Origin of the sequence: Exiguobacterium sp. SH0S7, from assembly GCF_004337195.1 — a bacterium.
Classification (GTDB): Bacteria; Bacillota; Bacilli; order Exiguobacteriales; family Exiguobacteriaceae; genus Exiguobacterium; species Exiguobacterium aurantiacum_A.
Window position 1 is genome coordinate 396,362 of the sequence record NZ_SJVA01000001.1, and the last position, 57,671, is coordinate 454,032.

Consider the following 57,671-nt stretch of genomic DNA (forward strand, 5'->3'; position numbering starts at 1 on the left):
CGGTTCAACTGCTCACCGTCAAAACAGCGCGGAAACGCTTCTCGGACAGCAGAATAAGCTTTACCTCCAGGGTCGACGACGGTACGGGCAATCTTGTCGGCATCGATAATCGGGATCCCGTGTTGTCGGAATAGGCGGGACACCGTCGACTTCCCTGTCGCGATGCCGCCTGTCAAACCAATTTTCAACATTGTGTCCACCTCTTACTGTTGGCAGTGCGGACAGTAATGCGTCCCCCGTCCGCCTAGTTTCATCTTTTCAATCGGCCGACCGCAATTGTGACACGGTTCACCCGTCTGTCCGTAGACGTAGAGCGTCTCTTGAAACGTTCCAGCCGCCCCGTCCGGATTCGTATAGCTGCGGATCGTACTTCCGCCCCGCTCGATCGCTTCTAATAACACGGCGACCGCTTCTTGACGGACGGTCTCAACTTCAGTGAGTGAAAGCGAGGCTGCTGGCCTGGTCGGATGAATCCGTGCCCGGAACAACGTCTCGTCGACATAAATATTGCCGAGACCGACAAAAATCGATTGATCGAGCAACGCCGTCTTGATCGCTCTCACGTTCATCCGTTTCAGACGGGCGTGCAACGTTTCGGCCGTCACTTCAGGGTCGAACGGCTCGAGCGCGAGCAGCGACAACGGCGGCGTCACGAACAACTCGTCGTTCGTCCGAAGTTCCATCGTGCCGAACTTCCTGACGTCGTTATAGTGCAGGCTCGTACCGTCGGTGAACGTGAAGACGACGTGCGTATGCTTGACCGGATCGACGGCTTCGCTGTGCGGAAAAAATTTCCCTTCCATCCGTAAATGAGAGACGAGGTAACCGTTCGTCAATTTAAATAAAATGAACTTGCCGCGCCGCTCGACGTCGACCATCGTCTCGCCGATCAACTGTTGGATCCATACATCGGCCTCATGTCCGCGAATGATTTTCGCGTCGCGTACATCGACGTCTTGAATCGTTTTTCCGGAGACGAACGGTCGCAGTCGGCGACAGACCGTCTCTACTTCTGGTAATTCTGGCATATCGATTTCCTTCCTTTACTTTATTTCGTGTCGAACCACGTCTCACCGAACGAGCCGTCCGCCCGAAGCGGGACATCGAGTGTGATCGTATGTTCCATCGCTTGTTTCACAAGTTTTTCAAGCGCGGACGTCTCAGCAAGCGGTCCTTCAAAGATGAGTTCATCGTGAACTTGAAGCAATAGTTTTGATTGCAGACCCGATGCCTGAAGCGCCGTATCGACGTCGATCATCGCTTTTTTAATAATATCCGCCGCTGTCCCTTGAATCGGCGTATTAATAGCCGTCCGCTCGGCAAAGCCGCGCAAGTTGAAGTTGCGTGAATGGATGTCCGGGATGTTACGACGTCGTTTGAGCATCGTCTCGACATATCCGTGTTCCCGCGCCCGCTCGATGGCGGCATCCATGAAGCGCTTCACACCAGGGAACTGCTCAAAGTACGTGTCGATGAACGTCTGCGCTTCTTTCCGGCTGATGCCGAGGTTTTGCGACAATCCATAATCACTGATGCCATAGATGATCCCGAAGTTGACCGCCTTCGCTTGACGCCGCATGAGCGACGTCACTTCTTCTTTGGCGACGCGGAACACGTTCGCCGCCGTCGACGTATGAATATCTTCGTCATTTAAAAACGCCTCGAGCATCTTCGCGTCTTGCGACATATGCGCCATGATCCGGAGCTCGATCTGCGAGTAGTCGACCGCATACAGCACCCAGCCCGGCTCACTTGCCGTAAACGCCTTACGGATCCGGCGTCCTTCCTCGAGCCGAATCGGGATGTTTTGCAAGTTCGGATTGACCGATGACAGTCGCCCTGTCTGTGTGAGCGTCTGCGTGTAGCGTGTATGAATCTTACCGTCCGCTTTGATGACTTTTTGCAACCCTTCGACGTACGTCGACTGCAGTTTTCCGAGCTCACGGTAATGCATGATATGTTCGACGATCGGATGGAGCGGCGCTAGCTTCTCTAACACGTCGGCCGCCGTCGAGTATCCAGTTTTCGTCTTCTTCACGGGTGGGAGTGCCAACTTCTCAAACAAGATGACGCCAAGCTGTTTCGGCGAATTGATATTGAACGACTCGCCGGCCAACGCGTGAATTTCTGTCTCGAGCTGATTGAGGCGGTCCCTGAGATCGGTTTCCATCGCTTGAAGCGTCGCCACGTCGACGTGAATCCCGGCCCATTCCATTTCCGCGAGCACCGAGGCGAGCGGACGTTCTAAATCTTGATAAAGTGACGTCTGCTCGTTTTCGTCGATTTCCGGAATGACTTTCGCGAACAACGTGAAGATAGCCATCGCCTTCTCGCCGAGATGTTGGTCGAGCACCGCTTGTTCCGGCACGTGGAGTTTCGCTCCTTTCCCGTAGACGGCCTCGTCTTCAGGCAACGCGTAATCGAAGTGCGCGGCGATTGAATCGAGCGTCGTTCCTCCAGACAAGTTGAGCAAATAACCGGCGACGAGCAAGTCTTCGTAGCCGCGAAGTATCAATTCGTTCCGTTTCAATTGAATGATCGTCTGTTTGGCGTCCAAACAGATCGTTTTCCGGGTCTCGTCCGCTAGCCAAGCCTTCACGTCCGGTACGTCTAACAACGACATATCACCGACGGTCACACCGACTTTCGATGCGATCGCCACACCGATGATGTCGTCTTCGAAATAGTCGTCCCGCAACTGTTCGATAAACAGGGAGGCTTCCGTCAAATCTTGCTGTTCGATGCCGACGTGCGTCACGTCTCGCGCTTCTGCCGCCTCTTCCGTCGTCGCATCAGTGTTCAGCTTACTGACCAGTGATTTGAACTGAAGGCTCATGAACAACGGTTTGACTTTCGCCGCGTCATACGGATGGAACTGTAAGTCATCCACACTGACGTCAATCGGGACGTCCATATGGATCGTCGCGAGTTGTTTTGACATTCGAGCTTCTTGCTCGTTCGCCTCGACTTTTTCTTTTTGCTTCCCTTTTAATTCATGTGTATGTTCATACAGCCCTTCGACCGATCCATAATTTGACAGCAACTTGAGTGCCGTCTTCTCGCCGACACCCGGAATTCCCGGGATGTTATCGGATTTATCGCCCATCAGCCCTTTGAGATCGATCATTTGGCGAGGTGCCAAGCCCTCGTAACGTTCGTGGAACGCCGCCTCGTCCATCGTCTCGACGTCAGTGATGCCACGTTTCGTTAAGTAGACGGTGACTCGCTGATCGATCAGTTGAAGTAAATCTTTATCACCCGTGACGACCGTGACTTGTTCGAACGCCTCGTTTTTCGAAAGTGTCCCGATTATGTCATCAGCCTCATATTGATCGAGCTCGAGCACTTTGATCCCGAACGCCTCACACAGTTCACGAACGATTGGGAACTGTTCGCGGAGCTCACCTGGTGTTTTCTGTCGCCCACCTTTATAGTCCGCATATGTATCGTGGCGGAACGTCTTCTTCGACGCATCGAATGCGACCGCGAAATGCGTCGGTTGCTCGTCTTCCATCAATTTTAAAAGCATCATCGTGAACCCATATACCGCGTTCGTGTTTCGTCCCGATGCATCCGTCATCGGAGGCAACGCGAAAAACGCACGATACGTCAGTGAGTTTCCATCGAGAAGCAGTAATTTATTCATCGTCCAACCTCCATTCTCTTCTGTATCCATCATATCATACGGGCACATGCGTTCGAAAAAAAAGACCCTTTTCTAAGTACTAGAAAAGGGTCAATCTTCTCGACCGAGTGGAGATGAGCACCGGCCGGGATACGAGATGATGAAGAGGTCTCATCAATAGAGTAGCATCTGTTTGTAAAGGTCGTGTGAACTCGACATAAATTCCTTGTTAATTGAGCGGGAATTCGATTGTGAACGTCGTCCCAACGCCTTCGTCGCTGTCGACATGGATCGTCGCATGATGAAGATCGACGATGTGCTTGACGATGGCGAGGCCAAGGCCGGTCCCTCCAGAATTCCGGCTCCGGGCCTTGTCGACCCGGTAAAACCGTTCGAATATACGGCTCACTTCTTTTGGAGCGATGCCGATCCCGTCGTCTTTGACGATCAAGCGTGCCGTCGTCTCCCGCTTCTCGACCGTAATCTCGACCTGGCTGCCTTCTGGCGAATAGTTGATCGCGTTCGCGACGAGGTTCAAGATGACTTGCTTGATCCGATTCAAGTCCGCTTGCAAGACGACGTCGCCTTCGTGATGTGCTTCAAGATGGATTGATTTTTGCTCCGCCTTCTGGCTTAAGACGAGACACACCTCTTCGACGAGCTGATTGAGTTGGACAGGCGTGAACTCCAAGTGGAAATTTTCCTGCTCGAGCCGCGACAGTTCGAGCAAGTCCTCGACGAGCATTTGCATGCGTGTCGCTTCTTTTTGGATGATATCCAAAAATTGATCGCGCAACTCGGGCACTTCTTTCGCCCCGTCGAGTAACGTCTCACTGAAGCCTCTGATCGAAGTGAGCGGCGTCTTCAATTCATGGCTCACGTTCGCAACGAAATCTTTCCGCATTTTCTCAAGCCGTTTCAGTTCGGAGATGTCGTTAAACAATAGAGTCGTCCCGCGCAGCATGCCGGTATCGCTAAAGATCGGGGCAGCTGACACCATATACGTTCTCTGATTGAACCCGATTCGAATCGATAGCTGGCGACGGTGCGGCTCTTCTGTCAAATAGACGTCCTCGATCAACGTCTCGACGTCCGGACTCGGTAAAATGCCATGGTAAAACTGGCCGATCATTAAATCGTCGTATTGGAACATATCCCGGTACGACCGGTTGACGAGCGTGACGATCCCGCGTTCATCGACGAGCAACAGACCGGCTCCCATATACTCGATCAGTGACTCGAGCCTTGCCCGCTGCACCGACTCCCCGAGCGAGATCGTCTCTAAGTTACGGGCGAGGACGTTGATCGACCCGGCCAGGCTTCCCGTCTCTTCATCGTTGCGCAGTTCATACACACGGGCCCGGTAATTCCCGTCTGCGAGTTCGCGTAACACGATCGTCGCCTCATCGATTGGCCGGATGAACTGGTTCGTCAGATTGTGGAGGACGAATAGAATGAGGAAGAATGAGAAGAACAATGCGAGCGCGACCGTCAGCCAAATCCGGTTGTAGACACCCTCTAAGTCAGAAATATAGCGGATGAAGCTAAGGTAGACCGTTTCACCGGTCGACAGTTCAATCGGTTTCGTGAACTGGATCAAATCGTCGCGTGTCGCGTTGCCGAACGCACCGTTAGCCGGAATCGTGTCAGCGTCAATCCGGTATTCGAACGCTCCGACGCGGAACGGTGTGCCCGCAATCACTTCCATCCGGCGGTTCAACAGCAAGATGTCGAAACTGCTCTCATCATCGATTTGTCGAACGTAGTCACGAATCTCCTCAAGCTCACCCCCGTCCAAATACAAGGCGGCGAGTTGGGCATCTTCTTTCAACCGGTCGCGCTCCGAGTCCAAATAGAAATCTTTGAACAGTTGACCGAGCACGATCCCGAGTGTCAGCAGCACGCCCGTCACGAGCAGGATGAGTGTCGTCAAAAAACGCGAGCGATACGTCTTCATTCGGGCATCGGTTCTTCCATCTTATAGCCGAGGCCTCGGATCGTCTTGATGTACGTCGGCTTCTTCGTCACCGGCTCAATTTTTTCACGCAAATGACTAATATGGACGTCGACGATGCGCGTATCACCGACAAAATCATAGTTCCAAATGGCTGACAGCAGTTGATCACGCGTCAACACACGGCCTTTGTTTTTGGCTAGATAAGCCAGCAGCTCAAACTCTTTCGGCGTCAATTCGAGACGTTCGTCTTTTTTGAAGACCTCATAGTTCGAAGCGATGATTTTGACGTCCCCGATTTCGATGACATCGGCGTCGACTGTCGGCGTTTCCTGTGGGCCTGACCGGCGCAAAATTGCTTTGACCCGGGCCACTACTTCGCGCGGGCTGAACGGTTTCGTCAAATAGTCGTCAGCACCAAGTTCGAGACCGAGCACTTTATCGAACTCGTCGTCTTTCGCCGTCAACATTAAAATCGGCGTATTCACTTTTTGTTGGCGTAGCCGTTTACATACTTCAAGCCCGTCCATCTCCGGCAACATCAAGTCGAGGATGATCAACACCGCGTCTTGTTTCTCCGCTAATTCAAGCCCCGCTTTTCCATCATGGGCCGTCTCGACCTCAAATCCGGCTTGTTCTAAATTAAATTTTAATAACGTCGCAATCGATACTTCGTCATCAACAACAATTACTTTATCGGCCACACTAGTTCCTCCTCGAATCTATCTGTTCAGTCGTTTACACTACCTATTTTACAAATCAATCCCACTCGCGACCAACTTCAAAGCAATTCTTTACAAAAACAAAACAAATCCACTGTCTATCTCCAGTTTAGCACGCTTGAAAGAAAAACGAATCCAACAAAAAAAGTCTAGCCTGCGACGCAGACTAGACTTTCTTTCAAGTTAGGACGTTCAAGACGGAACGGACCGAGTCAGCCGAGCGCTTGAGCGCGGCTTTTTCTTCGTCCGTCAGGTCAAGTTCGAGCACACGCTCGATCCCGTTCGCACCGAGAACCGTCGGCACACCAAGATAGAGATCACGGAAGCCATACTCTCCATCAAGATACGTGATGGCCGGTAAAATGCGGCGTTGATCTTTTAAAATCGCTTCCACCATCTCGACGATGGCCGCGGCCGGCGCGTAGTATGCCGAACCGTTGCCAAGGAGTTGGACGATCTCACCGCCGCCTTTACGCGTTCTCGCGACGATCGCGTCGATGCGTTCACTCGGCAACAACTTCTCGAGCGGGATGCCTCCTGCGTACGAATAGCGGATGAGCGGCACCATGTCGTCGCCGTGACCGCCGAGGACGAACCCGGACACGTCTTTCACAGAGACGTTCAACTCCGATGCGACGAACGTCCGGAACCGAGCCGTGTCGAGCACACCGGACTGGCCGATGACGCGCTCTTTCGGGAAGCCCGACTCTTTGAACACCGTATACGTCATCGCATCGACCGGGTTCGTCAAGACGATCAAGATCGCATCAGGCGAATACTTGACAATCTCTTTCGTGACCGACCGCATGACGCTAGCGTTCGTCGTGACGAGGTCGTCCCGACTCATGCCCGGCTTGCGGGCGATACCAGCCGTGATGACGACGATGTCCGAATTAGCCGTGTCGGCGTAATCCGCCGTCCCGGTGATCAACGAATCAAATCCTTGAATCGGCGCCGTTTCTTGCATATCGAGCGCTTTTCCTTTCGTCGGGTTCTCAGACTCTGGCATGTCGAGAAGGACGACGTCTCCTAACTCTTTTTGAGCCAAGTATAGTGCCGTCGTGGCCCCCGTGAATCCGCTACCGATAACAGAAATCTTGTTGCGACGAATCATTGTGCTCTCCCCCTTGGTTTAGTCCAAACTTGAGTGCTACTTACATGTTTTTGATCAGTTCATCCGCAAACTCTGAACATTTCACTTCTGTCGCGCCGTCCATGAGACGGGCAAAGTCGTATGTGACGACTTTCGATGCGATTGTATTCTCCATCGAACGAACGATGAGGTCAGCCGCTTCGTTCCAGTTCATGTGACGGAGCATCATCTCACCTGACAAGATGACAGATGACGGGTTGACTTTGTCAAGACCGGCATACTTCGGTGCCGTACCGTGTGTCGCTTCGAAGATGGCATGTCCTGTCACGTAGTTGATGTTCGCACCTGGTGCGATCCCGATTCCACCGACTTGAGCAGCGAGAGCGTCCGAGATGTAGTCACCGTTCAAGTTCATCGTCGCGACGACGTCGAACTCACGCGGACGAGTCAAGATTTGTTGGAGGAAGATATCAGCGATTGAATCTTTCACGATGATCTTGCCTTCCGCTTCCGCTTTCGATTGCGCTTCGTTCGCAGCAGCTTCGCCTGACTCTTCTTTGATGCGGTCGTACTGGGCCCATGTGAACACTTTGTCGCCGTACTCTTCTTCTGCGAGTTCATATCCCCAGTTTTTGAAGGCGCCTTCTGTGAACTTCATGATGTTTCCTTTATGGACGAGCGTGAGCGATTTACGGTTGTTCGCGATCGCATATTCGAGCGATGCCCGAACGAGACGTTTCGTTCCTTCTGACGAGATCGGCTTGATGCCGATGCCCGATGTTTCTGGGAAACGGATCTTGTTGACGTTCATCTCTTCTTTCAAGAACGTGATCAACTTCTTCACTTCGTCGCTGCCTGAAGCGTATTCGATCCCTGCATAAATATCTTCTGTGTTCTCACGGAAGATGACCATGTCTGTGTCTTCAGGACGCTTGACCGGTGACGGGACGCCAGTGAAGTAACGGACAGGACGCAAGCACGTGTACAAGTCGAGTTCTTGACGGAGCGCAACGTTGAGTGAACGGATTCCGCCGCCGACCGGTGTCGTGAGCGGTCCTTTGATGGCAATCAAATATTCACGGATCTCGTCGAGCGTCTCGTTAGGGAGCCACTCACCCGTTTTGTTGAACGCCTTCTCGCCAGCGAACACTTCTTTCCATTCGATCTTCTTCTCGCCGCCGTATGCTTTCTCGACAGCTGCATCAAAGACGCGGACTGCAGCGTTCCAGATGTCTGGGCCTGTTCCATCTCCGATGATGAATGGAATCGTTGGTACGTTTGGTACGTTGAGTGCACCGTTTTCTACTGTAATCTTTTGACCTTGTGTTGACATATGAATCCCCCTAAGTACATTTATGTAGGCCGACGCGAGCGCCGACCTACGTCATCTGTTAGTTTACCAAAGTTTATGTCTAAATTGTGACGCAATCTTCGAATGATGCGTCAATTAACGCTCGTTTACCGGTACGTATGAACGATTCGTTTCGCCTACGTACTCGGCACGCGGACGAATGAGACGGTTGTCGGCGTATTGCTCGAGGATGTGTGCGATCCAGCCTGACATCCGCGAGACCGCGAAGATCGGCGTGAACAGCTCTTCGTCAAGACCGAGCGCATAGTACGTCGAAGCCGAGTAGAAGTCGACGTTCGGTTTTAGCCCTTTTTCAGTCTCGACGAGGTGGTCGATCTTCTCAGACATCTCGTACCAGTGTGGCTCATTGATTTGAGCCGTCAGTTGGCGACTCATCTCTTTCAAGTGTTTCGCACGCGGATCACCGTCCTTATAAACACGGTGACCGAAGCCCATGATCTTCTCACGGCGTTCGAACTTGCCGCGTACGTAGTCTTCGACTTTGTCGACCGAACCGATTTCGTGAAGCATCTTCATGACCGCCTCGTTGGCGCCACCGTGAAGTGGACCTTTGAGTGCGCCCATCGCTGCTGTCACACCAGAATACATATCTGAGAGAGTCGCTACGCAGACACGGGCTGTGAACGTCGAAGCGTTCAGCTCATGGTCGGCGTGAAGAATGAGCGCCTTGTCGATCGTCGTCTCGGCGACTTCATTCGGCTCTTCCCCGTTCAACATATATAAGAAATTGGCTGCATACGACAAGCCTTGCTTCGGCGCAATCGGTTGCTTACCTTTTCGTAACCGCGCGAAAGCAGTCACGATCGTCGCGATTTGTGCTTGAAGACGAATCGCTTTACGCATGTTTGCCTCTTCGCTCATGTCTTCAGCCTCTTCATCGTACAACGCGAGTTGAGAAAGTGCCGTGCGAATCGTGGCCATCGCGTTCGCAGACTTTGGTGCCCGCTCGAGTGTCGCGATGACGTCTTCTGGCAACTTCGCTTCTTGAACGAGCGCTGCTGAGAGTTTCGTTAATTCATCTGCCTTCGGAAGGCGGTCGTTCCATAATAGAAAGACGACTTCTTCAAACGTGGCATGGTCTGCCAAATCATCGATTGTGTATCCTCCATAAGTCAATTGTCCGTCAATGATCGAACTGACTTTTGAGGCCGCTGCCACAATTCCTTCTAACCCTTTAGTTGTTGACATTAATAACTCCCCCTCAGTCTTTAAAAGTAGTCGACCGCATCATACAGTCTGTTTGTAGGGAATAAGGGTGGGGGTTCGATAAATCTCCCCAGCACGTATCGAGTTCGCGCCACCCTGTCCTTCGTCTAGTATAAACAATTTACTGAAAAAAAGAAATGTAAGCGTATCCAGGCGTAAAAAAATGTCAAACCCACTTCTCGATAAGGTTATATCCCCCTAAAATGAGTGCGGCAATCCCGGCACCAACGAGTGGACCGACCGGAACGCCTTTCATGAATCCGACCGCGAGAATGGTGCCTGCGAGCAATGCCGTCGTCACGACCGGATCGACACGCATCAGTTGCACGCCCTGGGCGGCGGCGAGGGCGACGAAGATACCGGACGAAAAGGCAACGATGCCGACCGGTCCTTTAATACTATTCCACAATTCTCTAAAACCTATGTCTCCGGTCGCGATCGGGACGAGGACGGCGATCGTGATGATCGTCACACCCCAATGGATCCCTTTTGCGGCGAGCGTCGGGAACAGCTGGTCACCGAAGCCGATTGCTTTAATGATTAAGAGTACACTGCTCGCGATTATGACCGATTGATTATGGGAAATCACGCCGATCAAGACGAGTAATAGCAGAAATAAATAAGCACCCATGATTCATCCCTCTTTCTGAATGGAAAAAGAACCGACCTCATGAGAAGGTCGGTTCGATTGTATTCGATTACGCGTTATAAATTTTTCCAGTAAGCGGGTCGATCGAGATCATCTGTCCGTCACGGAACGTAGACGTTGCAGACTCAACACCGACGATGACCGGTTTACGGAGCGATGGTCCAACGATGCCGGCATGGCTCGTCAATCCACCGTCTTCTGTGATGATGCCGGCTGCTTTTTCGATCGCTGGCATCATTTCTTTATCAGTGAACGGTGCCACGAGGATCATGCCGTCTTTTGCTTTAGCGTTCGCTTCGTCCGCGTTGTTCGCAACGACGACTTCTCCGACGAGGCCGCGCTCACCGATGCCGCGTCCGTTTGCAAGAGCGTGTCCGACGATGTGAATTTTCATCATGTTCGTCGTACCAGAAGTCGCTGCCGGAATACCTGCTGAGATGACGACGAGGTCGCCGTCTGTGACGAGTCCAGCGTGACGAGCTGCTTCAGATGCTTGAACCAACATCTCATCCGTGTTGTTCGGCATCGTGTCAGCAACGATCGGGTATACGCCCCAAACGAGGTTCAACTGACGAGCGACGCGCTCTGATTCAGTCACCGCGATAATGTTTGCTTCCGGACGATATTTCGCTGTACGGGCAGCCGTGTAACCTGATTGTGTTGGTGTCAAGATCGCTTTCGCGTTCAAGTTGATTGCCGTATGGGCAACCGCTTGTGAGATCGCATCCGTTACCGTATGCTCACTGCGTTTTTGACGATCTTTGAGCAAGTTTTTGTAGTCAAGCATACGCTCTGTACGAACAGCGATCGCTGCTTGCATTTGAACTGACTCGATTGGGTAGTCCCCTGCAGCCGTCTCACCTGAGAGCATGACCGCATCCGTACCATCGAGGATGGCGTTGGCAACGTCAGACGCTTCCGCACGTGTCGGGCGCGGGTTGCGTTGCATCGAGTCAAGCATTTGTGTCGCTGTGATGACCGGCTTACCGAGGTCGTTACACTTCTTGATCAATTCTTTTTGTACTGGTGTGACTTCTTCAGTCGGGATCTCGATACCGAGGTCACCACGCGCAACCATCAAACCGTCAGAGATAGACAAGATTTCGTCGATGTTATCGACACCTTCTTGGTTTTCAATTTTCGGGTAAATCTTGATGTGCGACGCATCGTGCTTCTCGAGAAGTTGACGAATGGCGACGACGTCAGACGCACGACGTACGAATGAAGCCGCGATCACGTCGATATCTTGCGAGATACCGAACTCGATGTCCGCGATATCTTTGTCTGTTAAGGCAGGAAGGTTAACCTTGACGTTCGGCAAGTTTACACCTTTCTTCGTCTTGATGACGCCTTCGTTTTCGATGATGCAACGAAGATCGCGGTTCGGAAGTTTTTCGACGACACGGAGACCGATGAGTCCGTCATCGAGCATGATGCTAGAACCGACTTCGACGTCATCGAACAATCCTTCGTACGTGACCGAGAAACGGTCTTTCGTTCCGACGATTTCTTCTGTTGAGACGATTGTCACTTCTTTCCCTTTTTCAAGGAGTGCCTTTCCGTCTGCGAACGTATGCGTCCGAATTTCAGGACCTTTCGTATCGAGAAGGACAGTCACGATTTTGCCTGCGACGCGTGATGCTTCACGGATGTCGCGGATACGTGCTCCGTGCTCTTCGTAGTCACCGTGTGAGAAGTTAAGACGAGCCACGTTCATTCCAGCTTCAATCATTTCTGGGAGAAGCTTCTCTGAAGCTGGTCCGATCGTACATACAATTTTCGTTCTACGCATAAATAAAAACCTCCTAGGGGATGTATTACATTTACACACAGAAAACGGGGGGTCGATTGACCTGATCCCGTCTCTGTGGAGTTCACTGTCACTCGTTAAATCGAAAGTTGGTTCGACAGGTCGATCAACTTCATGTCAAGCGTATGCTTGTTATGGTCGAGCGCCTCGTCGATATCGAGGTCCATCATTTTACCGCCACGGATTCCAACGACCCGTCCAGCTTTGCCTTCTAACAGGATTTCAACGGCGTAAGCGCCCATCCGGCTAGCAAGCACGCGGTCGGCGGCAGTTGGTGAACCACCACGTTGGATATGTCCAAGGATCGTGACACGTGTTTCCGAGTTTGTCTGCTCAGCAATGAGTTTACCAATCTCTTCGGCACTGCCAGCTCCTTCAGCAACGACGACAATCGAATGTTTCTTGCCGCGGGCAACACCATGGTTGATCCGCTCCACAATCGCACTCAAGTCTTCAGGACGTTCTGGGACGAGGATCGACTCCGCTCCACCGGCAAGACCGGCGTAAAGAGCGATGTCACCCGCGTCGCGACCCATCACTTCAATGACATACGTACGTTCATGTGAAGAAGCCGTGTCACGAATCTTGTCGATCGCATCGAGCGCTGTGTTGAGCGCTGTGTCAAATCCGATCGTCGCGTCCGTTCCCGGAATATCATTGTCGATCGTGCCAGGCAGCCCGATTGTCGGGAAACCTAGCTCCGTCAACTTCTGAGCTCCACGGTAAGAACCGTCTCCGCCTACGACGACGAGCGCATCGATGTTGAATTTCTTCAACTGTTTGACCGCTTTCGCCCGGCCTTCTTCAGTTCTAAACTCTGGGCAACGGGCAGAACGTAAGAACGTTCCTCCGCGTTGAATGATATCGCCGACTGAACCTAGGTTCAATTCAACGAGATCGCCTTCAATCAAACCTTGATAGCCGTTATACACACCGTACACTTCTAGACCTTCAAAAATTGCTTTTCGGGTCACTGCACGGACTGCAGCGTTCATTCCAGGGGCGTCTCCCCCACTTGTCAATACCGCAATTCGTCTTAAATTCACGTCACTCACCTCTTATGTGTTTTAACGAAATCTGAAATAAAAATACCATGTCTGACCTTTGTTTTACAACACAAGTATGTGAAAAAAATGCATGGGGTACCGTCGGAAGCAGTCATTTCGTGAGTGGTTTAACGTGAACCTCAAGCGGTTGTTACCGTTTTCACGAGCCAAATGTGCCAATTTGATGATATTTGGCAGCGCGCCCTTGCAGCAACTCATCGCGCGAGCGTTTCACCAACTCACTGACATGCTGTGTTAATACAGGCTTCAAGAGCGAAGACTGTAGTGACACATCGATGTGGGCTCCGCCAAACACTTCCGTCACAATCTCATCGACAATCCCTAAATCGAGCAAATCTTGTGCTGTAATCTTCATCGTTTCAGCGGCCCGTTCCGCCAGCTTAGCGTCTTTCCAAAGCAGTGCCGCAGCACCTTCTGGCGAGATGACCGAGTACGTGCTGTTCTCGAGCATGAGCAGCCGGTCGCAGACACCGATGCCGAGCGCTCCTCCAGAACCGCCCTCGCCGATGACGACAGAAACGATCGGGACTTTCAACGTCGCCATCTCAAACAAGTTGCGTGCGATTGCCTCGCTTTGTCCGCGTTCTTCGGCCGCCTTACCCGGGTAAGCACCTTTCGTGTCAATGAACGTGATGACCGGCCGGTTGAACTTCTCGGCCTGCTTCATGAACCGTAACGCTTTGCGATACCCTTCCGGATGAGGCATGCCAAAGTTTCGCAACATGTTCTCTTTCGTATTGCGGCCGCGTTGATGGCCGATGATTGTCACCGGGACACCGTCGAGCGTGGCAATCCCCGCGACGATCGCCGCATCATCATATCCATGTCGGTCGCCATGCAGTTCAATAAAATCTGGGAACAGCTGATCGATATAGTCGAGCGTCGTCGGCCGTTTCGGGTTCCGTGCCAATTGCACGCGATCCCACGGTTTCATATTCCCATAATTGTCTTTTTCTAATCGGTGGAGCTTCGTCTCGAGATGGCGGATCTCCCGGGATAGGTCGATCCCTTTCGTTTCCGCCATCTCGCGCAACTTCACGAGTTGTTCGTTCAATTCTTTCGTTGAGTCAAACATGATGTGCCCCCCCGTCATGTAAATCGATGATGTTCTTTAAGAACGAACGCATCTGTTCACGATGAACGACGGCATCGAGTTGACCAGCCTCTAGCAAGAACTCAGCAGTTTGGAAGTTGTCTGGTAATTTTTCACGAATCGTCTGTTCGATGATCCGCCGTCCGGCGAAGCCGATCAACGCACCCGGTTCGGCGACGTTCAAGTCACCGAGCATGGCAAAACTAGCCGAGACGCCACCTGTCGTCGGATGGGTCAAGTAGGCGATATACAGCAATCCGGCCTCGTCATGTTGCTTGAGCGCGATGGACGTATTCGCCATCTGCATGAGGCTGACCATCCCTTCTTGCATGCGCGCACCGCCTGAAGCGGTGAACAACACGACAGGTAATCGTTCCGCAGTCGCGGTCCGAACGGCTGAAGCGATCGCTTCCCCAACGTAAGCTCCCATTGATCCCATCCGGAAGCGCGCGTCCATGACACAGATGACGGCGTGACGGCCAGAGATCATTCCGTGGCCGCAGACAATCGCCTCTTCAATCCCAGTTCTTTCCCTGTCTTTTTTTAATTTTTCTTCATAATCTGGAAAACCGAGCGGGTTTTCTTTCACGCGCGGTCCAGCAAATTTCACGAATGAGTTCTCATCAGTGAGCAATCGAATCCGCTCATCTGCACTGAGCGGGAAATGGTAGCCACAATCGCACACTTTATGGTGTTCGTTCAATTGTTTCGTGTAATGCATATATTTACAGGATGGACATTTCGTCATCAATCCTTGGGGTGCGTCAATTTTCGGTTCTCGTTGACGCAACGGCATGTATCGTTTTGGTTTCTTGAAAAAAGCAGTCATCGCTTCCCCCTCGTTCATTCCGGCATCCTCACCTTGCGCCACATCTCCAATAATTGTGTTCGTTCCTCGATCGTATACAGTTCACCTGCGTCCGTCCCGTCATAAAATCGGTTCACTTCACTCCAAATTCGAATGAAGAGCTCGTTGTCTAGGCCTAGAATCAGCTGTTGACGGAACTCGCGATCATTCGCTAAGTTCGCTTCGAGCAGCTTGACCCGCTCCGGTGTCGGCTCGACTTCAGAGAACGCAAGGCGCTCAAGCAACCGCAACATGTCGACGATGTCGGACGCTTTCGTCTGTTTCGTGACGATAAACTCAGACAAGATCTCGATGTAGCGGTGCCGATCTTGCTCGCACAAAAACGTCCCGCCCCCGTGACGCGTCTCCACGATCCCAAGAAAGCTGAGGGCCCGAAGCGCCTCTCGGACCGAAGCGCGGCTGATTGAAAGCGTCTCGGCCAGTTCACGTTCGGATGGAAGACGGTCGCCCGGCGCGAGCGATGCCTGAACGATCAACGATCTAATTTTAGAAATGTTTTCGTGAAATGAGGATGCGTATTTTCCATGCATCTGACCGTTCAACTCCTTTTCGGATGGCATTCTCTTTAAAGTGGTCAGACCAATCAAACAGATTATACCACTTTTTATGACTTGGTACTAGTTCCCGCTCCGGACGTTTTTGAATCGACCCGCTTCAAGACGACGTCCGCTTCCCCGAACCGGCTCTTCAAAGCGGTCATGAAGGATTCCGTTGGATTGACCGAGTAAGCAGACGCCAATTGCTTCACCTCTTTTGAGTCGGAGAAGCGACAAATTACCGGGACGTCCCCACTTGCTGTATGAAGGAGTTCTTCGAGCTCGGCGAACGATTCACGGCGAAGCCGGACGAACAACGCTTGACCATTTAACGGCCGCACCCGCTCCACGACGAGTTGAATCCGCCCGTCCCGCTCGTTTGGATGAACCTCGAGCAACAGGACGTTCCCGACATAGAGCGAGCGTGCGTAGTTTGCGAACACGCGCGGGAAGATGACGACCTCATCTTGCGAGACCCCGTCATCGACCATGGCGACACCCATCTCCTCGTTTTTCTTCGTCTTGAACGTCCGGATCGCATCGACGTAGACGACGATGAACCCTCTGTCGCCGCGCAACACTTCCTCGATTGTGGACGTGTCCACTTGAAGGGGTGCCACCGTCGTCAAAGGTGAGTGGACAATCCATGTCCCGAGCGCCTCGCGTTCTTCTTCCGACCAATTCGGTTCCGGCGCCTCGGTCCGTTTCAAGCCGAGGGCCGACAGTTCATCCGGGAGCAGATGTGTCCCCGCCTCTTCCCGCAAGCGTTCCACAGCCCGGAAAGCCCTGCTCCGCTCTCCGTGGTACATGCGGTCTAACGCCCCTGAACCGAGCAGACGGCGCAATTTCAACTGATCTTTCGTTCCCCAGTCCATCAGTTTCACGAGTTGTTTCACATCGGTGAACTGATCGTGATGCTCAATCAATCGTTCCACGTCCCGCTTCGTCAATCCTTGAATCGCCTTGAGGCCGAGACGGACTCCCGGACCTTCTAGAAACGCTCCCGCTTTCCCGTGCAAGACGTCAGGAGGATAGACGGCGATTTTCCCTTTCCTTAGCATACGCACGAGTTGATTCGTCTTATCGTACGTCACGAGATAAAAAATGCGTTCAAAGTGTGCTTTCACATACGCCAATCGATAACTGATCAAACTATAGGCGACGGCGTGCGACCGGTTGAACCCGTAGCCCGCGAATTTTTCAATCCATGAGAACACTTGTCGCATCGAATCCATGTCGTACTCCGCCGTCTTCTCCAAAAAGCGAGTTTTCTCGACCTCGATGGCGGCCATATCCTTTTTAGCGATGGCTCGACGAATCAAATCGGCCTCGGCGTATGAATATCCGGCGAGTTCGCGCAATAACTTCATGACTTGTTCTTGGTAGACGAGCACGCCTTTAGTCGTCTCTATCACTTCGCCAACAATCGGATGGACCGGTTTGTAAGGCATCCCGTGCTTGCGTTTGGCATACGTCTCGATGAACTGCATCGGTCCAGGGCGATAAAGCGACATCGTGACGACGATATCTTCAAACTCGGTCGGCTTCACTTGCCGCAACGCTTGCTTCATCCCGTCCGACTCAAACTGAAAGACGCCATCTGTATCGCCTCGCGCGAGAACACGTAACGTCCGATTGTCATCGAGCGGGATCGATTTCAGCGAGAAAAGTGAATCGATGTCACGAATCAACATCTCCATCTCACGCAATCGTGTCAAGTTCCGGAGACCGAGCAAATCGATTTTCAGAAGTCCGAGCGCCTCGAGATCCTTCATATTATATTGCGTCACTCGGCCCCCGTCTGTCGGTTGTAGCGGCGTTACCGTGTCAAGCGGATCTCGGCTCAAGACGATCCCAGCCGCATGGATCGATGCTTGTCTCGGCAACCCTTCCAATTGAGACGCGATCGTCAACAGGTGCGACCGTTTTTGACTTCCGGCAAACCACTTCATTTTAGTCGGATTGTTCGTAATGCCCGCAATCCCGTCGTCCTTGACTTGTTTACTGGCAGCCTGGCCTTCTTCAAGCGTCATCCCGAGAGCGCGTGCCACATCACGTAGCGCCGCCTTCGCTCCGAACGTCGCTAACGTACCGATTTGAGCGGCGTGATGCAGCCCATACTTGTCAAGCACGTACTGGACGACCTCGTCTCTCCGTTCGTCTTCGAAGTCTAAATCAATATCTGGCATACTGATCCGTTCCGGGTTCAAGAAACGTTCGAACAGTAAATCAAAGCGAACAGGATCGACTTCAGTAATATGAAGCGCGAAACTGACGAGCGACCCGGCCGCCGAACCACGACCTGGACCGACTTCGATGCCTTTGTCCCTGGCGAAGCGAACGATGTCCTCGACAATCAAAAAGTATGAGGCGAACCCCGTACCGGCAATAACGTCAAGCTCGTACCGGGCCCGATCGATATACGTGTCGTTGAGCAAACCGAGTGCTTTCAATCGCTCCGCAACGAGACGTTTGAGTCGATCGACGGCATCAGGAAGTTCCGGGATCGCGGCAGTCGCGGCCGGAATATGCGTTACCGACGCAAGTTGTTCGAATCGCGCGAGTTCCTCGAGCTCCAAGGGTTCGAACCAGTCGTTCATCTCGCTCGGAAGCCGCACATACTTGCCTTTTTGATGAACGTCCTCTTGGGAGATGACCTCGCCTTCACCGATTGCGACGATGGCACGATACGCTTCAAAATCTTCTGGTCGCATATAGCATGTCTCTGGCGTCGGCACTAAACGAACACCGAGTTCTTCGCGCATCCCCCGAAGCTGTTTGACGATGAGCGTCTGTTCGGTCGTCTGCGGAGCAGGCAACCCGAGCCATAACCGTTCTTCTGCCACAAAGCCGAGTATACGGTTAAACAAACGACGTCGGTGGACCGGGTCACTCGTTTTCCAATTTTCAGGTAAGATGACGACCGATAAATCCGTCGGTTCGGTCAATCCGCCTGCCTCGACGATGCGATACAACTTCGGAATATCTAGGTCGGTCATCGCATACACGAGCACGGCCAACTCGAGCCCATCGACATGAAGGCTCGTCCGTAGACCGATGACCGGCTTGACCGCATAGCGTTCGCATAGTCTCACAAATTGAGGAACGCCATAAAACGCGTCATCTGCGACCGCGACCGACTTACTCCCCCGCTCCGCCATCGAGGCGACATATTGCTCTAAGCGAATCGTGCTATGCATCAAGCTAAACGCTGATCTTACATTTAAATGGAGCACAAGCGCCCCCCTCTCTTGTTTCTTAATTGTCAAACTCATCTCGATGCTTCTCTGATACAATAATTATAGACAAAACGAATGATAAAAGGGGGTAAAAGCGTATGATTATTAATCGGGGTAAAATCGCGCGCGACAAGTTAGAACTTTTACAGAACGGACAGACCGTATTTGCCGACAGTCCTGAAATTATCGACCGGCTGCGCAAATACATTACCGAGTACCAACTTGACGTCGTCGAAGACGTCACCGATCGCGGCACGTGGTTCATTCCACAAGACGACGATACAAAATGAAGAGAGCTGACCGCGGTCAGCTCTCTTCATTTTCAAATTCGAACGGTGCGGCCACTTCTTCTAGCGCGGCAATCACATCGTCCATCTCTTCCCATGTGTCAATTGTCGCACCGGCTGCCATCGGATGCCCGCCGCCACGGTAACGTTTGGCGATTTCATTGATGACCGGGCCTTTCGAGCGGATACGGACACGAATCTCATCTTTGTTCTCGACGAACATGACCCAACATTTCAACCCCTCCAGTCCAGAGAAGCTGTTGACGAGCAACGATGCCGCTTCCGGCGTCGCATGAAACGTCCGGAGTACGTCGGCGTCGATTTTGACATATCCGACGCCCGACTCTGTCACTTGGACGTTTTGCAGGACGTAACCTTGCAGTTGGAGTGTCGCCAAGTTCGTCTTATACATTTGGCGGTACAAGCGGTTCGTGTCGATGCCGTAACCGATCAAGTCAGAAGCGATCTCAAACGTGCGCGGCGTCGCGTTCCGGAATTGGAAGCGTCCCGTATCACCGACGATGCCCGCGAAAAGTAAGAACGCCGACTGCTCATCGATAGCCAAGTCCCATATCCGAGCGAGCTCGGCTACAATCTCCGACGTCGAACTGACCGTCGTATCGACGATCTGATGTGTCGCATACTCATCTTCGTCCGGATGGTGGTCGATCTTGACGACAGTCTTCCCTTTCAAGGCGCATGGTCCATCGATTCGTTCGTGGTTCGCTGTATCAAGCACGAGGACGAGCGCTTCGTCATACATCTCTGGCTCCACATGTTGCATCTTCCCTAAAAATTCGAGGTCGCGGGCAATCCCGCCGACGACATAAACGTGTTTATCCGGGTAAGCCCGCTCGATGATCCGCTTTAAGCCGAGTTGGCTTCCGAGCGCATCCGGGTCGGGACGGACGTGTCGATGGATCATAATCGTGTCCGCCGCCTCGATTAAATTCAATATCGTTGTTGCTTCAGGCCAATGTGCCATGGTCGTTCCTCGCTTTCTTGATGTCCATTCTATGGTATGATGATAACAGATTATACGTTTGAAAGGGGTTTCTCACTTGAGTCAATTAATCATGATCGGACTCATCTTGTTCTCACTCGGTGCGTATTTCGTCTATAAACGTCGGGCCTTCTTGACGAAGACGCCGTACCGGAAAGCGTTGTTCAACACGCAAGCGCTCATCTGGCTCAGCTTGTTTTTGGCGCTGTTCGCCATCAACCAGATGGTCGGCGGCCTCGGCCTCAATTCGACCATCGGCTGGATCGTCAGCATCGTCATGCTCGTCCTCGGGCTTGGCAACGCAATCGTCGGGATCATTCGCTATCGCAAAATTTTCCCGAAGGCGTCTGAAGAACCGATCAACCAATCTTAATATGTAAAACGAGCTGATGACATCATCAGCTCGTTTTTCTTTACCGGTCGATCAGTTGCGCTGTGACGAGCGCTTTGGCGACGAGTTGTGTCCCTTGTGTCATCTCGACGTCGACTTTCCCGAATTTTCGTCCGAGGTCGAACACGTTCGCCGAGACGCGGATTTGGCTCTCGATTTGAATCGGTTTCATGAAGTAGACCGTGATATTCTCGACGACAAGGTCGCCTTTTTTCATATGCCGCAAACTCCGGGTCGCCCCTTCGACAAGAAGCGTCGTCAAGACTCCGGACGACGCCGTCCCCATGTGGCTCGTCATTTGAGGTGCCACTTCGACCGTGAACGCCGTCCCGTTCGAAGTCGGATCCTCTTTCAACTGATTGGTGATCATATTATCAAACGTCTCACCGACTTGCGGTTGCCGGTTCGCGAGCTGAAGCGCCTTTAGGACGTCTTGACGGCTGATGATGCCGAGCAGGCGACCGTAGTTGTCGACGACCGGCAACATCTCGATCCCTTCCCATACCATCTGGTGGGCCGCATTCGTGACACTTGTCTGAACGCCGGCCGTGATCGGGCTTTTCGTCATCACTTTTTCGATTTCTGTATCGTGCGGCCGATCGATGAGATCTTTGGCGGTGATGACGCCGACGACTTTCATCTGGTCGTCGATGACCGGGTAGCGGTTGTGCTTCGTCCGTTCATTGAGTTCGTGCCACCGTTTGACTGTATCGTCCACTTTTAAATAAAACGTATCGTGCAACGGAATGACGATATCCGAGACGAGCAAAATTTCCTTTTTGATCAAACGGTCATAGATGGCGCGGTTGATCATCGTTGCAACGGTAAAACTGTCATAGGAAGTCGAGATGACGGGCATGTTGTACTTATCCGCCATCCGTTTCACTTCGTCGGTCGTATCGAATCCACCGGTGATCAGCACGGCCCCGCCTGACTGCAAGACGAGTTCATGCGCTTTCTCCCGGTTCCCGATGATGACGAGCGAGTCGACGTCGATATATCGCATCATCGCTTCGAGCTTCATCGCCCCGATGACGAACTTAGACAGCGTTTTATGCAGGCCGTCACGTCCGCCGAGCACTTGGCCATCAACGATGTTGACGACTTCGGCAAATGTTAGTTTTTCAATGTTCTCTTTATGTTTGCGCTTGATGCGGATCGTGCCGACCCGTTCGATCGTTGACACGAACCCCAAGTTCTCCGCTTCTTTGATGGCCCGGTAAGCCGTTCCCTCTGATACCGCCAGTTCTTTGGCGATTTGGCGAACGGAGATTTTAGACCCGACATCGAGCGACTCGATATGTGCTATGATCTGTTCATGTTTTGTTGTCATGTCACGAGTCCCTTTCCTCAATACATTTTCTGTCATCCTCAGTATACTGTATCAGTGAACCTTGTTCAAACTGTACTACTGAAAATGCAACATTTCCTTTCCATTTTGGAAAACGCTATAATGAACGAGAAAGCCACTGAACAAGAAGGAAGGGAATCGAGTTGAATCAACGAACCAACCACATTGCACAATCTTTGGCCACGAAAGGGCTAGACGCCGCGTTTGTCACGTCAAAAGCGTCCGTCTTCTATTTTTCAGGAGTATACGCCGAGGCCCATGAACGTTTAATTGCTATCCTAGTACTAAAGAACGGGACAACGGCACTCGTCTGTCCGGCCCTTGAAAAAGGAATCGTCGAAGCGAGCGACTGGAACGGTGAGATCGTGACGTACATGGACCACGAGAATCCTTGGGACAAGGTCGTCAAACTGTTTCTCGACCAACAAATCATTCCGGAACGAATCGGGATCGAAGGCGAGCATTTGCCATATAACCGCGTCGAACAACTGCGTGCCGGATTTGCCGGACTGTCGATCATTGACTTGACGGAAGAATTACAAGCGCTCCGAATGATCAAGTCGACAGATGAGATCCGGGTCATGAAACGCGCGGCCGAACTTGCCGACATGGCAATCGAAGCCGGCATCCGCGCGTTGCGTGAAGGGGTGACCGAACTTGAAGTCATCGCCGAGATCGAATACGCCATGAAACGGCAAGGTGTCCGTGAAATGTCATTTGATACACTCGTCTTGTTCGGTGAAAATAGCGCCGATCCGCACGGTGTTCCTGGCAACAACCGACTCAAAAAAGGTGACTTCGCCTTATTCGATCTCGGTGTCGTCTGGCAAGGCTACTGTTCAGACATCACCCGCACCGTCGTCTACGGTGAGGCGAGCACGAAACAGCGGGAAATCTACGAGACCGTGCTTCGGGCCGAAGAAGCCGCCATCGAGATGGCGAACGTCGGGACGACGCTTGGCTCGATCGATATCGCCGCCCGCCAAGTCATCACGACGGCCGGATACGGGGAATACTTCACCCATCGCGTCGGTCACGGTATCGGCATCGAGGTCCACGAGTTCCCATCGATGGCAGCCAACAACGATATGACGGCCCAGGTCGGCATGACGTTCACGGTCGAGCCAGGCATTTATCTCCCTGGTGTCGGCGGCGTCCGCATCGAGGATGACATCGTCATGACCGAAAGCGGACCAATCTTGTTGACGAGCTTCCCGAAGACGTTACAAGAAATTTAAAAGAGGCTGACTAACACAATCAAATTCGCTCGTCCTTCCGATGCCTACTCTTTCCGCAGGCGATCCCGGAGCCCGCAAGTACCATCGGACGAGCAAAGCAAACGGTCGCCCTCGGGCGGCCGTTTCACGTTCTACCGCGAATGAGAACGACCGTGACATAGCATTTTTTCAATCTTGTGCCGGGCGGAGCGCCTCGAGGTCATCGAACATAAAAAAAGACGAACCAATTCGCGAAAAGCGAATTGGTTCGTCAACAGCCTGAGGTTGAAGGCATATGTCTTCAACCTCTTTTTCAATAGAACAGGCGCCACATCACTTCGCGCTGTGGCACTTCGTCACGCGCCATCTTATTCATGAAAGACGGTTTATCGTACGGGATCGTCTTAGCACTGACACGCAGTCCCGCCTCATCCCACTGCAGCACCCCGTAGCGGGCCCAATCGTCTTTGGCGACGCCGAGCGCCCCTGGATTGAAATACCGTTTGCGCTCATCTTGAAACGCGTGGACCGGGTGATGGTGGCCGAAACAAACGACGTCCGCCGCGTAATCACCAAATAAGCGCTGCATGTTCGGAAGCGTCGCTTCGACGATGTCATGAAACGGCTCGTCGACGATCGATGCCTCACGCTTTTCAGCCGGGATGTGGTAATGAATGCCGTATATATGCCCCCTGCCTATCGTTTGCTCGATCGTACGAGGCAATTTCATAAGCGCATCGGCGTAGTCAGGGCGCAACGTTCGCGCGACCCATTCGTGATGAGGCCGCGTATGGGCATAACTTTCGGGATGTCCCGTTCCCGCGAGCAGTGAGAGGACGGCTTCATCGTGGTTTCCCGTGATCATCTTGACACCTCGGTCGAGGAGTCGCGCCATCACTTCGTTCGAATCTGGTCCCATCGCGATCATATCGCCGAGACTCCAGATGTCATCGATCCCTTGACCGTCCAACTCGTTCAATACCGCGTCTAACGCTTGGACGTTCCCGTGAATGTCCGTCAAAATGGCTAACTTCATATGAAGCACTCCTTACTTTCGATATTGGTGGACGACGTTGACGCCTCCGGTCACATCGATGACCGCCCCGGTGACCATGTCCGAGTCCCGCGCGAGCAAGAACATGATCATTCGCGCGATGTCTTCGCCGGTCCCATGCCGACCGACCGGTGTTTGATTATCCGGTTCAGCGGATTCGATCCGCATCTCTTTCTGCGCACCGACGATGTTACCCGGATTGATCATGTTCGCCGTGATACCGTGCACCGCTTCCTCGAGCGCGACCGTCTTCGTCAAACTGACGAGACCGGTCTTCGCGGCAGCAAAGGCGGACCGGTGCAACCAGCCCGGTGCCGTCGCACTCTCAGGGAAGCCGTACGTGATGATACGACCGAACTGTTTCGCCCGCATATCTGGAATCGCCCGACGCATCAGCCAAAACGAGGCGGACAAGTTCCCGGTGATCACTTCGTCCCACTCCTCGTCCGTCAAATCAACGAGACATTTTCGTTCGAAAATATATGGACCCGCGTTCAAAATCAAAGCGTCCGGCTTACCGAACTTGCTCACCGCCTCGTCATAACCGGCCGTCACCGCTTCTCGGTCCGTCAACGGTGTCTCGATCATATGTAGCCGTTCGTGCTCCCAATCAATCGGTTTTCGTTGAAGCACGCTGACATACCAGCCTTCCTCCAACAGTCGTTCCGTTACAACCCGGCCGATCCCTTTCGCACCAGCCGTGATGACTACGTGTTTCATCGTCATCCCTCCTCTGTATCATCTTACCCGTTCCATCTATTGATTTCCAAACTTCAACCTGTTCCGTAAGAAAGTTGTGAAAATTTCACACATTCTCAAAAGAAGCGGGCGTGAATTTCGAGTGAAGTGGTATACTATATATGTAAGCCGCACGTACATTTCAAGCGAAAGGTTGGGATTTACATGGCAATTGTCTACAAACATATCCTTTCTGCCGTCGACGGCTCGAAAGAGGCGGAACGTGCATTCGAAACAGCAATCGACGTCGCACTTCGAAACGACGGAAAACTGTATATCGGTCACGTGATCGATACACGGACGTTCGCAACGGTCGAAGCATACGATCGGACGATTACCGAACGTGCAGAAACTTATGCGAAAGAACTGCTCGACGACTATGTCAATCGGGCCAAAGAACGTGGTGTCAAAGAAGTCGAAACGGTCATCGAATACGGTTCGCCTAAAGTGACGATTGCGAAAAAAATCGCACCGAATCACGAAATTGACCTTATCATCTGTGGAGCGACCGGCTTGAATGCGGTCGAACGCTTCTTTATCGGTAGCGTATCCGAGAGCATCGTCCGGTACTCGAAGTGCGACGTCTTGATCGTTCGTCAATAATTTCATTAAAAAAAGAGTCATCGCGTTTGCGATGACTCTTTTTTTAGCTTATAAGACTTTAACCGTGACCGTCTTGCGACCGAAGTTGATGGCCGCACTTTGCGAGTACATGAGAATGTCGATCTTATGTCCTTTGATAGAGCCGCCTGTATCAGCCGCCGTGTATGTGCCCATCAACTTCCCACCGACATACACTTGTACTTTAGAACCGAGCGGGATGACGCGCGGGTCGACAGCGACGACGTTATGTCTTTGTGTACGAACGTTCCATCCGAGTGCCGTCTTACCTGAACACCCTTTGCAGTATGGTGTGTAGGCAGAAGCGTTCATCGTATACGATTTCACGCTCGCTTTCGCAACCGGTTTAACGGTGCGTAAGTATTTTGTTGCGATCCAACCGGCCTTACCTTTATAGTTGACGCGAATCCAAGCTCCTTTTGTGCCAGTGCGTTGGAGTTGTTGTCCTTTATTGATTTTTCCAAGTACCTTACCATTAATCGTAGCCGCTGAGCGAACGTTCAATCCGTCCACTTGGCTTTTTACATAAATTTTAGAAGACGCCTCTACTGGTTGTTGCGGTAAAAGCATGGCGAATGTCATGACCGTCAGTAATAAGACCGTTCCAATTTTTTTTAACATGAGGTTCGTCCTTTCCTAGTCGGTTTGTTTTGTCGTTTTTCATAGTTGTCAGTTCTTGGTGATTGTTACGTTCAAACATAAACACGATGCGTCAAGACGAGTTATGTTTCGTCCAGATAACTATATGACGAAACAACCGGACGTGCGTTTACAACTAAAATTCATTTGAATGACACTAAAATTACAGGAGTGTTACAAAAGCGGACTATTTTAACGGGAGATGACAACTTTACAGACATACCACCTTTTACGTCATATTAAATCCCAATTATTGGTTTTAATATGACTGAAACGTTACAAACGTATCGTTTTCCGACTCTTTTTATTACAGTCAGCGTCTTTCGAATAATTCTTTAGACACAATTTGCCCGAATGAACTATGACAAAAGAACTAAAAAAAGTCGCACTGTTCGAATGAACAGCGCGACTAGAGAAGTTAAATTGTGTGGATTAAGCGTGTGTTTCTAAAAGGTTTGCGATCCGAACTGTATCGCGGGCGATGACCAGTTCTTCATTCGTCGGAATGATGATGACTTTGACCGGCGAATGCGGATAGTTGATGAACAACTCTTTGCCGCGTGCTCCGTTGTTGAGTGATGGATCCCAGTAGACGCCCATGAATTCAAGACCACGCAGGATACGCTCACGAATGACGTCAGAGTTTTCACCGACACCCGCCGTGAAGATGATGGCATCGACGCCGTTCATCTCAGCAGCGTACTGACCGATGTAACCGTGAATCCGGTTCGAGAAGATTTTAAGTGACACTTCAGCCCGGTGGTTACCTTCTGCTGCAGCTTGTTCGATGTCACGTAAGTCACTTGAAATACCCGAGAGACCGTAAACGCCTGATTCTTTGTTCATGACGTTCAATACGTCTTCAGCCGACTTGCCCGTTTTTTGCATAAGGAACGGGATGAGGGCCGGATCGAGTGATCCTGAGCGCGTTCCCATCGTGATTCCTTCAAGTGGCGTGAAGCCCATCGTCGTATCGATTGAACGACCGCCGGCAACCGCCGCGATTGACGCCCCACTGCCGAGATGGCATGAGATCAAGCGCAAATCTTCGAGCGGACGACCGAGTAGCTCAGAAGCACGTTGCGTGACATATTTGTGGCTCGTCCCGTGGAAACCATATTTCCGTACACCGTGTTCCGTGTAGTACTCGTACGGGAGGCTGTACAGGAAGTTTTCTTCCGGCATCGATTGGTGGAAAGCCGTATCAAACACGGCGACTTGCGGCACGTTCGGCAAAATCGTTTGGAACGCACGAATCCCAGTCAAGTTAGGTGGGATGTGAAGCGGTCCGAGTTCGACGAACGATTCGATGTTCTTCATCACTTCCTCATCGATCACGACCGAATCCGCGTAAAGTTCTTTCCCGTGAAGAACACGATGCCCGACGCCCGAAATTTCGTCGAACGACGCCATGATTCCAAGGTCAATCAATTTTTCGAGCGCAAGCTCGACCGCTTCTTTATGCGTGTGGAGCGGTGTGACGACGTTGAACTTTTGCCCTTCGCCGTATTTAATAGTAAAGATCGCATCGTCTTTTCCAACGCGCTCAACGAGACCAAGCGCGAGCATATTCTCAGATGGCATCTCGAGAAGTTGGAACTTCAGTGACGAACTACCTGCGTTGACTGCCATAATTTTTGTCATGTCATACACCTCTTACCTTTCGATTTAAACACGTTTCTTTATCTGTTCTCTTTAAAACCGATAACTGTATCATAATGAAGATACTTGATATGGCATATGTTTTTCAAGTCTTTTGCCCAAGAAATATTATGTTGTTTTAAACCATTCATCAATCTGTTTCACAATATTGGCAACAGCTCGCACATCAGTGAACGACGGCAACTCGACGAGGAGCGCTTGTTTCGGGCGCGTGACGCCCTCTCCTTGCTTCTGTAAGATGAGGATACTCTTCGCATACCGTTCATCTTTGAACATTGTCGTCGGCAGTTGGAGGACTCCTTTCACGACCGCTTCTCGGTCCATCCACTGTTTTAATTTCCCTTCATCATCCTGTTCAAACAAATTGTTCGGGATGACGAAGACACCATGGCCTCCCGGCAACGTATGCCGCATCGCCTGCTCAATCATCAGGAAGTGAGAGTAGGAATGACCTTCTTCTCGCTTCAACTCATAACCGCTCGCCACTTCGTCGTTCGGATAATAGCCGATCGGCAAATCGACGAGTGTGAGGTCACTCGGCTCGACGAACAGCGGTGCAAGTGCGTCTTGATGGAAGTAAGAAACCGGCTTTTTGAGCAAATTGCTGATCGCATATGACAAACGAAGCATCAATTCATCGACTTCGACGGCTTGTGCGGTCGCGTCTTTCACTTGCGATAAAATGGCGTGGACGAGAGTCCCGGTGCCGCTTCCGAGTTCAAGCACGTTCGCTCCGTCTTTGACGAGCTTCGTCGCTAAATATCCGATAAATAAGCTGACCGCGTCCGGTGTCGGTTGATGGTTCGGCGGAAGCGTTGTCGTCTCTTCAAGCACAAGCAGACTCACTGCCTTGCGCACGTCATCCGGTTTCTCCGATTCAACGTCGACTCGCTCAAACACTTCGATCAAAGCTTCGAGCGGCAATAAATCGAGGTCGGCCACCAATTTTTTCGTTTCTTTCTTCCAATCTCGGTACAACTGTTCAAATCGTTCCATAGTCGTTCATCTCCTCCATACAAAACCGGCTCTCGTTTCGAGAGCCGGTTGGTTAACTACAATATAGTGTAAGCTATTCGTCCACGTTTCGCCAAGTGAATCAGTTTGCCGCGTCGAACGCTTCAAGCGCCGCGTCAAAATCGACTTCGTCTGTCATCTCATCCATATACTGAACGTATTGGATAGTTCCTTCCGAGTCGATCACGAAGACTGACCGGGCTAGCAAACGAAGCTCTTCCATGAGCACGCCGTACGAATGCGCGAACGACTGGTCGCGGTGATCTGACAACATGATGACGTTATCGAGACCTGACGCCGCACACCAGCGTCGCTGGGCGAACGGTAAATCGTTCGAGACGGTCAATACCGTTCCACCGAGCGATGCCGCGTTTTCATTGAACGCACGAGTTTGCGTGTCGCATAGTCCTGTATCGATCGACGGGACGACACTAATCAATTTTTTCCCTGGGTAAGACGCGAGCGACACTTCTTCGAGTGCAGTCGTGAGGGCGGTGAAATCGGGTGCAGCATCTCCCACTTTCACTGGATTCCCTTGCAATGTGACTGTATTCCCTTTAAATGTTGGCATCAAATCATCCCCTTGTTCTGAATTTTACTTCTTCATCATATCGATGGTGCCGTCACGAAGACAAGCATCCTGCTTCAGACGGCCTGATTGTCATTTTCCCTATATCGGACGCCTAAAACAAGTTATAATGAAAAGGACACAATTGACAAAGGGGATGATTTAGATGAGAAACAACGTGTATCTGCACCATCGTAACGTCAACGAGTTCACGAAAGAGGTAAAAAAATTAAGAGAGATCGGGGAGAAACACGGTTTCAACATCATGGACCGCCCGGAAGATGCCAACATCATCGTCGCCATCGGGGGAGATGGCGCGTTTTTACAGGCCGTCCGTTACACCGGGTTCCGTCAAGACGCTATCTATGTCGGTTTCGGCCGCGGCCTCAACGAATTTTACTGTGACTTCGATATACATAAACTTGACGAAGTCGACCGTTTATTCTCGGATAACTCTGCCCGGATCGAAGCCGGTCTCGAAGTGCGGAAGTATCCGCTCTTATCCGCTTCGATCAATGAATCGTCGCCACTCCTCTGCCTGAACGAGGCATCGATCAAATCGAGTATCATCAAATCGCTCGCGATCGAAGTCTACATCGACGACCTCCACTTCGAGACGTTCCGCGGGGATGGAATGGTCGTGTCGACACCGACCGGATCGACCGCCTACAATAAATCGTTGAATGGCGCGGTCGTCGACCCGCTCATCCCGTGCATGCAAGTGAGTGAAATCGCTTCAGTGAACAACAACCGTTACCGCACGCTCGGCTCAGCGTTCATCGTCCACGATTCACGTAAGCTGTCGCTCCGCATCGTTGAAGACGGAAACGATTATCCGATTATCGGTATGGATAACGAAGCGCTTAGTTTGAAGTATACAGACCGGATCGACATCGAATTGTCGGACAAGGTCGTCAAAACGGTCAAGTTGAAAACCAACTCGTTCTGGCACAAAGTGCAACGCTCTTTCTTCTGAACTGACAAAGGCTAGTCGTCCATCGCGGACGACTAGCCTTTTCTCATGCTTTGATGACGTCCGCCTCGTAGACGGGCGAACCTTCGACGACGGTCATGACAAGTCGGTTGCTCAAAATATCTTGTCCGTTCAAGTCGAAGAAATCCTCTTCCCATACGGTGAACGTCGCATTATAGCTTTGAATCAACAAGCCGTCACGGCCATGCGTCCCAGTCGCGACACGTGGTGAGTAGGTGAAACTCCGTAGCGCTTCGTACATCGACAGACGTTCCGTTGGATTCAGTGCACCCGACGCTTCAAACGATTGTCGTGTCACAGCGGCATAGAGCCCCTTCCTGACGTCGACAGAAGAGATCGGGGCATCACTACCCCCGAGTACGAGCGCACCTGTATCGAGCATCGATTTGAACCGATACGCGTCGTCGACCCGTTCGTTGCCTAGGCGATCGAACAACAAGTCCATATCATCCGACAAAAAGACCGGTTGCGCGTCGATGAGTACCGGCAACGCACTGATCCGCTTCAACAGCGAATCGTTCAATAGCGAAGCGTGGATGATGCGGTCGCGCGTCCCTCGTTTCGCCGGATACTTCTCGAGCAGCGTGATGAACTGCTCAGCCGCCGCATCTCCAATGACATGAGCCGCAACGTTCATCCCGTATGAGCGCGCTTTTTTGACGAGCGCCTCGAGGTGGTCCGGGCGGTGGACTTCGATCCCGCGCTGCCCGACTTCATCAGCATACGGCTCGGACAAGAGCGCCGTCCGACCGCCGAACGAACCGTCGACGAAAATCTTCATCGCCCCGAAGTCGAAGCGCAGGCGCTTCGCAAGCGCATCTTTTTGCAGCAATTGATCAACTACTTGTTCATGGACGAGCAGATGGGCATGGAACGGAAGTTCTTGAAGCACATCTTCATATGCTTGAATCGTCTCGAGCGGGTCTCCGTGGTAGAACAAGTCTTCCGTGTGGGCTCCGACGATCCCGTGGGCGAACAACGAGTCGACGGCCCGACGGATCGAGGCGACGTTCTTCTCACGATTTCCGCCGAGCTCTTTATGGAGCAGATCGAGCGCCGCATCGTACAACACGCCGTTCAATTTCCCGTCGTCATCACGTCCGAGCTTCCCGCCTTCGATGACGGTGTGATGAATGAGGCCTAAGCGCTCGAGACCTTTCGAGTTGACGACGGCGACGTGGCGACAGACGCGCTTCAAGACGACCGGGCGATCCGGAATGACGGCATCGATCATCTCACGTGTCGGCATCTGTCCAAGCAGACGATCGTTAAAGCCTTCAGCGACGATCCAGTCGTCCCCTCCCGACTTCGCTTTCATCGCTTCGAGCAAGGCGTTTAAATCCGTCGTCTCGGTCGCGTCGATGCGGTCGAGCGCCTCGCCATATCCGATCAAGTGGATGTGCGAGTCCGTGAACGCCGGATACACACTCTTCCCTTCGAGGTTCACAATCTGTTTGATCCGGCCCGCGTATGTACGGCGAAGATGACCTTCCTCCCCGAGTTTCAACACGCGTCCGTGCTCGACATACATCGCCCGTGCCATTTCATGTTCTTTGTTCAGCGTATAGATCTTTCCGTTTACCCAAAGTGTTCCCATCACAAAATTCCTCCTCGATTCAAAAAAGATTGACGTCTACGTTAATTCCCGTTTACGTCAATCTTCATGCATAGATTATTTTCGAAGCATATCTTGTTGTTCCAAACCTTTTTCAACACGTTGACGGATCTCACGAGCCGCCCCTTCGTCGAAGCGCCCGAGCACACGTTCACCGATTTCGACGGCAGTACCGTACTCGCCGTGTAAAAACTTGTTCTCAGCGAGCGTCAAGGCGACATGCACCTCGTTATCACGACGACGGTACCGATTCGCATACTGGAGCAACTGTTCCGCATACGTCACTTGCCGGAGCAGTGCTTTGACGCGGTCACGGAAGTTATCCATCGTTTCCTCGACATCGTGACTGAGGCCAACGATATACGTCATGTTGAACGGTGCCTTCTCGAACTGTTCATCTAGCGACTGCACCCCTTTTTGAAGTTGTCGCATGTCACTCGTCAAATCAGTCGGAACGACCGGCATCGCGCTCTTCGCCAAGAGGCGACGGTGAGCGGACAATTCCTTCTTCCATGACTCGAGTTTATTCCGAACTTCGAGCTCTTCTTTACGAAGCGAGTTCGTATTTTCGATAAACCGTTCATGCATCGCACCGAACTGGTCGAGTGACCGTTTCGCATCTTGCACTTTTGATTTGATCAGACTGAACGGAATCACCTGAGCGACGAGTGCTTGTTCGATATCGAGGACGTTCGCAGCGAGCACCGCACGTTCCCGGTCCAATTGTTCGAACTCCTCACCGACCCGGGCATTGATCTCATAGTTGCTGACAAGCCGCGACATCTCTTGGTGAAGGCGCGTCATCAATTCGTTCGTCTGCCGTTCGCGTTCTTTGACCCCAGCAAACTCTTTTTTTACGTACTGCCTTGCATCGACCTCGGAGCTGAACGCCTCGAACAATTGATCGATATCCGAACTGAGTTGCTGCATGTCCGTTTCAAAGTGTTCAAAATCAAGCTGTTCGATCCGAGTCATGAGCGCGAGACGGCGGTCTTCTGCCTGCTCGATCTCTTCGACTAACCCGAGCGTCTCGAGGGCGTAGCCATCCATCTGCATTTCTTTATGACCCGCACGCAGTTGATTCAGTTGGTGCTTTAAGTCAAATTGAACCGTCCGGACAAACTGGGGAATCACTTGAACGAGTTCACGGATCTTCGTCACCTTTTCAGACAGGACTTGGCCGGCCATGAACGCCTCTGAGACTTGCCCTTCTTGCTTGAGGGTCATCATCTCGGTCCGTTTCGCTTCCGCAACAGCGATTTCGGTTTCGACGAGATCGTACGTCGGGCCAAAAGCGCTATTTTGAGAAATGAGCGTCTTGCGGAACTGATACAGTTCTTTCTCGTCTTTTTTGACGATATCTAGCAGGGAGGCATGATAGTCGTTAAACTCTGCCATCTCATCGAGCATCGCGTGAACCATCGATTCGAGTTCTTCGATCAACTGTTCGGTCGCAGCCAAGTCTGATTTGACTTTAAGGAAACGATATTTGTCGAGGTCTTCCTCTGAACGATATAGCGCCTCATCGATTTGACCCGTGTGGACGCTGACGAGTTCATCCCACGACTGGTGCCAGCGTTCGAATTTTTCTTTCGTTTCGCCTTCCATCGGCCACTGTTTGAACTTTTGAAGCTCGGCCGGGACACTCGCACTCAGGATGCCTTGTTTTCGCATATCCAAATCATCAATTTTCTGATAAAAACTTCGTCTAGCTAGCATACTACCTAACATTGCTCCTAGAGCGATGACAATAATTCCAATTAAAATTCCGTATATTCCGTAATCCATCTCTGTAACAACCTCCAAGCCGCTTTCGTGGACTTATGTATCTTTAAGAAGAAAATGAAGTATTTTATAAGTATAGATATTAATAATCATATTATAGAAACAATGTTTTGCATAGGTTTTCCAACGGTTTAGGGAGAGAATGTTATTTTCCGCGAAAATCTTTTTGGGAGACAAAATAAAAAAATGCGTGTACCATGATGCTAATCTGAAATACATCTTGATATAGGAGGGAAACAAATGTTCCAAACTACTACTTACTCTGGCGACCTGGCCGCCGGCTATGACTTACTTAACAAACAACTCGCTGCCCTGCTCGAAGGAGAGACGAACCAAGTCGCTAACCTTTCGAACGCGAGCGCTCTGCTCAACCAGTTCCTTGACCGTATCAACTGGGTCGGCTTCTATTTGCTTGACGGTGACGACAGCCTCATCCTCGGACCGTTCCAAGGTCTTCCTGCTTGCGTCCATATCGCCTTCGGCAAAGGCGTCTGCGGTACGGCTGCTTCGACACAAGAGACGCAGTTGATCGCCGACGTCCACCAATTCCCGGGCCATATCGCCTGCGACGCGGCCTCGAACTCCGAAATCGTCGTCCCGCTCATCCGTGACGGCAAAACGATCGGCGTCCTCGATATCGACAGCCCCGAGTTCGATCGCTTCTCAGAAGTCGATCGCCAAGGCTTGGAGCAATTTTGCCAGACATTACTTCGCTTCATCTGATTGACAAGCTGCTCGATCCATCGTATACTGATTTTTGTGCATGAAATGACGATAGCAGTCCTAGACAGACGTATCCACCTTTCGGGCCTCGACTGAGTCGGAGGAGCATCTTGTAGCTTCGCTATCAAGTGAAGGTGCTTGAACCTAGAAAGGGGCGTCACCCGTCTTTGACACCGTTGTTCTTTTGTGCAAAATACATGAACAACAAGGAGGAGTCCAATCATGGCTCGTTACACAGGTCCAGCTTGGAAACTCTCGCGTCGCTTAGGCATCTCGCTTAGCGAAACGGGTAAAGAATTAGCAAAACGTCCTTACGCACCAGGCCAACACGGCAATGGTCGTCGTAAAATCTCTGAATACGGTCTTCAGCTTCAAGCGAAGCAAGCACTCCGTCACATGTACGGAATCAACGAGAAGCAATTCCGTCGCATCTTCAACGATGCTGGGAAAATGCAAGGTATCCACGGTGAGAACTTCATGTTCTTGCTCGAGTCACGCCTTGATAACCTCGTTTACCGTATGGGCCTCGCTCGCACACGTCGTGGAGCACGCCAACTCGTCAACCACGGTCACATCCAAGTTGACGGTTCACGTGTAGACATCGCGTCTTACCGTGTAAAACCAGGTCAAGTCATCTCGGTTCGCGAAAAATCGAAAACTTTCAAAGCGATTGCTGAAGCTCTTGAAGTAGCACCAGCTACAAAAGAATTCATCACGTTCGACGCTGAGAAACTCGAAGGTACGTACGTACGTATCCCTGAGCGCGCTGAATTGAACGACCAAATCAAAGAGCAACTCATCGTTGAGTACTACTCACGTTAATGCTTTTATCCCCTTCTCTCGAGAAGGGGATTTTTTTATATCAAGATCTGTTCGCGAATCCGGCCCATCTGCGTATCGAGCGCGTCCGCCATTCGGGCCGCCTCGATAAGCTCTTGCCGTGACGTCTCGGGGATTTGATGCTGATATTTATATTGAAGCTTATGTTCGGTCGCCGCCCAAAAGTCCATCGCGAGCGTCCGAATTTGAATCTCGGCCGGCACCCAGATGACACGTTCCGCCAAGTACACTTTCGTCCGCACAATCAGATGGAGACTGCGGTAACCGCTCGGCTTTGGATGTTCGATATAGTCTTTAATGACGTCGATCTGTAAGTCGTCCCGCTTTTTCAAGTGATCGAGAATCGCGTAGATGTCATCGCGGAAACTCGTGACGATCCGCACGCCGGCGACGTCATAAATATTGTCCCATAACGCTTCCACTTCGAGTGGGAGCTGTTTTTGATTCATCTTCCGAATGATCGACGGCAACGTCTTCATCCGCGTCTTCACGTGCTCGATCGGCGAATAGCCGAGTCGGGTCTGCCAATCGAGGTCGATGATGCCAAGGTCGCTCTCAAGCTCCGTGATCGCCATCTCGTAATAGCGGAACCGTTCCCGCCACTGATGAAACTGTTCGCCAAAAAACTCTTCGATATCCATTAGACGTCCTCCTCGTTCTCTATATTTGAAATGGTATCAGACCACACCTGATTTGACACAACAAAAAAAGTCCATGTCCGAAAAATTTGCGGACATGGACGGATCGGTTAGACGTGACGGATCACGAAGTATTTCTTTTTGCCTCGGCGGATGATTGTGAAGTCCCCGAGCGTGTCTTCACGCGTGACGAGCTTGTCGAGCGCTTGCTCGCGTTCGCCGTTCAAGTAAATCGCCCCGTTTTGAACGTCTTCGCGCGCTTGGCGTTTCGATGGAGCGATTTTCGCCTCGACGAGAAGATCGACGAGATTGCGTTCGCCGTCGAGTTCGAACTGCGGCATCCCTTTGAACGCGGCATCCATATCCTCGGGCTTGAGTGTCTTCAAATCGCCGCTGAAGAACGCTTTCGTGATGCGTTCCGCTTGGTCAAGACCCGCCTCACCGTGGACGAGCTTCGTCATCTCCTCGGCAAGACGGCGCTGTGCCGCACGTTTTTCAGGTGCTGCCGTCATTTCCGCTTCGAGCGCGTCGATCTCTTCATGCGTCATGAACGTGAAGTACTTGATGAACTTGATGACATCGGCATCGTCGACGTTGATCCAAAACTGGTAAAACTCGTACGGCGTCGTCTTGTCAGCGTCGAGCCATACCGCACCACCGGCCGTCTTCCCAAACTTCTGTCCGTCCGACTTCGTGACGAGCGGCACAGTCAGACCGAACGCCTTCTCCGAATGGCCGAAGCGACGGATCAATTCAAGCCCGGCCGTAATGTTGCCCCACTGATCGCTGCCTCCGACTTGGAGACGGCAATTCTCTGTCTCGTACAACTTCAAGAAATCAAACGATTGGAGCAACATGTATGAGAACTCCGTGTATGAAATCCCGGTTTCCATGCGCGAATCGACCGAGTCTTTCGCGAGCATGTAGCTGATCGGGAAGTGTTTGCCGATGTCACGTAAGAAATCGATGATCGACAGCTCTTCTGTCCATTCATAGTTGTTGCGGATCGTGATCGGGTTCTCCCCTTCGAGCGGGAGGAAGCGGCTCAACTGATCTTTGATCCGGTCCGAAAATTCTTTGACCGTATCGAGCGTGTTGAGCGATCGTTCGTCCGAACGTCCTGACGGGTCGCCAATCATCCCGGTCGCGCCACCGACAAGCGCGATGACATGGTGTCCCGCCTCTTGGAAACGCTTCAACGTCAAGATCGGTAGCAAGTGTCCGATATGGAGCGAGTCCGCCGTCGGGTCGAACCCGGTGTATAGTGTCGTCGGTTTGCTCAGTTGCTCTTTCAATCCTGCCTCATCCGTCATTTGGTTGACGAGCCCTCGAAATTCTAAATCTTTTAATAGTTCCATGTTTTCCACTCCTTCAATTGACATAAAAAAACGCCCCTTCTCAAATGAGAAGGGACGGAGATTCCGCGGTACCACCCTAATTGCCACAGCCGTGGCCACTTAAAACGAGAGATAACGGTCCCAACCCGGCCGAATGGCACGCTCCAAAAGTGTAATTCATCGTTGACATTGGCTAGTTCACAGCACCCACTAGCTTTCTGGACAAGCGGTCAACCGACTACTTCGTTTTTTTCATCGCGTCTATTATTATTGACTATGCTATTCATTTTATAAGTTACGTTTCCTCGTTGTCAACTGGAAGATTGAAACTTGCATTAGTCTGCTCATTCACGATAAGGTGGGCAAGGACTTGTGCTATAATCGTATATAATACTGTCTAAAATAGTTTTACACCATATTAAGGAGGCTGTCATGCTGCAGAAGATTCGAGACATATGGAACACACCAAAGTCGTTGAAAGCCCGCCGTTATGCCAATGTATTTTATGATGTGTCGTGGAACGTTTTGCTCCTCACCATCATCTCTGTCGTCCTCATCGGTTTCTTAGGTGCCGGGATCGGGGCCGGATATTTCGCATCACTCGTTAAAGATATGCCGACTCCAGCCTATAAAACGATGACGTCACAAATCAATACGTACTCATCGACGTCCGAGATTTACTTCGGAAGCGGTGAACGGATTGGGAACTATACGACCGATGAAGTTCGGGTACCGATCACGGTCGATAAAGTTTCACCTTTCGTCGTCGATGCCTTACTCGCCACCGAAGACGTCGAGTTTTACGAACACGACGGTGTAGTCCCGAAAGCGACGCTTCGGGCCATCCTGCAAGAAGCGACCGGTTCGGAAGAGCGGACAGGTGGTTCGACACTAACCCAACAGCTCATTAAAAACCAAATGCTGACGAACGAGGTCTCATTCGAACGGAAGGCAAAAGAAATCCTGCTTGCCCTCCGTTTAGAGAAAGCGATGGACAAAGATGAGATTTTAAACGCCTACTTGAACGTCGTCTCGTTCGGACGTAACTCGATGGGACGCAACATCTCAGGCATCGAGGCCGCCTCTCGCGGCGTCTTCAACACGTCGGCCGAGAAGCTGACATTGCCGCAAGCCGCATTCTTGTCCGGCATCCCGAAAAACCCGTTCCTTTATACACCTTACTATCAAGGCGGGGTCATTAAAGAAGACGTATCACCGGCGATCAACCGGATGAAGACGGTATTGAATCGGATGTACGTCGCAGGCAAGATTTCTAAAGAAGAATATGATGCCGCATATAATTACGACATCACGCAAGACTTCATGAAGACACAGTCGAAGCCGCGGGACCGTTATCCGTATGTTGTGGATGAAGCCGAGCTTCAAGCACGTGAACTCGTCACAAATTACTTGCTCGAACAAGATGGCATCGTATTATCAGATTTAAAGACCGAAGAACAAGATACGATTCGAACGACATATGCTAAACGAGCGCACAACATGTTACGTCAAGGTGGTTTCAAAATTCATTTGACGCTTGATAAAGAAATTCACGAAGCGATGCAACAACCGGCTAAAAATGCAAATAACTTCGCCCCTAATCAATATATCGCAGAAGAAGACCGCAATTTGCCAGAACAGACGGCAGCTGTCATGCTCGAAAACAAAACTGGACGAGTTCTTGGATTTGTCGGAGGCCGATACATTAACGGTAAAACTGACGAGGTGAACCGCGCCTTGCGTATGGAGCGTCAAATCGGATCGACAGCGAAACCAGTTCTTGTTTATGCAAATGCTATTGAAGCTGGAATGATTACACCTGAGACAACCATTCTGGATGAACAATACTTCTATAAATTCACCGGTCCAGGACAGCCGAAAAAAGAAGTAATGAACGAAAGTAGAACACATAACGGTGCAGTGACAGCGCGTGAAGCGTTGAAACGCTCCCTGAACGTACCAGCTGTTAAAATTTATGAAGAGCGCAACCAAAAACCAGCCGATACGCAAAAACTCGTTGATATGGGTATTCCGGTGTCTGAAGCAAACCGTACAGCTTCGGCAATGGCGCTAGGAACTGGTGAAGTTACTCCGGTCGACTTGGCATCGGCTTACGCGATGCTAGCTAACTACGGTGAACATGTTGAACCGTACTTCATCGAACGCATCGAGTACAATGGTGAAGTCATTTTTGAGAAACAAGCGAAGAAGACGCGTATCTATACAGATCGTACTTCGTACCTTGTTATTGATATGCTACGTGACGTTTACTCGTCGGGTACAGCGACATACGCTAACTCGCTCTTGAACGTCCCTGGCGACTGGATGGGTAAAACCGGTACAACCAATAATCGACGCGATTCGTACTTGGTCGGTTCAACGCCAAACGTCACGCTTGCTGTTTGGTCTGGATTCGACTCTCAGTTTGGTGAATTGGTCAACAGTGGTGAAGTAGGTCAGTATTACCAACGTACGCAACGGATCTGGTCACAGACTGCTAACCTCGTGTATGCTGATAAGCCTGAAATTTTCAACACAAACGCACGATTCAGCCAACCAGCTAGCGTCAAACCTAGCGACTTCAAAGACTCTGGAACGTTCTCTGAGAAGAAGAAACTCGAAGAGAAGAAGAAAGAAGAGGAAGCGAAGAAGCAAGCTGAAGAAGCAAAACAGCAAGCCGAAGAAGCAAAACAGCAAGCCGAAGAAGCCAAAGAAAAGGCTGAACAGGCACAGCAAGATGCCGAGGCACAACGCGACGCTGATGCAAAAGCTGAAGCGAAGAAACAAGCAGAGGCCGCACAGAAAGCCGAAGCTGAAGCCGAACAGAAAGCCGAAGCTGAAGCTGAAGCCGAGGCTAAGAAAAAAGCAGAAGACGAAGCAAAAGCAAAAGAAGACGCCGAGAACGAGGCGGACGCATCATAACGCAAAGAAAGGTCGACACATCGCGTGTCGACCTTTTCTTATGCTTAATCTTCCATCGTCGAGAGGTCACCGGCCTCGAGATTCAACTCCCACGCTTTGAGGACGCGACGCATGATCTTCCCGCTCCGCGTTTTCGGAAGCTTGTCTTTGAACTCGATCTCACGCGGTGCCGCATGGGCTGCCAAACCTTCTTTGACGAATTTTTGAATTTCCGCCTTCAATTCGTCCGATGGCTCATAGCCTTTTCGGAGCGCGATGAACGCCTTGATGATCTCACCGCGGACCGGATCCGGTTTCCCGATGACTCCGGCTTCGGCGACAGCCGGATGCTCGACGAGGCGGCTCTCGACTTCGAACGGTCCGACCCGCTCTCCTGCTGTCATGATGACGTCGTCCACTCTGCCTTGGAACCAGAAATAGCCGTCCTCGTCCATATAGGCCGAATCACCAGAAACGTACCAGTCACCCCAGAAGTAGCTCTCGTACTTCGCATCATTTTTCCAAATTTTACGCATCATCGACGGCCAAGGCGTCTTCAATGCCAAGTTGCCCATCCGATGCGGCGGCAGCGGTTGGCCACGGTCGTCTAAGATCGCCGCCTCACAGCCAGGAATCGCTTTCCCCATCGATCCCGGTTTAATGTCCATCGCCGGATAGTTACAGATCATCATCGCTCCTGTCTCCGTCATCCACCACGTGTCGTGAATGCGTAGCCCAAACGATTCGTTGCCCCAGCGAATGACTTCCGGGTTGAGCGGTTCACCGACCGATAGAATGTGGCGCAGTGACGACAAGTCGTATTTCTCGAACGCTTCTTCCCCCGCGCCCATCAACATCCGAAACGCTGTCGGCGCGCTATACCAGACAGTGACACCGAACCGCTCGATGACCGAGTACCAAAACTCAGGGTTGAACCGTCCACCGACAATCACGTTCGTCGCCCCGTTCAAGAAGGGCGCAAAAATCCCGTAACTCGTACCCGTCACCCAGCCTGGGTCGGCGGTGCACCAGTAAATATCGTTCGGTTGCAAATCGAGCACCCACTTCCCGGTCATCAAGTGCTGGATCATGGCGTTATGGACGTGCAAGACGCCTTTCGGTTTCCCGGTCGAGCCCGACGTATAATGCAAGATCATGCCGTCTTCCCTGTCGACCCACGTAATATCGAGATCGGTCGATGCATCGTTCGCTAGTTTCCGGTAATCGATGATTTTTCCTGATTCGTCGACGCCGTCGCCAACAAGCAAAATCGTCTCAAGATGTGGCAATTGATCGACGGGTATACGCGGCAACAGCGCCTCTGTCGTCACGATGACTTTCGCTTCCGCGTCGAGCAAACGGTCGTGTACCGCCTGTTCCATGAACGCCTCAAATAGCGGCCCGACAATCGCACCGAGCTTGAGCGTACCAAGTAAAATAAAATAAAGTTCTGGACTCCGCGGCATGAAGACAAAGACTCGATCGCCCTTCTCCACCCCAACCGATTTCAGAACATTTCCAGCGCGATTGCTTTCCTGTTTCATCTGCGCGTAAGTATACCGCTCTTCCCGATCCCCATCGAAATAGAGCAGTGCCAGTTTGTCCGCCAGCTCCCCTTCAGCGTGACGATCAATCGCCTCATACGCCATGTTGACATTTCCAGTCAAGTTCCAAGACAATAATGCCTCTGCTTGTGTCCACTCGAACGACTGACAAGCCTCTTCATACGACGTTAATTGATGCTCCCCTGATAACGCTTTCAATTTTTCCATCGTCAAAGATTCGCCTCCCCCTATAATGAATGGTGTATCCACTTTCAGTATAGTGTTAATATTATGACAAATCAATGAATTTCCAAAAACTCCAAAACAGTGTGAACGTTGTGCAATGAAAGCGCTATAATAGAACGTGAAGAAGGTGGTGACTCCATGGAAAAACAATATCATTCAAAAGTGTGGGAAACCTCACTCGGAGCCGTAATCATCGATGGACCAATCGAGAGCGACGTGCTCGCAACGTATCGGCTCGATGAAGGCTTGACCGCGTTTCGAGAGCCAGAAGACCAACATAAGGCGCTCGTTGAAATTGCCGGGTTGAAAGAAGGACGGATCATCGTGGCGCGCGTTGACGACCTCGTCATCGGTTACGTCACGTATTTATATCCAGACCCGTATGAACGTTGGAGTGAGGGCAATGATCCATATATTCTCGAGCTCGGCGCTATTGAGGTGAGTCCACGCTTTCGGGGACAACGGATCGGTAAACAGCTACTCGAAGTGTCGATGTTGGATCCACATATGGATGATTTCTTAATCTTGACGACGGAGTACTATTGGCACTGGGATCTAAAAGGAAGCGGTCTGTCGATTTGGGACTACCGCAAAGTGATGGAGAAAATGATGAACCACGGCGGTCTTGTCTTCTATCCGACGGACGACCCGGAAATCGCGTCCCACCCGGCCAACTGTCTGATGGCCCGCATCGGAAAAAACGTGCGGCAAGAATCGATTGATCACTTCGATTCACTCCGGCTTCGACGCCGGTTCATGTATGACTGAGGAGGGTTACGATGCTGATTGAGCAAATGATGAATCGCCACGTCGTGACGATTCAACCGACCAATACGATTGCGCATGCGGCAAAACTCATGCGCGACCATAAAGTACGCCACTTGATCGTCACCAATCCGGCCCGGCAAGTCGTCGGGATTGTCGGTCAGTTCGAGATGAGCGGCGCCACAAGTGTATTTCATCCAGAAAGTGAGCGCGCCGACTTCAAAAACCCGGTCTCGAGCATTATGCGTCAGGACGTGACGACAGCCCACCCGTACGATTTTTTTGAAGACGCGGCCGCCCTGTTCTATGAATATCGTTTGACGTGCCTGCCGATCGTCGAACAAGGAAAACTTGTCGGTGTGTTGACCGAAACCGATTTACTTCGTTATTTCGTCCAATTGACGGGCGCACTCGAACCGAGCTCGCAAATCGAGATCCTTGTCGAGAATACGACCGGGGCACTTGAAAAAGTGACGCGGCTCTTAGCAAAAACGAACGTGAATATTATCAACGTCTTCGTCCATCCGACACCCGATCCATATAAGCGAATCATCTCATTCCGTGTTCAAACGATGAACCCGCTACGCATCATCGATCGATTAAAGCGAGAAGGTTTTGACGTACTGGGTCCGGAGATGTTCCAATGAGACCCGCCTACATATTCGGGGAGAATGAGAACTCGTACCGCTTCCACGCGGATCATCCGTTCAATCCGATCCGTTTGGAGCTGACGACATCTCTTCTGGTCGATTCCGGAAAACTGTCAGCCTCTGAGTGGATCGCCTCACCGATCGCTTCAGTCGAGTCGCTCGCGCTTGTCCATGACGTCGACTACATCGAGGCCGTCCAAGCAGCTGCCGCGGGTAAACTGTCAGGGCTGAAAGCAAATAAATTCGGACTCGGGACGGAAGATACGCCCATCTTCCCAGCTATTCACGAAGGAGCTGCCCGGCTCGTCGGCGGAACGATGCATGCGCTTGAACTCGTCGCGAGCGGACAAGTCGAACGCGCTTTTCACATCGGTGGCGGGCTCCATCACGGGATGAGACGAAAAGCGTCCGGCTTTTGCGTCTATAACGACGCGGCCGTCGCCATCGCTCACGTCCGCAAGCAATACGGGACGCGGGTCCTCTACGTCGATACAGACGCTCATCACGGAGACGGTGTCCAATGGCTGTTCTATGATGACGCTGATGTGATGACGCTATCGATCCACGAGACCGGCCGCTACCTCTTCCCAGGCACAGGGGCGGTCACAGAGCGCGGCAACGGGAACGGCTACGGCTATAGTTGGAACGTCCCGATTGATGCTTTCACACAAGACGAATCGTTCCTACGCTGTTACGAGACCGTGTTCCGGGAAGCGTGTGAGTGGTTCAAACCAGATATCATCTTGACGCAGAACGGGGCTGATGCGCACGCGTTCGACCCGTTGACGCATCTCGCCTCGACAATTCATACGTTCGAACAAATCCCTCAAATCGCCTCTCGCCTCGCCGACGAGTATACGGAAGGACGACTTGTCGCCCTAGGCGGCGGCGGGTACGACTGGTTTCGAGCTGTCCCGCGCGCCTGGTCGCAAGTGTGGGCCGGATTGACACGCGAAGCTCCGTACGCAGGCGACATTCCATCCGCCTGGATTGAACGGTGGCGAAACAAATCAGACCAGCCGTTGCCGACGAGATGGGATGACAATTCGTATACGTTCGACCATATTCCGCGACGGCAACAAATCGAAGAGAAAAACTGGGAAGTGACGAAACGCGCATTTTGGCCGTTCATCTCAAACGACCGCAAGTCACTTTACTTATGAAAAAACCGATGTGAATTGGCAATTGCCAACTCACATCGGTTTTTTTGATTCAGTCTTTTCGTAACGAGTCACGACGCTCGATCCGGTGCGGCAAGACGACGTTCTTCTCTTCGATTTCTTCAGCATTCAAGATTTTCGTCAATAATCGCATAGCGACAGCTCCGATGTCATACATCGGTTGAACGACCGTCGTCAACTTCGGACGAATCATCGTAGCGAGACGCGTGTTATCGTGACCGACGACTTCAAAGTCGTTCGGCACAGAATACCCAGCGTCTTGAATCGCATGGATGACGCCGAGTGCCATTTCGTCCGTACCGGCGAAGATTGCTTTCGGGCAGTCATCGCGTCCGAGCATCTTTTGCATCGCTTCGAGGCCAGACGCATACGTATAGTTCCCAAGGATGACATCGTTCTCACGGAACGGAAGTCCTGCATCCTCAAGAGCACGGCGGTAGCCAGAGAACTTCTTCTCGCCATTGATTTGTTGCTCGAGCGGACCTGTGATGAAGCCGACTTGTTTATGGCCGTGGCCAATCAACATTTTGGTTGCGTCATAGGCAGCCTGTTCATAGTCGATATTGACCGCTGGGAGGTCGTACCCTTGGTTCAACGTCGCTGCAAGAACGATCGGGACCGGTGATTTTTTGAACTCATCGACGAGGTCTTCGTGAAGACGGCCGCCCATGAAGATGATCCCATCGACTTGTTTACCGAGCAACGTGTTCAACAAATGAATTTCCTTGTCGCGGTTCGAGTCCGAGTTGCCGAGGATGATGTTGTATTTATACATCGTCGCCACGTCCTCGATTCCACGTGCTAAATCAGCAAAGAAGATGTTTGAGATGTCTGGCACGATGACGCCGACTGTCGTCGTCTTTTTACTTGCGAGACCACGTGCGACGGCGTTCGGACGATAGCCGAGTCGATCGATTGCTTCCTGTACTTTTTTACGGGTTGTCGGTTTCACGTTCGGGTTTCCGTTGACGACACGTGAGACGGTCGCCATCGACACCCCGGCTTCGCGTGCGACGTCATAGATTGTGATATTGTTACTGTTCATTAAAACTCCTCCTACAAGCAATGATTTTCAAACGATTTTCAAAAAACGTATCAAAAAAGGAAGACAGGTATCTGTCATCATTTTACCCTGTCTTCACGCTATATAAAACGTTTCCAATTGGAAAGCTTATTTTTTCACCAAATCAAGTTGAGGGAACTGAGCTGTGAGCCCATCGATGAACTGATCGAATTGATCGAAATCAAGCTGCTGCTGGGCATCAGACAAGGCGATTGCCGGATTCGGATGCACTTCGACCATGACGCCGTCAGCCCCGACCGCGAGCGCTGCTTTCGCTGCCGGAAGCAACAAATCGCGTCGTCCCGTTGAATGGGTGACATCGACCATGACCGGTAAATGTGTCTCTTGTTTTAAAATCGGCACGGCCGTGATGTCGAGCGTGTTGCGTGTCGCCCGTTCATACGTCCGGATGCCACGTTCACACAAAATGACTTGGCTATTGCCGCTCGCCATAATGTATTCCGCAGCATAAATGAATTCTTCGATCGTCGCCGCAAGACCCCGCTTCAACAGAACCGGTTTTGACGTCTTGCCGACTTCTTTCAACAAATCGAAGTTTTGCATGTTGCGCGCCCCAACTTGAATGATATCGACGTAAGGCAGCGCTGACTCGACCGCACCCGGTGTCATGATCTCTGAGATGACACGCAAGTCGTGGCGATCGGCCGCTTGTTTCAACAGTTTGAGGCCTTCAAATCCGAGACCTTGGAAGTCGTACGGTGAAGTCCGCGGCTTATAGGCGCCGCCGCGCATGATTTTCACGCCAGACAACGCTAACTTCTCAGCCACTGCATTCACTTGCTCGAACGATTCGACCGCACATGGACCGGCAATCAATTGCGGCCGGCCGTTGCCGATGACTACATCTTGCAGTGTGACGATCGTATCTTCGGCTTGACGCTTGCGCGACACGAGCAACGTTTTATCTCGATCTTCTCCTTGCAACTCGGCAGACGCTTTAAACATTTCTTTGAACAAATGCTGAAGGCGTGACGTCTCGAAAGGACCGGGATTCGATGCGGCGATGAAATCTAACATTTCTCGTTCTCGAACCGGGTCATACCGCTCCACACCTTGAAGACGTTTCACTTTTCCAATTTCGACCGCGAGCGTTCCACGACGACTAATCAAGTCGAGCATCTCACGGTTCAACTCATCCATTTCACGACGTAATCGATTCAATTGATCTTGTGGACTCATAATTTCCCTCTCATTCCTAAGCCGTTCTTTCCAGAAACTTAATTATAGCGAACTTTATTCGCTTTGTCATAGAGAAATGGGCTGTGACACAAAATCCACAAAAAAAGTGTCCGGATCGTCCGGACACTTGACGCGTTATTTATTGCCGTTCTTCAAGTCGTTCTTCAATTCTTTCAACTCTTGTTTTGATTCATCGTCAAGCAAGTCTTTGACCGGTGCTTCGAAATCCGACTCATAGTTCGTCGACTCGTCGCGACTATTTTTCGGCTCTTGCTTGTTCGCATTTGACTTGTTCGCATTTGACTTGTTCGCATTCGAATTGTTCGATTTCGAGATTGATTGGCCTTTTGATTGGGCCGATTCTGGCTTAGCGTCCGTGTCAGCTTGTTCTGTTGCTTCGCTTGACGTCTCTTCTGCTGCTTGATCGAGCTGTTCTTTCACTTCGGCTTCCGCTTCCGCGACGAGCTGATCCGCTTTTTCCATCGCTTCTTCGATTGAGAGTTCATCTTCGTCAACTTGCTGTTTCAGTTCAGCAGCCTCGCGTGCCTTATCTTTGACAAGATTGAGGACCGGAGCAGCCTTGTCGCTCGCTACTTTGATCCATTCCCCGACGACCGGCTCAGCTTTTTCACGTACTTCTTTTGATTTGACGGTCAAGCGTTCACGTGAAGTCGATGTTTTCTCATCAAGATAAGTACGTACTTCGCGTCCACTTTTTGGCGAGGTGAGCAAGGCAACGGCTGCACCGATGATACCGCCGAGGACGACGCCGGCTAGGAATCCGCCGCTTGATTGCTGATCTTGATTTGTTTGGTCTTTTTTAACGTATGTCATAATATATCCTCCTTGGGCTTGTTATGATTTGATTGTATCGTCTGTCGCGATTAATCCTGGTGAGACCGACGGCGTGTCTTGCTTACGCTCCCGGCGGCCACGACGGCGTGACGGGCGCTCTTCTGAAGAAGTTTCTGTTTTGTTTTTCTTGAATAATTCTACCGCGACCGAGCCCCAACGTACGGCTTGGGCGATTTGGTCTTTATTTTCGTCTGCTGCCACGTGAACAGATGAAGAAACTGTTCGTACCGACTCGGTCACTTCATTTAGCGATGTGCCGAGCTCATCGAGGGCATGCGCCACCGGTGCGAGCAACTCTGTCTTCTCTTCCACGTTATCTACGAGACGGTTCGTCTTATGTAAGAGCGCCGTCACTTCCATTGTGATGCCGTCCAACTGACGTTCTAAATTTTCTGTCGTATTCGCGACGCTGCCGAGTGTGCGATTGACGTTCGACAAGACGCGAGCCAAGAAAAATACGAGTACGACAAATGCAAGTGCTGCGATGAGCCCTGCAATGCCTCCTAAGGTGATTTCCATTCGTCCATTCCTCCTGTTCAATTATCTGGTGATTTCATTATAGCACCATTATGACTGAAAAGATTTGTCACTACCGTTTTCGCCATCCGGTCTGATTATTCCTTTACCCGTTTTTATGTTTTCGATTACACTAAAATAGAAATAAATTAAAAAAAGTTTAAGGGGTGTTTGTATGAGAGATCCAAGAATCACGCAATTGGCAGACGGACTGATCAATTATTCAACCGAATTAAAGCCAGGCGAACGCGTTCTCATCGAGAATTTCGGCGTCGAGGAGTCACTCGTCGAGGCACTTGTCGAAAAAGCGTACGAAGCCGGGGGGCAGCCGTTCGTCTTGTTGAAAGAAAGCCGTATCTTGCGGAAGTTATACACGCAAGCAAGCAAGGAACAACTCGAGTTGATGGCCGACATCGAACGCAAGCAAATGCAAGCGATGGACGCCTATATCGGTCTCCGTGCGGGTGATAACATTAACGAGCTGTCGGACGTTCCCGCCGAGCAACAAAAGCTTGTCGGCGCCACAATCGGTAAAATGCATACGGAAGATCGCGTCAAAGGGACGAAATGGGTCGTCTTACGTTACCCATCACCGTCAATGGCCCAACTCGCCGGAAAATCGACGGAGGCGTTCGAAGACTTCTATTTCAACGTCTGCACACTCGATTACGGCAAGATGGACCGGGCTATGGACGCACTCGTCACGCTCATGGACCAAACCGACCGTGTCACGATCAAAGGACCGGGCACGGAGCTCACGTTCTCGATCAAAGACATCCCAGCCATCAAGTGCTCGGGTCAAATGAACATCCCCGACGGAGAAGTGTTCACCGCGCCGGTCAAAGATTCGATCAACGGCGTCATCACGTACAACACGCCATCGCCGTACCACGGTTTTACGTTCGAGAACGTGAAATTAACGTTCAAAGACGGAAAAATCGTCGAAGCGACAGCGAACGATACCGCACGCATCAATGAAGTGTTCGATACGGACGAAGGAGCTCGTTACGTCGGCGAATTTGCGATCGGCGTGAACCCTTACATCCAACACCCGATGAAAGATATTTTATTCGATGAGAAAATCGATGGCAGTTTCCATTTTACCCCGGGACAAGCGTATGACGATGCCTATAACGGCAACAACTCTTCCATCCATTGGGACCTCGTCAATATCCAACGTCCTGACTATGGCGGCGGTGAGATTTGGTTTGACGACGTCTTGATCCGGAAAGACGGCCGTTTCGTCGTCGACACGTTACAACCGTTGAATCCAGAAAACTTAAAATGAACGAAAAAAGGTGCGCCTACAATTGGCGCACCTTTTCATTATAGTTTCGTCTTTCTGCCGAGAGCAGCAGACATCATCCAAATTTCTTTTTCGAGACGCTCGATGTGGGAAACGAACGTATCTTCGATCGCTTCGTCCCCGTCTTCAAAGTTTTCCATCGCATCTTGCATCTCTTGACGGATTTGTTTGAAATCATTGATCACGTCTTTGATCATCTGTTCTGTATCGGCGTGACGATCACCTTCTTGTAGTGTCGAGTGCTCTAAGTACTCTTTCATCGTCGCATACGGTTCCCCGTCATTCATGAGTAAACGCTCGGCGACATCGTCATACAGCTCAGCGACCAAGTTGTAAAGCTCCTCTAATTTTTCATGGTATGTGAAGAAGTGAGGTCCGCTAATATACCAGTGGTAGTTATGAAGTTTGACGAATAATAGGCCGTAGTTGGCCACCTCTTTGTTCAACGTATTCAATGAGCCTTGGCTTGCCATCCTTAACATCTCCTTTTTTGTGTTCAGTCGATAATACTATTTCCTTCTTTATTCGAGTTTAAACACAAAAAAAAGCGAATGGCCCGGGCCATCCGCTCACAACTTACGCTTCGAGTTTGACGAAGTTCTCATACTCGCGTTGATACGTCTGAATATCTCCTGCTCCCATAAACAACAAGACCGCATCACGATGTTGACGGAGAACGCCGACATCAGGACGTTTCAGAACGTTGGCACCGTCGATCCGCGATTGAAGGTCTTCGATCGTGACCGTCCCTTCTTGTTCTCGGGCCGAGCCAAAGATGTCGCACAAATAAACGGCGTCCGCTTCGGCGAGTGATGACGCGAAGTCATCCATAAACGACTTGAGACGCGTGTACGTATGCGGTTGGAAAATCGCGACGACTTCCCGTCCGGCGTACTTTTTACGTGCCGCTTCGACGGTGGCACTGATTTCGCGCGGGTGATGTGCATAATCATCGATCAGGACTTGCCCATCGAGCGTCGATTCACTGAAACGGCGTTTAACGCCGTTGAACGTCTCGAGGCGCTCTTTCACAAGATCTTTCGATAAGTTCTCGTAGTCGCACGTCGCGATGACGGCAAGGGCGTTCAAGACGCTGTGGTTACCATATCCCGGAATGCGGAACGTCCCATAGAAATCGTCACGCAAATAGACGTCAAACGTCGTCCCGTTATCCGTCGAGTTCACGTTTTCGGCACGGAAATCGTTATGGGCACCAAACCCGTAATAGACGATCGGGACGTTCGCTTGAATCTGTTGAAGATTCTCATCGTCACCACAAGCGATAATACCTTTTTCTACTTGTTTCGCCATTTCTTGGAACGCATCAATGACATCGTCAAGCCCTGAGAAATAATCTGAATGGTCAAAATCGACATTCGTCATAATCGCATAGTCTGGGCGGTAGTATAGGAAGTGACGTTTATACTCGCACGCCTCAAACACGAAGTTTTTCGAGTCTTCCACGCCTTCGCCCGTACCGTCTCCGATCAAGAACGATGTCGGTTCAATCCCACGCATGACATGAGCGAGCAGACCCGTAGTAGACGTCTTTCCATGCGATCCTGTGATGGCGACACTTGTATAATGATCCGCTAGTTCACCGAGGAACTCGTAATATTTATAAATCGTCAAACCGAGCTCACGCGCACGTAAGATTTCAGGATGATCGTCAGTGAACGCATTTCCTTGAACGACGATTTGACCTTCAGTAATATTTTCAGGATCAAACGGAAGAATTTCGATACCTTTCCGTTTCAATGCTTCTTCTGTAAAAAATGTTTTGTCAACGTCCGAACCTCGGACTTCATTGTTCATATCATTTAAAATTTGAGCTAAAGGACTCATGCCCGTTCCTTTAATTCCGACGAAGTGATAACGGTTCATCTGTAAATAGCCCCCCTAATTCATTGCGGTTTGCAGAAAAAGCGACAAACCTTTGTCATTATAGCAAAACTCATTGAGTCGTGCTATTACAGATTATTGTTTTTTTGAGCAAGCCGTCGGCTGCGGTACATCGCCATCCGGTCTTGCGGAGTCATCATGACGTTTAATGGAGGGCTATCCGCTTTGTACGACACGTTGACAGCAGGTGTCAACTCGGCTTCGTCAAGAGCGTGAAAGGGCTCGTCGGTATCGGTCTGTAATGTTTTTGCAACATCCTCGACGACAGGAGCTACTTCTTCGACCGATGTCACTTCGATTGAAACGTCCGCTGAAGCTGCCTCTTCTTTTTCTTCACGGACGGCGATCTTTGACGTTTTCAAATGGGTAGAACCCATGAACACCGAGGCAAAGCCGTCTTCTAAAATAGATACGTCTCCGAGTAACGGTTTCAGATCACTCGACGAGTCGGATACGTTATCGGCCTCCTGTACAAAGGACTCATCATCGCTCACGCCAGACGTTTCCGGGGAAATAATCGTCTCTTCTGGCTCAGAAGGCTCGGCCACAGTCTGACGTTCTGCCGAGACCGTTTCCTCTGCCACGAATGGAGGTTCGACCGACTCGTTCACTTCCACGACAACCTCGTCTGGAACGAAAGGTTCTGTAACTTGTACAGGTTCGTCGACGACTATTTCCTCGGTAACAGGCACTACAGTCGATGGTTCTGGATCAATATCAGGCTCGCTTTGATTGATGGACAGATCGTCCCTCGTCTCAGGCGAATGCTCGGTCGGTAAGTTGATCTTTGGTTTCGGTCGCGCATATCCATAAATCGGAGATGGGACGTCAGACGGAATGAACTCGCCCGTTGGTTCAGGTTTTGGTGCAGGCGCACTTTTCTTCCCTTCTTGGGATAGTTCGCGCCGAATTCGCTCTGCTTGCTGTTTTAATGAACGTTCATATGCATCCATAGTCGATTCCTCGCTTTTTCACTCAATCCTCATTTAGCAAAAAATCGGTCGAGTTTAGCGACCGATTTCAAATGCTTTCCCTACTTCATATTCGTCATCTAACACTAAAATTCCTTTTTCTTGCGGTGCATCAGGAAGGTTCAACTCACGTGCTGAACAAATCATCCCATGCGAGCTCTCCCCACGGAGTTTAGACGGTCGGATAATGAGACCCGACGGCATGACCGCTCCTGGTTTTGCGACGACGACCTTTTGTCCGGCCGCAACGTTCGGCGCTCCACAAACGATTTGAACCGTACCTTGATCGATCTCGACTTGGCAGATCGATAATTTATCCGCATCGGGATGTTTCTCAGCCGATTCGACATAACCGACAACGAACGTCGGTGTGAAGTCAACGCCCGATAAATCCGCTTCGATATTCTGCTTGCGTAAAATGACACCGAGCGTCTCGATCAATTCTGCCGTCAAGCCGACCGGACCGTGCCAGTCACTGACATTGAAATAGTTACTCGCATTAAACACGTTGTAGCCGTTCACTGATCCGTCCGCCGCTTTAACGATGGCGATATCGTCTTTTCGTTCGACGACTTGATGATGGCGATCGCCTTCTTTTAACAACACCATGAGAACATCGCCAATTCCTTCACGGTTATAAAAAGCATTAATTTGCATACGTAAATACGCCCCTTCTTTCAAACTAGACACAAATAGTTTAGCAGATTATGCGTCCGTTGGTGGGTTCTTTTTTCCAACAATAAAAATTGGTTCGAGAACGCCGTCCTCATAATGAAACGCGAGAGCTGTCACCGGGACGCGTCCGTTCGTAAAAAAGTCGAACATGAGCTGTTGCATCGCGTCGTATCCTTGATCGTTCCGGATATCGGCGATGATCATCACATCTTGATGCGGCACCCCGACTAACATGTCTCCTTCGATTCGTCGATCCATGACCCGTAAAAATTCGTCATTGAGGATACGAGACGCCTCGTAGCCGTCACGGGCAGACAGGAAATAGAATTTGTTGCCGGCGACATCGTCTTCTTTTAAGTCGGTCGGTAACTTTTTCACGTTATCCCGCGCCACTTGATCGACTCGCTCTTTCGTCATCATCGCATTCAAATGCCGCTCTTCAATCAAACGATACCCGTTGCCAAGGTCGAGGGCATAGTAGATGGCCGTCTCCGCCGTATGCGGTGTCACGACGAGCGCTTGTCCGGTTTTTGTTTCTGTCGAGAACGAAGCGGCCCGAATGACCGGGAAAATTTGGGCTTCGTTGCCGACTAATTCAATCTCTTGGTCTGCTGTAAGGGCCGTCTTTATATAGTCGACGATTTCTTCAACCGCAATATTGCCGCGCACTTTTGCTTTGGCAACAAGTGGGGCCAGTCGAATGTTGACGCCGAACCGGTCAGCTGCCCGTTCGATTCGCAACACTTCATTTTCTCTGTCATAAGACGTCCGATACCCGTCAGTGAATTGACGTTCGATCGCTCGCCGCAGTTCATTCCGTTCCATCTAAATCACCCTAACTCGCTAAGAAATGCTTCGACTTGCTCCGGCGTTTTACGTTCGCGTCCGACGTAGCGGTCCACTTCTTGCCCACCGTTAAAGGCGACAAAACTCGGAATCCCGAAAATATCGAGTTCTTGTGCGAGTTCCATCCATTCGTCACGGTCGACGTAGTAGAACGTCCACTCGTTGAACTTTGACTCCAGTTCGGGCATGAACGGATCGAGGAAGCGGCAATCGCCACACCATGTCGCTGAAAACATGAACACACTTTTCCCTTGCTTTGCTTCTGTATATTCAACCATCGTTGTCAATCGTTTCATCTTCATCACTCCTGTTCTTTTTTCCACGTTAATGATAGCATAAGTCCGTTCTCACAATCCGCTCTCGTGTTTTGCTATAATCAAGAGCGAAGACTATTTGAAAAAGGTGACAACATGACAAAATGGACGCGTGAACAATTAAATCCGGACATGAAACACCCACTCGAACAGCTCGTCGGCGCCGTCGGAATGCTCTCCATTCTCCGCTACGGGTACTTGTTCATCGATACAGATAAGACACGAAGTCAAATTCTCGTTTGGCTCATCGTTGGATTCGCCATCATTTACATCGTAGAACGTGGATTGAAACGCCTCGTCCGCTACTTGCCGATTGTCAGGAAACGTTTTTTACTTCCCATCTACGCATTGATACTCACGCTGTTCTTCGTCAGCTTTAGAATCCCGCGCGAAACCGTCGAGACCGTCCGTAACTTCTTCGGCTGGTGATCTGCTCGGCGTCAAATGAATAAGCGTCTCGCAACTTGGCGAGACGCTTATTTTTATGTGTCGGTTCAATATTCGATTTTCATATCATTCGGCTGAATCCGGTTCATCCGGGTCAATACTTGATATACCGCATAGCTCAGTATGGCCGGACCGACGATCAAGAAACCGAAGACGACGATCAACGTATGCCAACTGAAGCCCATCGTTTCGAGCATGACGATCGGACCGACGAGGCCGCTCGTCCCCATCCCGGCTCCGGCCGCGACACTCTCTAATTCAAACAACAAGATGGCGATCGGGGCGAGTACCGCACCGGCAACCGTCGGGGGCAGTAGGATCCATGGATTTTTGACGATATTCCCGACTTGAAGCATCGACGTGCCGATCCCTTGAGCAACCGCTCCGCCGATGCCGTTGTCACGGTAACTTGTGACCGCGAACCCGACCATTTGAGCCGCACACCCGACCGTCGCCGCACCGGCGGCGATCCCGCTAAGCCCGAGCATGAGCGCGATGGCCGCGCTTGAAATCGGGGCCGTCAACGCGAGACCCATGAGCGTCGCGACGATGACGCCCATAACGAGCGGTTGTTGTTCAGTCCCCCACTCGATCCACGTGCCGAGTTGGGTCATGAACAGACCGACATATTTCCCGATGTACGTCGCACTCAAGTAGCCGATCGCGATCGTCGTGAATGGCGTCACTAAAATATCAAGCTTCGTCGACTTCGAAACGAGCTTGGCCAGTTCGACCGAAAGAAGCGTCGCGACGTAACTACCCGCCGGCCCGAACTCATAGCCGAACGTCCCGACGACGAGCGCTGAAAACAAGATGAGTGGCGGAGCCTGGAGCGCATAGGCAATCGCAATCCCGATGGCTGGTCCCGTCAAACTGATGGCGACATCTCCGATTTGTTGGAGTGTATCGCCGAGACCGCTAACGCTCGTGCCGAGCAATTGCCCCCCAATTGTCTTCATGATCAACCCGATAATGAGTGTACTGAATAATCCGAGTGCCATATAGCTGAGCGCCGTCACAAAGTAGAGTGACGGGCTGAGCGTGATCCCTTTCTTCTTGAGCATGGGATTCACCCCTCTTTCTATTGTCTTGTCAGTCGTAAAGTTTCTGTCTTCACACTTTTATCAGTATAATCTTTTCCCTGTAAATATCAACAGAAAAAAACGCCACTCGGTTAAAGTGGCGTCGTTCATTAACGGGATGCGCGGAGCGTTTCCATCGTCGAACGGTCTAACCGTTTGACGAGCGCTTTTAGAAGCGCTTTGGCCGCATCGTAGTCATCCGTATGCAAAATCGAGGCGTGCGTATGAATGTAACGAGCTGCGACGCCGATGACGGCGGTCGGCACACCTTGCCCACTCATATGGATACGACCTGCGTCTGTCCCACCTGGTGACACGAAGTATTGTGTCTTGATGTTTTCATCTGACGCTGTATCGAGCAAGAAGTCACGCATCTCAGGGGACATGACCATGACGCGGTCAAGAATCCGGATGAGCGCGCCTTCGCCGAGCTGACCGAATTCCGTCTTATTGCCGGAAGCATCATTGGCTGGCGACGCATCGAGCACGAGCGCGACGTCCGGCTGAATCATCTCGGCAGCCGTCTGGGCCCCGCGCAGGCCGACTTCTTCTTGGACAGTCGCACCCGAGAACAAAATGTTCGGGTGATCTGCTTTAGTCGTCTCTTCGAGCAACTCGATGGCGAGACCGACACCGTAGCGGTTGTCCCATGCTTTGGCCATAATTTTTTTCGGATGGTGGAGCGGAGTGAATTCACTCGTCGGCACGGCAGGAACTCCTGGCCGGACGCCCCATGACTCCGCCTCTTCTTTTGAGTCGGCCCCAATATCGATGAACATCTGCTTGATTTCCATCGGTTTGTTCTGTGCCTCAGGCCCGAGTAAATGCGGAGGCGTCGAGGCGACGACACCCGGGATTTTCCCGTTCGATGTTATGATGTCGAACCGTTGTGCCATCAGCACTTGGCTCCACCAGCCGCCGAGCGGTTGTATGTACAACATGCCGTTCTCTGTGATCCGTGTGACCATGAACGCGACTTCATCCATATGACCGGCGATCATGATGCGTGGTCCCGACTCGTCCCCGACTCGTTTCCCGAAGATTGAACCGATTCCGTCCGTCATCACGTCATCGACGTGCGGAGTGATCCGGTCGCGGACAAATTGCCGAACTTCTGATTCGAAACCAGGCGCTCCTGGCAATTCTGTCAACGTCTTAAATAATTCTCTCGTTTTTTGTTCCATTTTATTTCATCCTTTCACTCGTTCTGGTCTCATTATATACAGAATATTTCGATGGAAGCGAATGCTTTTCATTCCAATGGGGTACAGGTTTTGGTACGATGTATGTGATAGCCATAGTTCAAGGGGAGGTAGTCATATGAAGAAAAGGTATTGGTTAGTTGGAATCGGGGTTGCCGTCGTAGCCGCACTTATGACGAAAAAAGTGTTAGATGAACGAAGCTTATCGGCTGAAGATGCGCTCGAGTACACGAAACGGGCGTTCTCAGCGAAAGGTCACGTCCAAGGCGCATGGATCTCGGCATCACCGGAGAT

54 protein-coding genes and 1 other annotated feature (2 of these 55 running past the window's edge) are annotated in these 57,671 nt (G+C 51.2%); of the genes, 14 read left to right on the plus strand and 40 right to left on the minus strand.

The annotated features are described in order from the left end of the window. The 15 genes from coaE to dnaE all read right to left on the minus strand — a co-directional run. Nucleotides 1-191 carry the 5' portion of a dephospho-CoA kinase gene (gene coaE, locus EVJ22_RS02105; protein ID WP_071397814.1) on the minus strand. Its footprint begins 415 nt before the window's first position, so only the first 191 of its 606 coding nucleotides appear in the window; it begins with the start codon at nucleotides 189-191; the stop codon falls past the left edge of the window. A 12-nt stretch (nucleotides 192-203) separates the two neighbouring features. Then, nucleotides 204-1,028 carry a DNA-formamidopyrimidine glycosylase gene (mutM, locus tag EVJ22_RS02110; protein WP_071397815.1) on the minus strand — a complete coding sequence of 275 codons (825 nt, stop codon included), beginning with the start codon at nucleotides 1,026-1,028 and terminating at the stop codon, nucleotides 204-206. Between the two features lie 20 nt (nucleotides 1,029-1,048). Next, nucleotides 1,049-3,646: a DNA polymerase I gene (polA, locus tag EVJ22_RS02115; RefSeq protein ID WP_071397816.1), complete on the minus strand. Its 2,598-nt coding sequence runs from the start codon at nucleotides 3,644-3,646 to the stop codon at nucleotides 1,049-1,051. A 208-nt stretch (nucleotides 3,647-3,854) separates the two neighbouring features. Further along, a complete protein-coding gene (gene pnpS, locus EVJ22_RS02120) occupies nucleotides 3,855-5,558 on the minus strand; it encodes a two-component system histidine kinase PnpS (protein WP_233589564.1) in 1,704 nt (567 codons plus the stop codon). A 20-nt stretch (nucleotides 5,559-5,578) separates the two neighbouring features. Then, nucleotides 5,579-6,283: a response regulator transcription factor gene (locus EVJ22_RS02125; protein ID WP_131443025.1), complete on the minus strand. Its 705-nt coding sequence runs from the start codon at nucleotides 6,281-6,283 to the stop codon at nucleotides 5,579-5,581. Nucleotides 6,284-6,479: 196 nt separating this feature from the next. After that, nucleotides 6,480-7,415: a malate dehydrogenase gene (gene mdh, locus EVJ22_RS02130; protein ID WP_071397819.1), complete on the minus strand. Its 936-nt coding sequence runs from the start codon at nucleotides 7,413-7,415 to the stop codon at nucleotides 6,480-6,482. A 40-nt stretch (nucleotides 7,416-7,455) separates the two neighbouring features. After that, entirely contained in the window at nucleotides 7,456-8,727 is a 1,272-nt protein-coding gene (gene icd / locus EVJ22_RS02135; RefSeq protein ID WP_071397820.1) for an NADP-dependent isocitrate dehydrogenase, read from the minus strand. 114 nt (nucleotides 8,728-8,841) lie between these two features. Next, complete coding sequence (gene citZ / locus EVJ22_RS02140) at nucleotides 8,842-9,954, minus strand: citrate synthase (protein ID WP_071397821.1); 1,113 nt, start codon at nucleotides 9,952-9,954, stop codon at nucleotides 8,842-8,844. A 184-nt stretch (nucleotides 9,955-10,138) separates the two neighbouring features. Continuing rightward, the gene (locus EVJ22_RS02145; RefSeq protein ID WP_071397822.1) at nucleotides 10,139-10,603 is read right to left on the minus strand and encodes a DUF441 domain-containing protein; all 465 of its coding nucleotides are present in this window, start codon (nucleotides 10,601-10,603) and stop codon (nucleotides 10,139-10,141) included. 67 nt (nucleotides 10,604-10,670) lie between these two features. Beyond that, entirely contained in the window at nucleotides 10,671-12,413 is a 1,743-nt protein-coding gene (gene pyk / locus EVJ22_RS02150; RefSeq protein WP_070326936.1) for a pyruvate kinase, read from the minus strand. Between the two features lie 95 nt (nucleotides 12,414-12,508). Continuing rightward, complete coding sequence (gene pfkA / locus EVJ22_RS02155; RefSeq protein ID WP_083273929.1) at nucleotides 12,509-13,477, minus strand: 6-phosphofructokinase; 969 nt, start codon at nucleotides 13,475-13,477, stop codon at nucleotides 12,509-12,511. A gap of 160 nt (nucleotides 13,478-13,637) precedes the next feature. Continuing rightward, nucleotides 13,638-14,573: an acetyl-CoA carboxylase carboxyl transferase subunit alpha gene (gene accA, locus EVJ22_RS02160; RefSeq protein ID WP_131443027.1), complete on the minus strand. Its 936-nt coding sequence runs from the start codon at nucleotides 14,571-14,573 to the stop codon at nucleotides 13,638-13,640. After that, entirely contained in the window at nucleotides 14,566-15,420 is an 855-nt protein-coding gene (accD, locus tag EVJ22_RS02165) for an acetyl-CoA carboxylase, carboxyltransferase subunit beta (protein WP_131443290.1), read from the minus strand. Before accD ends, accA begins: the two co-directional genes overlap by 8 nt. Nucleotides 15,421-15,434: 14 nt before the next feature. Further along, complete coding sequence (locus EVJ22_RS02170) at nucleotides 15,435-15,935, minus strand: FadR/GntR family transcriptional regulator (RefSeq protein ID WP_233589565.1); 501 nt, start codon at nucleotides 15,933-15,935, stop codon at nucleotides 15,435-15,437. Between the two features lie 128 nt (nucleotides 15,936-16,063). Then, on the minus strand, nucleotides 16,064-19,231 hold the full coding sequence (dnaE, locus tag EVJ22_RS02175; RefSeq protein WP_233589566.1) for a DNA polymerase III subunit alpha: 3,168 nt from the start codon (nucleotides 19,229-19,231) through the stop codon (nucleotides 16,064-16,066). Between the two features lie 101 nt (nucleotides 19,232-19,332). Here dnaE and EVJ22_RS02180 point away from each other — a divergent pair, with 101 nt between their 5' ends. Beyond that, on the plus strand, nucleotides 19,333-19,524 hold the full coding sequence (locus EVJ22_RS02180) for a YtzJ family protein (RefSeq protein WP_131440031.1): 192 nt from the start codon (nucleotides 19,333-19,335) through the stop codon (nucleotides 19,522-19,524). Nucleotides 19,525-19,540: 16 nt separating this feature from the next. On the opposite strand, the gene EVJ22_RS02185 is transcribed toward EVJ22_RS02180, so the two are convergent. After that, nucleotides 19,541-20,506, minus strand: coding sequence for a DHH family phosphoesterase (locus tag EVJ22_RS02185; RefSeq protein WP_131443031.1), 966 nt, complete (start codon nucleotides 20,504-20,506; stop codon nucleotides 19,541-19,543). Nucleotides 20,507-20,582: 76 nt separating this feature from the next. Here EVJ22_RS02185 and EVJ22_RS02190 point away from each other — a divergent pair, with 76 nt between their 5' ends. Then, a complete protein-coding gene (locus tag EVJ22_RS02190; protein WP_233589567.1) occupies nucleotides 20,583-20,897 on the plus strand; it encodes a YtpI family protein in 315 nt (104 codons plus the stop codon). Nucleotides 20,898-20,937: 40 nt separating this feature from the next. Here EVJ22_RS02190 and EVJ22_RS02195 read toward each other — a convergent pair whose 3' ends face one another. Next, entirely contained in the window at nucleotides 20,938-22,248 is a 1,311-nt protein-coding gene (locus EVJ22_RS02195) for a DRTGG domain-containing protein (RefSeq protein WP_070329497.1), read from the minus strand. A 161-nt stretch (nucleotides 22,249-22,409) separates the two neighbouring features. Here EVJ22_RS02195 and EVJ22_RS02200 point away from each other — a divergent pair, with 161 nt between their 5' ends. Further along, nucleotides 22,410-23,504: a M24 family metallopeptidase gene (locus EVJ22_RS02200; protein WP_071397827.1), complete on the plus strand. Its 1,095-nt coding sequence runs from the start codon at nucleotides 22,410-22,412 to the stop codon at nucleotides 23,502-23,504. Nucleotides 23,505-23,796: 292 nt separating this feature from the next. On the opposite strand, the gene EVJ22_RS02205 is transcribed toward EVJ22_RS02200, so the two are convergent. Next, nucleotides 23,797-24,519: a metallophosphoesterase family protein gene (locus EVJ22_RS02205; protein ID WP_131443033.1), complete on the minus strand. Its 723-nt coding sequence runs from the start codon at nucleotides 24,517-24,519 to the stop codon at nucleotides 23,797-23,799. 12 nt (nucleotides 24,520-24,531) lie between these two features. Beyond that, nucleotides 24,532-25,257 (minus strand): SDR family oxidoreductase, encoded by a 726-nt coding sequence (locus tag EVJ22_RS02210; protein ID WP_131443035.1) that lies wholly within the window; start codon nucleotides 25,255-25,257, stop codon nucleotides 24,532-24,534. A 183-nt stretch (nucleotides 25,258-25,440) separates the two neighbouring features. Here EVJ22_RS02210 and EVJ22_RS02215 point away from each other — a divergent pair, with 183 nt between their 5' ends. Beyond that, nucleotides 25,441-25,878 (plus strand): universal stress protein, encoded by a 438-nt coding sequence (locus EVJ22_RS02215; RefSeq protein ID WP_016508455.1) that lies wholly within the window; start codon nucleotides 25,441-25,443, stop codon nucleotides 25,876-25,878. Nucleotides 25,879-25,926: 48 nt separating this feature from the next. On the opposite strand, the gene EVJ22_RS15670 is transcribed toward EVJ22_RS02215, so the two are convergent. The 4 genes from EVJ22_RS15670 to tpx all read right to left on the minus strand — a co-directional run bounded on the left by EVJ22_RS15670 (nucleotide 25,927) and on the right by tpx (nucleotide 29,782). Then, entirely contained in the window at nucleotides 25,927-26,517 is a 591-nt protein-coding gene (locus EVJ22_RS15670; RefSeq protein WP_071397831.1) for a 3D domain-containing protein, read from the minus strand. Between the two features lie 450 nt (nucleotides 26,518-26,967). Further along, a complete protein-coding gene (locus EVJ22_RS02225; RefSeq protein WP_070329492.1) occupies nucleotides 26,968-28,179 on the minus strand; it encodes an acetate kinase in 1,212 nt (403 codons plus the stop codon). A 126-nt stretch (nucleotides 28,180-28,305) separates the two neighbouring features. Further along, a complete protein-coding gene (locus tag EVJ22_RS02230) occupies nucleotides 28,306-29,193 on the minus strand; it encodes a class I SAM-dependent methyltransferase (RefSeq protein ID WP_071397832.1) in 888 nt (295 codons plus the stop codon). 100 nt (nucleotides 29,194-29,293) lie between these two features. After that, nucleotides 29,294-29,782: a thiol peroxidase gene (gene tpx, locus EVJ22_RS02235; protein ID WP_071397833.1), complete on the minus strand. Its 489-nt coding sequence runs from the start codon at nucleotides 29,780-29,782 to the stop codon at nucleotides 29,294-29,296. A gap of 163 nt (nucleotides 29,783-29,945) precedes the next feature. On the opposite strand from tpx, the gene EVJ22_RS02240 reads away from it, so the two are divergent. Continuing rightward, nucleotides 29,946-30,755: an NAD kinase gene (locus EVJ22_RS02240; RefSeq protein ID WP_071397834.1), complete on the plus strand. Its 810-nt coding sequence runs from the start codon at nucleotides 29,946-29,948 to the stop codon at nucleotides 30,753-30,755. Nucleotides 30,756-30,798: 43 nt separating this feature from the next. On the opposite strand, the gene EVJ22_RS02245 is transcribed toward EVJ22_RS02240, so the two are convergent. Together EVJ22_RS02245 and ezrA are read right to left on the minus strand one after the other, a co-directional pair. After that, nucleotides 30,799-32,370, minus strand: coding sequence for an amidohydrolase (locus EVJ22_RS02245; RefSeq protein WP_070329488.1), 1,572 nt, complete (start codon nucleotides 32,368-32,370; stop codon nucleotides 30,799-30,801). 75 nt (nucleotides 32,371-32,445) lie between these two features. Further along, a complete protein-coding gene (gene ezrA, locus EVJ22_RS02250) occupies nucleotides 32,446-34,176 on the minus strand; it encodes a septation ring formation regulator EzrA (RefSeq protein WP_131443037.1) in 1,731 nt (576 codons plus the stop codon). Between the two features lie 237 nt (nucleotides 34,177-34,413). Here ezrA and EVJ22_RS02255 point away from each other — a divergent pair, with 237 nt between their 5' ends. Beyond that, nucleotides 34,414-34,896 (plus strand): GAF domain-containing protein, encoded by a 483-nt coding sequence (locus EVJ22_RS02255; protein WP_071397836.1) that lies wholly within the window; start codon nucleotides 34,414-34,416, stop codon nucleotides 34,894-34,896. Between the two features lie 222 nt (nucleotides 34,897-35,118). Then, the gene (gene rpsD, locus EVJ22_RS02260) at nucleotides 35,119-35,718 is read left to right on the plus strand and encodes a 30S ribosomal protein S4 (protein WP_016508465.1); all 600 of its coding nucleotides are present in this window, start codon (nucleotides 35,119-35,121) and stop codon (nucleotides 35,716-35,718) included. Nucleotides 35,719-35,753: 35 nt separating this feature from the next. On the opposite strand, the gene EVJ22_RS02265 is transcribed toward rpsD, so the two are convergent. Both EVJ22_RS02265 and tyrS read right to left on the minus strand, forming a co-directional pair. Beyond that, nucleotides 35,754-36,377 (minus strand): GTP pyrophosphokinase, encoded by a 624-nt coding sequence (locus EVJ22_RS02265; protein WP_070329485.1) that lies wholly within the window; start codon nucleotides 36,375-36,377, stop codon nucleotides 35,754-35,756. A 107-nt stretch (nucleotides 36,378-36,484) separates the two neighbouring features. Further along, nucleotides 36,485-37,732: a tyrosine--tRNA ligase gene (gene tyrS / locus EVJ22_RS02270; RefSeq protein ID WP_071397837.1), complete on the minus strand. Its 1,248-nt coding sequence runs from the start codon at nucleotides 37,730-37,732 to the stop codon at nucleotides 36,485-36,487. Nucleotides 37,733-37,779: 47 nt separating this feature from the next. Next, nucleotides 37,780-37,976 (minus strand) — a binding site (T-box leader). Between the two features lie 167 nt (nucleotides 37,977-38,143). Here tyrS and EVJ22_RS02275 point away from each other — a divergent pair. Continuing rightward, nucleotides 38,144-40,633: a transglycosylase domain-containing protein gene (locus EVJ22_RS02275; RefSeq protein WP_071397838.1), complete on the plus strand. Its 2,490-nt coding sequence runs from the start codon at nucleotides 38,144-38,146 to the stop codon at nucleotides 40,631-40,633. Nucleotides 40,634-40,677: 44 nt separating this feature from the next. On the opposite strand, the gene acsA is transcribed toward EVJ22_RS02275, so the two are convergent. Continuing rightward, the gene (gene acsA / locus EVJ22_RS02280) at nucleotides 40,678-42,390 is read right to left on the minus strand and encodes an acetate--CoA ligase (RefSeq protein WP_199749301.1); all 1,713 of its coding nucleotides are present in this window, start codon (nucleotides 42,388-42,390) and stop codon (nucleotides 40,678-40,680) included. A 150-nt stretch (nucleotides 42,391-42,540) separates the two neighbouring features. Here acsA and EVJ22_RS02285 point away from each other — a divergent pair, with 150 nt between their 5' ends. The 3 genes from EVJ22_RS02285 to EVJ22_RS02295 are packed head-to-tail and all read left to right on the plus strand — an operon-like array spanning nucleotide 42,541 to nucleotide 44,980. Then, nucleotides 42,541-43,170 carry a GNAT family N-acetyltransferase gene (locus EVJ22_RS02285; RefSeq protein ID WP_071397839.1) on the plus strand — a complete coding sequence of 210 codons (630 nt, stop codon included), beginning with the start codon at nucleotides 42,541-42,543 and terminating at the stop codon, nucleotides 43,168-43,170. Nucleotides 43,171-43,181: 11 nt separating this feature from the next. Beyond that, on the plus strand, nucleotides 43,182-43,814 hold the full coding sequence (locus EVJ22_RS02290; RefSeq protein WP_070329481.1) for an acetoin utilization AcuB family protein: 633 nt from the start codon (nucleotides 43,182-43,184) through the stop codon (nucleotides 43,812-43,814). Beyond that, on the plus strand, nucleotides 43,811-44,980 hold the full coding sequence (locus EVJ22_RS02295) for an acetoin utilization protein AcuC (protein ID WP_131443039.1): 1,170 nt from the start codon (nucleotides 43,811-43,813) through the stop codon (nucleotides 44,978-44,980). Before EVJ22_RS02290 ends, EVJ22_RS02295 begins: the two co-directional genes overlap by 4 nt. Nucleotides 44,981-45,029: 49 nt before the next feature. On the opposite strand, the gene ccpA is transcribed toward EVJ22_RS02295, so the two are convergent. The 4 genes from ccpA to EVJ22_RS02315 all read right to left on the minus strand — a co-directional run bounded on the left by ccpA (nucleotide 45,030) and on the right by EVJ22_RS02315 (nucleotide 48,635). Then, nucleotides 45,030-46,043, minus strand: coding sequence for a catabolite control protein A (ccpA, locus tag EVJ22_RS02300; RefSeq protein ID WP_070329438.1), 1,014 nt, complete (start codon nucleotides 46,041-46,043; stop codon nucleotides 45,030-45,032). A gap of 126 nt (nucleotides 46,044-46,169) precedes the next feature. Further along, nucleotides 46,170-47,261, minus strand: coding sequence for a bifunctional 3-deoxy-7-phosphoheptulonate synthase/chorismate mutase (locus EVJ22_RS02305; RefSeq protein ID WP_131440064.1), 1,092 nt, complete (start codon nucleotides 47,259-47,261; stop codon nucleotides 46,170-46,172). Nucleotides 47,262-47,396: 135 nt separating this feature from the next. After that, nucleotides 47,397-48,095: a YtxH domain-containing protein gene (locus tag EVJ22_RS02310; protein WP_131443040.1), complete on the minus strand. Its 699-nt coding sequence runs from the start codon at nucleotides 48,093-48,095 to the stop codon at nucleotides 47,397-47,399. A gap of 21 nt (nucleotides 48,096-48,116) precedes the next feature. Beyond that, complete coding sequence (locus EVJ22_RS02315) at nucleotides 48,117-48,635, minus strand: DUF948 domain-containing protein (protein WP_070329435.1); 519 nt, start codon at nucleotides 48,633-48,635, stop codon at nucleotides 48,117-48,119. A 172-nt stretch (nucleotides 48,636-48,807) separates the two neighbouring features. Between EVJ22_RS02315 and EVJ22_RS02320 the strand changes: the two genes are divergently transcribed. Continuing rightward, the gene (locus EVJ22_RS02320) at nucleotides 48,808-49,920 is read left to right on the plus strand and encodes an aminopeptidase (protein ID WP_131440068.1); all 1,113 of its coding nucleotides are present in this window, start codon (nucleotides 48,808-48,810) and stop codon (nucleotides 49,918-49,920) included. A 38-nt stretch (nucleotides 49,921-49,958) separates the two neighbouring features. Here the strand turns inward: EVJ22_RS02320 and EVJ22_RS02325 are convergent, their stop codons facing one another. The 6 genes from EVJ22_RS02325 to EVJ22_RS02350 form a co-directional block, all read right to left on the minus strand. After that, complete coding sequence (locus tag EVJ22_RS02325) at nucleotides 49,959-50,411, minus strand: Dps family protein (protein ID WP_016508447.1); 453 nt, start codon at nucleotides 50,409-50,411, stop codon at nucleotides 49,959-49,961. Nucleotides 50,412-50,514: 103 nt separating this feature from the next. Beyond that, complete coding sequence (gene murC / locus EVJ22_RS02330) at nucleotides 50,515-51,822, minus strand: UDP-N-acetylmuramate--L-alanine ligase (RefSeq protein WP_070329432.1); 1,308 nt, start codon at nucleotides 51,820-51,822, stop codon at nucleotides 50,515-50,517. 86 nt (nucleotides 51,823-51,908) lie between these two features. Next, nucleotides 51,909-52,793 carry a hypothetical protein gene (locus tag EVJ22_RS02335; protein ID WP_131443042.1) on the minus strand — a complete coding sequence of 295 codons (885 nt, stop codon included), beginning with the start codon at nucleotides 52,791-52,793 and terminating at the stop codon, nucleotides 51,909-51,911. Between the two features lie 54 nt (nucleotides 52,794-52,847). Further along, a complete protein-coding gene (gene ytpR, locus EVJ22_RS02340) occupies nucleotides 52,848-53,468 on the minus strand; it encodes a YtpR family tRNA-binding protein (protein ID WP_131443044.1) in 621 nt (206 codons plus the stop codon). 48 nt (nucleotides 53,469-53,516) lie between these two features. Beyond that, a complete protein-coding gene (locus EVJ22_RS02345; RefSeq protein ID WP_071397846.1) occupies nucleotides 53,517-54,311 on the minus strand; it encodes a DUF1444 family protein in 795 nt (264 codons plus the stop codon). A 5-nt stretch (nucleotides 54,312-54,316) separates the two neighbouring features. Further along, complete coding sequence (locus tag EVJ22_RS02350) at nucleotides 54,317-54,628, minus strand: thioredoxin family protein (protein WP_071397847.1); 312 nt, start codon at nucleotides 54,626-54,628, stop codon at nucleotides 54,317-54,319. Between the two features lie 114 nt (nucleotides 54,629-54,742). Between EVJ22_RS02350 and EVJ22_RS02355 the strand changes: the two genes are divergently transcribed. Continuing rightward, nucleotides 54,743-55,075 (plus strand): MLKL N-termimal domain-containing protein, encoded by a 333-nt coding sequence (locus EVJ22_RS02355; RefSeq protein WP_016508496.1) that lies wholly within the window; start codon nucleotides 54,743-54,745, stop codon nucleotides 55,073-55,075. A gap of 65 nt (nucleotides 55,076-55,140) precedes the next feature. Here the strand turns inward: EVJ22_RS02355 and EVJ22_RS02360 are convergent, their stop codons facing one another. Both EVJ22_RS02360 and EVJ22_RS02365 read right to left on the minus strand, forming a co-directional pair. After that, complete coding sequence (locus EVJ22_RS02360) at nucleotides 55,141-56,157, minus strand: PTS sugar transporter subunit IIC (protein WP_131443046.1); 1,017 nt, start codon at nucleotides 56,155-56,157, stop codon at nucleotides 55,141-55,143. Between the two features lie 128 nt (nucleotides 56,158-56,285). Beyond that, the gene (locus EVJ22_RS02365) at nucleotides 56,286-57,359 is read right to left on the minus strand and encodes a M42 family metallopeptidase (protein ID WP_131443048.1); all 1,074 of its coding nucleotides are present in this window, start codon (nucleotides 57,357-57,359) and stop codon (nucleotides 56,286-56,288) included. A gap of 136 nt (nucleotides 57,360-57,495) precedes the next feature. Between EVJ22_RS02365 and EVJ22_RS02370 the strand changes: the two genes are divergently transcribed. Further along, a protein-coding gene (locus EVJ22_RS02370; protein ID WP_016508468.1) for a PepSY domain-containing protein crosses the window boundary here: on the plus strand, nucleotides 57,496-57,671 show its 5' portion. 127 nt of this gene lie beyond the right edge of the window; 176 of the gene's 303 nt are visible here — the first part of the coding sequence; its start codon is at nucleotides 57,496-57,498; the stop codon falls past the right edge of the window.

What these genes read in the sequence shown, in the direction of transcription:
- mutM (WP_071397815.1), bottom strand. Translation starts at nt 1,028, where the DNA reads ATGCCAGAATTACCAGAAGTAGAGACGGTCTGTCGCCGACTGCGACCG.
- polA (WP_071397816.1), bottom strand. Translation starts at nt 3,646, where the DNA reads ATGAATAAATTACTGCTTCTCGATGGAAACTCACTGACGTATCGTGCG.
- mdh (WP_071397819.1), bottom strand. Translation starts at nt 7,415, where the DNA reads ATGATTCGTCGCAACAAGATTTCTGTTATCGGTAGCGGATTCACGGGG.
- icd (WP_071397820.1), bottom strand. Translation starts at nt 8,727, where the DNA reads ATGTCAACACAAGGTCAAAAGATTACAGTAGAAAACGGTGCACTCAAC.
- citZ (WP_071397821.1), bottom strand. Translation starts at nt 9,954, where the DNA reads ATGTCAACAACTAAAGGGTTAGAAGGAATTGTGGCAGCGGCCTCAAAA.
- EVJ22_RS02145 (WP_071397822.1), bottom strand. Translation starts at nt 10,603, where the DNA reads ATGGGTGCTTATTTATTTCTGCTATTACTCGTCTTGATCGGCGTGATT.
- pyk (WP_070326936.1), bottom strand. Translation starts at nt 12,413, where the DNA reads ATGCGTAGAACGAAAATTGTATGTACGATCGGACCAGCTTCAGAGAAG.
- accA (WP_131443027.1), bottom strand. Translation starts at nt 14,573, where the DNA reads ATGTTTGACTCAACGAAAGAATTGAACGAACAACTCGTGAAGTTGCGC.
- accD (WP_131443290.1), bottom strand. Translation starts at nt 15,420, where the DNA reads ATGACTGCTTTTTTCAAGAAACCAAAACGATACATGCCGTTGCGTCAA.
- EVJ22_RS02180 (WP_131440031.1), top strand. Translation starts at nt 19,333, where the DNA reads ATGATTATTAATCGGGGTAAAATCGCGCGCGACAAGTTAGAACTTTTA.
- EVJ22_RS02185 (WP_131443031.1), bottom strand. Translation starts at nt 20,506, where the DNA reads ATGGCACATTGGCCTGAAGCAACAACGATATTGAATTTAATCGAGGCG.
- EVJ22_RS02195 (WP_070329497.1), bottom strand. Translation starts at nt 22,248, where the DNA reads ATGACAACAAAACATGAACAGATCATAGCACATATCGAGTCGCTCGAT.
- EVJ22_RS02205 (WP_131443033.1), bottom strand. Translation starts at nt 24,519, where the DNA reads ATGAAGTTAGCCATTTTGACGGACATTCACGGGAACGTCCAAGCGTTA.
- EVJ22_RS02210 (WP_131443035.1), bottom strand. Translation starts at nt 25,257, where the DNA reads ATGAAACACGTAGTCATCACGGCTGGTGCGAAAGGGATCGGCCGGGTT.
- EVJ22_RS02215 (WP_016508455.1), top strand. Translation starts at nt 25,441, where the DNA reads ATGGCAATTGTCTACAAACATATCCTTTCTGCCGTCGACGGCTCGAAA.
- EVJ22_RS15670 (WP_071397831.1), bottom strand. Translation starts at nt 26,517, where the DNA reads ATGTTAAAAAAAATTGGAACGGTCTTATTACTGACGGTCATGACATTC.
- EVJ22_RS02225 (WP_070329492.1), bottom strand. Translation starts at nt 28,179, where the DNA reads ATGACAAAAATTATGGCAGTCAACGCAGGTAGTTCGTCACTGAAGTTC.
- EVJ22_RS02230 (WP_071397832.1), bottom strand. Translation starts at nt 29,193, where the DNA reads ATGGAACGATTTGAACAGTTGTACCGAGATTGGAAGAAAGAAACGAAA.
- tpx (WP_071397833.1), bottom strand. Translation starts at nt 29,782, where the DNA reads ATGCCAACATTTAAAGGGAATACAGTCACATTGCAAGGGAATCCAGTG.
- EVJ22_RS02240 (WP_071397834.1), top strand. Translation starts at nt 29,946, where the DNA reads ATGAGAAACAACGTGTATCTGCACCATCGTAACGTCAACGAGTTCACG.
- EVJ22_RS02245 (WP_070329488.1), bottom strand. Translation starts at nt 32,370, where the DNA reads ATGGGAACACTTTGGGTAAACGGAAAGATCTATACGCTGAACAAAGAA.
- ezrA (WP_131443037.1), bottom strand. Translation starts at nt 34,176, where the DNA reads ATGGATTACGGAATATACGGAATTTTAATTGGAATTATTGTCATCGCT.
- EVJ22_RS02255 (WP_071397836.1), top strand. Translation starts at nt 34,414, where the DNA reads ATGTTCCAAACTACTACTTACTCTGGCGACCTGGCCGCCGGCTATGAC.
- rpsD (WP_016508465.1), top strand. Translation starts at nt 35,119, where the DNA reads ATGGCTCGTTACACAGGTCCAGCTTGGAAACTCTCGCGTCGCTTAGGC.
- EVJ22_RS02265 (WP_070329485.1), bottom strand. Translation starts at nt 36,377, where the DNA reads ATGGATATCGAAGAGTTTTTTGGCGAACAGTTTCATCAGTGGCGGGAA.
- tyrS (WP_071397837.1), bottom strand. Translation starts at nt 37,732, where the DNA reads ATGGAACTATTAAAAGATTTAGAATTTCGAGGGCTCGTCAACCAAATG.
- EVJ22_RS02275 (WP_071397838.1), top strand. Translation starts at nt 38,144, where the DNA reads ATGCTGCAGAAGATTCGAGACATATGGAACACACCAAAGTCGTTGAAA.
- EVJ22_RS02285 (WP_071397839.1), top strand. Translation starts at nt 42,541, where the DNA reads ATGGAAAAACAATATCATTCAAAAGTGTGGGAAACCTCACTCGGAGCC.
- EVJ22_RS02290 (WP_070329481.1), top strand. Translation starts at nt 43,182, where the DNA reads ATGCTGATTGAGCAAATGATGAATCGCCACGTCGTGACGATTCAACCG.
- EVJ22_RS02295 (WP_131443039.1), top strand. Translation starts at nt 43,811, where the DNA reads ATGAGACCCGCCTACATATTCGGGGAGAATGAGAACTCGTACCGCTTC.
- ccpA (WP_070329438.1), bottom strand. Translation starts at nt 46,043, where the DNA reads ATGAACAGTAACAATATCACAATCTATGACGTCGCACGCGAAGCCGGG.
- EVJ22_RS02305 (WP_131440064.1), bottom strand. Translation starts at nt 47,261, where the DNA reads ATGAGTCCACAAGATCAATTGAATCGATTACGTCGTGAAATGGATGAG.
- EVJ22_RS02310 (WP_131443040.1), bottom strand. Translation starts at nt 48,095, where the DNA reads ATGACATACGTTAAAAAAGACCAAACAAATCAAGATCAGCAATCAAGC.
- EVJ22_RS02315 (WP_070329435.1), bottom strand. Translation starts at nt 48,635, where the DNA reads ATGGAAATCACCTTAGGAGGCATTGCAGGGCTCATCGCAGCACTTGCA.
- EVJ22_RS02320 (WP_131440068.1), top strand. Translation starts at nt 48,808, where the DNA reads ATGAGAGATCCAAGAATCACGCAATTGGCAGACGGACTGATCAATTAT.
- EVJ22_RS02325 (WP_016508447.1), bottom strand. Translation starts at nt 50,411, where the DNA reads ATGGCAAGCCAAGGCTCATTGAATACGTTGAACAAAGAGGTGGCCAAC.
- murC (WP_070329432.1), bottom strand. Translation starts at nt 51,822, where the DNA reads ATGAACCGTTATCACTTCGTCGGAATTAAAGGAACGGGCATGAGTCCT.
- EVJ22_RS02335 (WP_131443042.1), bottom strand. Translation starts at nt 52,793, where the DNA reads ATGGATGCATATGAACGTTCATTAAAACAGCAAGCAGAGCGAATTCGG.
- ytpR (WP_131443044.1), bottom strand. Translation starts at nt 53,468, where the DNA reads ATGCAAATTAATGCTTTTTATAACCGTGAAGGAATTGGCGATGTTCTC.
- EVJ22_RS02345 (WP_071397846.1), bottom strand. Translation starts at nt 54,311, where the DNA reads ATGGAACGGAATGAACTGCGGCGAGCGATCGAACGTCAATTCACTGAC.
- EVJ22_RS02350 (WP_071397847.1), bottom strand. Translation starts at nt 54,628, where the DNA reads ATGAAACGATTGACAACGATGGTTGAATATACAGAAGCAAAGCAAGGG.
- EVJ22_RS02355 (WP_016508496.1), top strand. Translation starts at nt 54,743, where the DNA reads ATGACAAAATGGACGCGTGAACAATTAAATCCGGACATGAAACACCCA.
- EVJ22_RS02360 (WP_131443046.1), bottom strand. Translation starts at nt 56,157, where the DNA reads ATGCTCAAGAAGAAAGGGATCACGCTCAGCCCGTCACTCTACTTTGTG.
- EVJ22_RS02365 (WP_131443048.1), bottom strand. Translation starts at nt 57,359, where the DNA reads ATGGAACAAAAAACGAGAGAATTATTTAAGACGTTGACAGAATTGCCA.